General features: G+C 57.9%; 55 protein-coding genes (2 of these 55 cut by a window edge). 31 read left to right on the forward strand and 24 right to left on the reverse strand.

Annotation, left to right across the window (positions count from 1 at the left end; translation table 11 throughout):
- The 7 genes in view from ACR0BD_RS08320 to xdhA are tightly spaced (at most 35 nt apart) and all read right to left on the reverse strand, a layout consistent with a single transcriptional unit that may run on beyond the window.
- Window positions 1-696: the 5' portion of a BMP family ABC transporter substrate-binding protein gene (locus tag ACR0BD_RS08320; protein ID WP_480696588.1), read on the reverse strand. Its footprint begins 378 nt before the window's first position; the window shows 696 of its 1,074 coding nt (coding positions 1-696); its start codon is at window positions 694-696; the stop codon falls past the left edge of the window.
- A gap of 31 nt (window positions 697-727) precedes the next feature.
- Complete coding sequence (locus ACR0BD_RS08325; RefSeq protein WP_480829927.1) at window positions 728-1,648, reverse strand: ABC transporter permease; 921 nt, start codon at window positions 1,646-1,648, stop codon at window positions 728-730.
- A gap of 1 nt (window position 1,649) precedes the next feature.
- Complete coding sequence (locus tag ACR0BD_RS08330) at window positions 1,650-2,732, reverse strand: ABC transporter permease (RefSeq protein WP_480829928.1); 1,083 nt, start codon at window positions 2,730-2,732, stop codon at window positions 1,650-1,652.
- 35 nt (window positions 2,733-2,767) lie between these two features.
- Window positions 2,768-4,285 carry an ABC transporter ATP-binding protein gene (locus ACR0BD_RS08335; protein WP_480829929.1) on the reverse strand — a complete coding sequence of 506 codons (1,518 nt, stop codon included), beginning with the start codon at window positions 4,283-4,285 and terminating at the stop codon, window positions 2,768-2,770.
- Complete coding sequence (xdhC, locus tag ACR0BD_RS08340; protein WP_480829931.1) at window positions 4,282-5,217, reverse strand: xanthine dehydrogenase accessory protein XdhC; 936 nt, start codon at window positions 5,215-5,217, stop codon at window positions 4,282-4,284. The genes ACR0BD_RS08335 and xdhC overlap by 4 nt, the downstream gene beginning before the upstream one ends.
- Window positions 5,217-7,619: a xanthine dehydrogenase molybdopterin binding subunit gene (gene xdhB / locus ACR0BD_RS08345; protein ID WP_480829933.1), complete on the reverse strand. Its 2,403-nt coding sequence runs from the start codon at window positions 7,617-7,619 to the stop codon at window positions 5,217-5,219. The genes xdhC and xdhB overlap by 1 nt, the downstream gene beginning before the upstream one ends.
- Window positions 7,616-8,977 (reverse strand): xanthine dehydrogenase small subunit, encoded by a 1,362-nt coding sequence (xdhA, locus tag ACR0BD_RS08350; protein ID WP_480829934.1) that lies wholly within the window; start codon window positions 8,975-8,977, stop codon window positions 7,616-7,618. The genes xdhB and xdhA overlap by 4 nt, the downstream gene beginning before the upstream one ends.
- Before the next feature lie 344 nt (window positions 8,978-9,321).
- On the opposite strand from xdhA, the gene dnaE reads away from it, so the two are divergent.
- From dnaE to ACR0BD_RS08365, 3 genes are all read left to right on the forward strand, one after another.
- The gene (dnaE, locus tag ACR0BD_RS08355) at window positions 9,322-12,822 is read left to right on the forward strand and encodes a DNA polymerase III subunit alpha (RefSeq protein ID WP_480829936.1); all 3,501 of its coding nucleotides are present in this window, start codon (window positions 9,322-9,324) and stop codon (window positions 12,820-12,822) included.
- A gap of 90 nt (window positions 12,823-12,912) precedes the next feature.
- The gene (locus ACR0BD_RS08360; protein ID WP_480696572.1) at window positions 12,913-13,125 is read left to right on the forward strand and encodes a YMGG-like glycine zipper-containing protein; all 213 of its coding nucleotides are present in this window, start codon (window positions 12,913-12,915) and stop codon (window positions 13,123-13,125) included.
- 5 nt (window positions 13,126-13,130) lie between these two features.
- On the forward strand, window positions 13,131-13,496 hold the full coding sequence (locus ACR0BD_RS08365; RefSeq protein WP_480829937.1) for a hypothetical protein: 366 nt from the start codon (window positions 13,131-13,133) through the stop codon (window positions 13,494-13,496).
- Window positions 13,497-13,500: 4 nt separating this feature from the next.
- On the opposite strand, the gene ACR0BD_RS08370 is transcribed toward ACR0BD_RS08365, so the two are convergent.
- Window positions 13,501-13,695 carry a SlyX family protein gene (locus ACR0BD_RS08370; protein ID WP_480829938.1) on the reverse strand — a complete coding sequence of 65 codons (195 nt, stop codon included), beginning with the start codon at window positions 13,693-13,695 and terminating at the stop codon, window positions 13,501-13,503.
- Window positions 13,696-13,819: 124 nt separating this feature from the next.
- Here ACR0BD_RS08370 and hisS point away from each other — a divergent pair, with 124 nt between their 5' ends.
- The 3 genes from hisS to hisG are packed head-to-tail and all read left to right on the forward strand — an operon-like array spanning window position 13,820 to window position 17,085.
- The gene (gene hisS / locus ACR0BD_RS08375; RefSeq protein ID WP_480829939.1) at window positions 13,820-15,307 is read left to right on the forward strand and encodes a histidine--tRNA ligase; all 1,488 of its coding nucleotides are present in this window, start codon (window positions 13,820-13,822) and stop codon (window positions 15,305-15,307) included.
- Between the two features lie 3 nt (window positions 15,308-15,310).
- Window positions 15,311-16,399, forward strand: a complete 1,089-nt coding sequence (locus tag ACR0BD_RS08380) for an ATP phosphoribosyltransferase regulatory subunit (protein WP_480829941.1) — start codon at window positions 15,311-15,313, stop codon at window positions 16,397-16,399.
- Window positions 16,396-17,085 (forward strand): ATP phosphoribosyltransferase, encoded by a 690-nt coding sequence (hisG, locus tag ACR0BD_RS08385; RefSeq protein ID WP_480829942.1) that lies wholly within the window; start codon window positions 16,396-16,398, stop codon window positions 17,083-17,085. Before ACR0BD_RS08380 ends, hisG begins: the two co-directional genes overlap by 4 nt.
- On the opposite strand, the gene ACR0BD_RS08390 is transcribed toward hisG, so the two are convergent.
- Window positions 17,082-17,513, reverse strand: coding sequence for a DUF1489 family protein (locus ACR0BD_RS08390; protein WP_480829943.1), 432 nt, complete (start codon window positions 17,511-17,513; stop codon window positions 17,082-17,084). The two genes, hisG and ACR0BD_RS08390, sit on opposite strands and share 4 nt — an antisense overlap.
- Before the next feature lie 129 nt (window positions 17,514-17,642).
- Here ACR0BD_RS08390 and ACR0BD_RS08395 point away from each other — a divergent pair, with 129 nt between their 5' ends.
- The 4 genes from ACR0BD_RS08395 (at window position 17,643) to ACR0BD_RS08410 (ending at window position 22,076) form a co-directional block, all read left to right on the forward strand.
- Window positions 17,643-19,925, forward strand: coding sequence for an adenosylcobalamin-dependent ribonucleoside-diphosphate reductase (locus ACR0BD_RS08395; protein WP_480829945.1), 2,283 nt, complete (start codon window positions 17,643-17,645; stop codon window positions 19,923-19,925).
- Between the two features lie 187 nt (window positions 19,926-20,112).
- Entirely contained in the window at window positions 20,113-20,607 is a 495-nt protein-coding gene (locus ACR0BD_RS08400) for a hypothetical protein (protein ID WP_480829947.1), read from the forward strand.
- A gap of 195 nt (window positions 20,608-20,802) precedes the next feature.
- Window positions 20,803-21,423, forward strand: coding sequence for a 30S ribosomal protein S4 (gene rpsD, locus ACR0BD_RS08405; protein WP_170325974.1), 621 nt, complete (start codon window positions 20,803-20,805; stop codon window positions 21,421-21,423).
- A gap of 182 nt (window positions 21,424-21,605) precedes the next feature.
- Entirely contained in the window at window positions 21,606-22,076 is a 471-nt protein-coding gene (locus ACR0BD_RS08410) for a hypothetical protein (RefSeq protein WP_480829948.1), read from the forward strand.
- 5 nt (window positions 22,077-22,081) lie between these two features.
- Here the strand turns inward: ACR0BD_RS08410 and ACR0BD_RS08415 are convergent, their stop codons facing one another.
- Window positions 22,082-22,543, reverse strand: coding sequence for an Lrp/AsnC family transcriptional regulator (locus ACR0BD_RS08415; RefSeq protein ID WP_480829949.1), 462 nt, complete (start codon window positions 22,541-22,543; stop codon window positions 22,082-22,084).
- Between the two features lie 102 nt (window positions 22,544-22,645).
- Here ACR0BD_RS08415 and ACR0BD_RS08420 point away from each other — a divergent pair, with 102 nt between their 5' ends.
- From ACR0BD_RS08420 to ACR0BD_RS08435, 4 genes are all read left to right on the forward strand, one after another.
- A complete protein-coding gene (locus ACR0BD_RS08420; protein WP_480829950.1) occupies window positions 22,646-24,061 on the forward strand; it encodes an aminotransferase class V-fold PLP-dependent enzyme in 1,416 nt (471 codons plus the stop codon).
- Between the two features lie 65 nt (window positions 24,062-24,126).
- Window positions 24,127-25,212, forward strand: coding sequence for a histidinol-phosphate transaminase (gene hisC, locus ACR0BD_RS08425; RefSeq protein ID WP_480829951.1), 1,086 nt, complete (start codon window positions 24,127-24,129; stop codon window positions 25,210-25,212).
- Window positions 25,209-26,129 carry a prephenate/arogenate dehydrogenase family protein gene (locus ACR0BD_RS08430; protein ID WP_480829953.1) on the forward strand — a complete coding sequence of 307 codons (921 nt, stop codon included), beginning with the start codon at window positions 25,209-25,211 and terminating at the stop codon, window positions 26,127-26,129. Before hisC ends, ACR0BD_RS08430 begins: the two co-directional genes overlap by 4 nt.
- Window positions 26,126-26,953, forward strand: a complete 828-nt coding sequence (locus ACR0BD_RS08435) for an extensin-like domain-containing protein (protein ID WP_480696546.1) — start codon at window positions 26,126-26,128, stop codon at window positions 26,951-26,953. Before ACR0BD_RS08430 ends, ACR0BD_RS08435 begins: the two co-directional genes overlap by 4 nt.
- Here ACR0BD_RS08435 and ACR0BD_RS08440 read toward each other — a convergent pair.
- Window positions 26,950-27,951, reverse strand: a complete 1,002-nt coding sequence (locus tag ACR0BD_RS08440) for a DUF2125 domain-containing protein (protein WP_480829955.1) — start codon at window positions 27,949-27,951, stop codon at window positions 26,950-26,952. The genes ACR0BD_RS08435 and ACR0BD_RS08440 overlap by 4 nt on opposite strands.
- 67 nt (window positions 27,952-28,018) lie before the next feature.
- Between ACR0BD_RS08440 and ACR0BD_RS08445 the strand changes: the two genes are divergently transcribed.
- From ACR0BD_RS08445 to ACR0BD_RS08455, 3 genes are all read left to right on the forward strand, one after another.
- A complete protein-coding gene (locus tag ACR0BD_RS08445; RefSeq protein ID WP_480829956.1) occupies window positions 28,019-28,549 on the forward strand; it encodes a gamma-glutamylcyclotransferase in 531 nt (176 codons plus the stop codon).
- Window positions 28,550-28,618: 69 nt separating this feature from the next.
- Window positions 28,619-29,797, forward strand: coding sequence for a biopolymer transporter ExbB (locus ACR0BD_RS08450; RefSeq protein ID WP_480829957.1), 1,179 nt, complete (start codon window positions 28,619-28,621; stop codon window positions 29,795-29,797).
- 3 nt (window positions 29,798-29,800) lie between these two features.
- Window positions 29,801-31,480 carry a peptidoglycan -binding protein gene (locus tag ACR0BD_RS08455; protein ID WP_480829958.1) on the forward strand — a complete coding sequence of 560 codons (1,680 nt, stop codon included), beginning with the start codon at window positions 29,801-29,803 and terminating at the stop codon, window positions 31,478-31,480.
- Between the two features lie 2 nt (window positions 31,481-31,482).
- Here the strand turns inward: ACR0BD_RS08455 and ACR0BD_RS08460 are convergent, their stop codons facing one another.
- The 3 genes from ACR0BD_RS08460 to gloB all read right to left on the reverse strand — a co-directional run bounded on the left by ACR0BD_RS08460 (window position 31,483) and on the right by gloB (window position 35,710).
- Window positions 31,483-32,301, reverse strand: coding sequence for a M23 family metallopeptidase (locus tag ACR0BD_RS08460; RefSeq protein WP_480829959.1), 819 nt, complete (start codon window positions 32,299-32,301; stop codon window positions 31,483-31,485).
- 141 nt (window positions 32,302-32,442) lie between these two features.
- On the reverse strand, window positions 32,443-34,767 hold the full coding sequence (gene clpA / locus ACR0BD_RS08465; RefSeq protein WP_480829961.1) for an ATP-dependent Clp protease ATP-binding subunit ClpA: 2,325 nt from the start codon (window positions 34,765-34,767) through the stop codon (window positions 32,443-32,445).
- A gap of 175 nt (window positions 34,768-34,942) precedes the next feature.
- Window positions 34,943-35,710, reverse strand: coding sequence for a hydroxyacylglutathione hydrolase (gene gloB, locus ACR0BD_RS08470; RefSeq protein ID WP_480829962.1), 768 nt, complete (start codon window positions 35,708-35,710; stop codon window positions 34,943-34,945).
- A 61-nt stretch (window positions 35,711-35,771) separates the two neighbouring features.
- On the opposite strand from gloB, the gene ACR0BD_RS08475 reads away from it, so the two are divergent.
- The 7 genes from ACR0BD_RS08475 to ACR0BD_RS08505 all read left to right on the forward strand — a co-directional run bounded on the left by ACR0BD_RS08475 (window position 35,772) and on the right by ACR0BD_RS08505 (window position 42,143).
- Complete coding sequence (locus tag ACR0BD_RS08475; protein WP_480696530.1) at window positions 35,772-36,506, forward strand: methyltransferase domain-containing protein; 735 nt, start codon at window positions 35,772-35,774, stop codon at window positions 36,504-36,506.
- Between the two features lie 314 nt (window positions 36,507-36,820).
- A complete protein-coding gene (locus tag ACR0BD_RS08480; protein WP_480829963.1) occupies window positions 36,821-37,381 on the forward strand; it encodes a F0F1 ATP synthase subunit delta in 561 nt (186 codons plus the stop codon).
- On the forward strand, window positions 37,382-38,920 hold the full coding sequence (gene atpA, locus ACR0BD_RS08485) for a F0F1 ATP synthase subunit alpha (RefSeq protein ID WP_480829964.1): 1,539 nt from the start codon (window positions 37,382-37,384) through the stop codon (window positions 38,918-38,920). It begins immediately after the preceding gene.
- A 12-nt stretch (window positions 38,921-38,932) separates the two neighbouring features.
- Complete coding sequence (locus ACR0BD_RS08490; protein WP_480829965.1) at window positions 38,933-39,808, forward strand: F0F1 ATP synthase subunit gamma; 876 nt, start codon at window positions 38,933-38,935, stop codon at window positions 39,806-39,808.
- Window positions 39,809-39,828: 20 nt separating this feature from the next.
- Window positions 39,829-41,253 carry a F0F1 ATP synthase subunit beta gene (gene atpD / locus ACR0BD_RS08495; protein WP_480829966.1) on the forward strand — a complete coding sequence of 475 codons (1,425 nt, stop codon included), beginning with the start codon at window positions 39,829-39,831 and terminating at the stop codon, window positions 41,251-41,253.
- Between the two features lie 12 nt (window positions 41,254-41,265).
- A complete protein-coding gene (locus ACR0BD_RS08500) occupies window positions 41,266-41,676 on the forward strand; it encodes a F0F1 ATP synthase subunit epsilon (protein ID WP_480696521.1) in 411 nt (136 codons plus the stop codon).
- Window positions 41,677-41,792: 116 nt separating this feature from the next.
- Window positions 41,793-42,143 carry an H-type lectin domain-containing protein gene (locus ACR0BD_RS08505; RefSeq protein WP_480829967.1) on the forward strand — a complete coding sequence of 117 codons (351 nt, stop codon included), beginning with the start codon at window positions 41,793-41,795 and terminating at the stop codon, window positions 42,141-42,143.
- Between the two features lie 8 nt (window positions 42,144-42,151).
- Here ACR0BD_RS08505 and rpiB read toward each other — a convergent pair whose 3' ends face one another.
- Together rpiB and ACR0BD_RS08515 are read right to left on the reverse strand one after the other, a co-directional pair.
- On the reverse strand, window positions 42,152-42,601 hold the full coding sequence (gene rpiB, locus ACR0BD_RS08510; RefSeq protein ID WP_480696518.1) for a ribose 5-phosphate isomerase B: 450 nt from the start codon (window positions 42,599-42,601) through the stop codon (window positions 42,152-42,154).
- A gap of 66 nt (window positions 42,602-42,667) precedes the next feature.
- Window positions 42,668-43,687: a ribose-phosphate pyrophosphokinase gene (locus ACR0BD_RS08515; RefSeq protein WP_480696517.1), complete on the reverse strand. Its 1,020-nt coding sequence runs from the start codon at window positions 43,685-43,687 to the stop codon at window positions 42,668-42,670.
- 108 nt (window positions 43,688-43,795) lie between these two features.
- Here ACR0BD_RS08515 and ACR0BD_RS08520 point away from each other — a divergent pair, with 108 nt between their 5' ends.
- Window positions 43,796-44,398 carry a DsbA family protein gene (locus ACR0BD_RS08520; protein ID WP_480696516.1) on the forward strand — a complete coding sequence of 201 codons (603 nt, stop codon included), beginning with the start codon at window positions 43,796-43,798 and terminating at the stop codon, window positions 44,396-44,398.
- 75 nt (window positions 44,399-44,473) lie between these two features.
- Here the strand turns inward: ACR0BD_RS08520 and ACR0BD_RS08525 are convergent, their stop codons facing one another.
- From ACR0BD_RS08525 to ACR0BD_RS08560, 8 genes are all read right to left on the reverse strand, one after another.
- Window positions 44,474-45,508 carry a threonine aldolase family protein gene (locus ACR0BD_RS08525; protein ID WP_480829968.1) on the reverse strand — a complete coding sequence of 345 codons (1,035 nt, stop codon included), beginning with the start codon at window positions 45,506-45,508 and terminating at the stop codon, window positions 44,474-44,476.
- Complete coding sequence (locus tag ACR0BD_RS08530) at window positions 45,508-45,981, reverse strand: YcgN family cysteine cluster protein (protein ID WP_480696512.1); 474 nt, start codon at window positions 45,979-45,981, stop codon at window positions 45,508-45,510. The genes ACR0BD_RS08525 and ACR0BD_RS08530 overlap by 1 nt, the downstream gene beginning before the upstream one ends.
- Complete coding sequence (locus tag ACR0BD_RS08535; RefSeq protein ID WP_480829970.1) at window positions 45,978-46,910, reverse strand: bifunctional riboflavin kinase/FAD synthetase; 933 nt, start codon at window positions 46,908-46,910, stop codon at window positions 45,978-45,980. Before ACR0BD_RS08535 ends, ACR0BD_RS08530 begins: the two co-directional genes overlap by 4 nt.
- Before the next feature lie 51 nt (window positions 46,911-46,961).
- Window positions 46,962-47,459, reverse strand: a complete 498-nt coding sequence (locus tag ACR0BD_RS08540; RefSeq protein WP_480829971.1) for a Stf0 family sulfotransferase — start codon at window positions 47,457-47,459, stop codon at window positions 46,962-46,964.
- Between the two features lie 116 nt (window positions 47,460-47,575).
- Window positions 47,576-48,019 carry a MaoC family dehydratase gene (locus ACR0BD_RS08545; protein ID WP_480696506.1) on the reverse strand — a complete coding sequence of 148 codons (444 nt, stop codon included), beginning with the start codon at window positions 48,017-48,019 and terminating at the stop codon, window positions 47,576-47,578.
- 100 nt (window positions 48,020-48,119) lie between these two features.
- The gene (locus ACR0BD_RS08550; protein WP_480829972.1) at window positions 48,120-48,995 is read right to left on the reverse strand and encodes a TIGR01459 family HAD-type hydrolase; all 876 of its coding nucleotides are present in this window, start codon (window positions 48,993-48,995) and stop codon (window positions 48,120-48,122) included.
- Between the two features lie 226 nt (window positions 48,996-49,221).
- Window positions 49,222-50,142, reverse strand: coding sequence for a manganese-dependent inorganic pyrophosphatase (locus ACR0BD_RS08555; protein ID WP_480829973.1), 921 nt, complete (start codon window positions 50,140-50,142; stop codon window positions 49,222-49,224).
- A 100-nt stretch (window positions 50,143-50,242) separates the two neighbouring features.
- On the reverse strand, window positions 50,243-51,127 hold the full coding sequence (locus ACR0BD_RS08560; RefSeq protein WP_480829974.1) for a TraB/GumN family protein: 885 nt from the start codon (window positions 51,125-51,127) through the stop codon (window positions 50,243-50,245).
- Between the two features lie 239 nt (window positions 51,128-51,366).
- Between ACR0BD_RS08560 and ACR0BD_RS08565 the strand changes: the two genes are divergently transcribed.
- The 6 genes from ACR0BD_RS08565 to ACR0BD_RS08590 form a co-directional block, all read left to right on the forward strand.
- Window positions 51,367-52,044 (forward strand): DUF2161 domain-containing phosphodiesterase, encoded by a 678-nt coding sequence (locus ACR0BD_RS08565; RefSeq protein ID WP_480696498.1) that lies wholly within the window; start codon window positions 51,367-51,369, stop codon window positions 52,042-52,044.
- Window positions 52,045-52,195: 151 nt separating this feature from the next.
- Window positions 52,196-52,483, forward strand: coding sequence for a co-chaperone GroES (groES, locus tag ACR0BD_RS08570; RefSeq protein ID WP_170352338.1), 288 nt, complete (start codon window positions 52,196-52,198; stop codon window positions 52,481-52,483).
- Between the two features lie 56 nt (window positions 52,484-52,539).
- Window positions 52,540-54,180: a chaperonin GroEL gene (gene groL, locus ACR0BD_RS08575; RefSeq protein WP_480829975.1), complete on the forward strand. Its 1,641-nt coding sequence runs from the start codon at window positions 52,540-52,542 to the stop codon at window positions 54,178-54,180.
- 113 nt (window positions 54,181-54,293) lie between these two features.
- The gene (locus ACR0BD_RS08580) at window positions 54,294-55,136 is read left to right on the forward strand and encodes a DMT family transporter (RefSeq protein WP_480829976.1); all 843 of its coding nucleotides are present in this window, start codon (window positions 54,294-54,296) and stop codon (window positions 55,134-55,136) included.
- 38 nt (window positions 55,137-55,174) lie between these two features.
- Entirely contained in the window at window positions 55,175-55,948 is a 774-nt protein-coding gene (locus ACR0BD_RS08585) for an esterase/lipase family protein (protein ID WP_480829978.1), read from the forward strand.
- Window positions 55,945-56,636: the 5' portion of an alpha-D-ribose 1-methylphosphonate 5-triphosphate diphosphatase gene (locus tag ACR0BD_RS08590; RefSeq protein WP_480829979.1), read on the forward strand. 460 nt of this gene lie beyond the right edge of the window; only the first 692 of its 1,152 coding nucleotides appear in the window; it begins with the start codon at window positions 55,945-55,947; the stop codon falls past the right edge of the window. Before ACR0BD_RS08585 ends, ACR0BD_RS08590 begins: the two co-directional genes overlap by 4 nt.

Below are 56,636 nucleotides of genomic sequence, written 5' to 3' on the forward strand. Positions count from 1 at the left end.
GGTAACAACATTACCGGCTTCTTGTGCTGCGGCCTGCGGTGCTGTGGAGTCTGTGTGCTGCAGGATCACATCCGCACCCTGTTCGATAAGAACAGTTGCCGCGTCCGCTTCTTTGGCGGGGTCGAACCAAGTGTAGGCCCAGACAATCTTGAACTCGACATCAGGGTTCACGGCTTTTGCGTGCAGAAAGGCCGAGTTGATGCCGCGGATCACTTCGGGGATCGGGTAAGAGCCGATGTAGCCGATTGTGTTCGTCTTGGTCATCTTGCCAGCGATATGGCCCTGTACGGCGCGACCTTCATAGAACCGGGCCGAGTAGACCGACACGTTGTCGGCTGTCTTGTAGCCGGTTGCGTGCTCGAACTTCACGTTCGGGAATTTCTTGGCCACGTTGATCGTTGGGTCCATGTAACCAAACGAGGTGGTAAAGATAAGATCCGCCCCTTCAAGCGCCATTTGGGTCATCACACGCTCGGCGTCCGGGCCTTCGGGGACGGACTCAACGAATACGGTTTCGACCTTGTCGCCAAAATGCTCTTCGACTGCCAGACGACCCTTATTGTGCTCGTAGGTCCAGCCGCCATCGCCCACGGGGCCGACATAGACAAAGCCGACCTTTGTCTTGTCTTCGGCCATGGCGCCAGTCGCCAGACCCAGCGCCACAGCAGCGCTTGTCAGTAGAGTGGTGAATTTCATGTGTTACTCCCCAAGTTGGTTCAGTTGGCCCCTAGTGTGAGGCATGGAAGATCCGGCCCAGTGAGGCAGGTGCGCTGCTCTTGTCGGCCGAAAGGATCACAAGCACAAGGATCGTGATGATGTAGGGCGACATTGCCAGATACTCGACTGGAATGGCAACGCCCGCTGCCTGTAAATTGAGCTGCAGAACGGTGATGCCGCCAAACAAATAGGCACCTAGCAATGCCCGCCATGGTTTCCAGCTGGCAAAGACCACCAGTGCAAGGGCGATCCAGCCGACACCGGCAGTCATGCCCTCGGTCCACTGCGGGACGCGGATCAGGCTGATATATGCGCCACCCATGCCCGCACAGGCCCCGCCAAACATGATCGCCATGATGCGAATCTTGATCACCTTGTAGCCAAGCGCATGGGCCGCATCGTGGTTTTCGCCAACTGCGCGCAGGATCAGGCCGATGCGCGTGTATTTCAGCGTTGCCCAGACTGCGGCCGTCAAGGCGATGCCGACATATAGGATCGGGTCGTGCTGGAACAGGATCGGACCGATCACCGGCAGATCGCTGATGACTGGAATATGGATTTCTTCCATGTCAGGGGGTTTGACCCCGACATAGCCTTGCCCCATCAGCGCGCTGAAACCCAAACCAAACAGCGTCAGTGCAAGGCCACTTGCCACTTGGTTTGCCAGCGCGACCTGCGTCAGCAACACGAACAGCAAGGACAGGGCCGCGCCTCCGACCGCTGCTGCGACAAAGCCCAGCCACGGCGATCCGGTCTCGACCGAGATTGCAAAGCCGCTGATGGCTCCGACGATCATCATACCCTCGACGCCCAGATTTAGGACGCCCGCTTTTTCAACGACCAGCTCTCCGATTGCAGCCAGCAGCAGCGGGGTTGCGGCCACCATCAGCGAGGCAACCAGAAGGACGGGATTGATTTCACCTAAGTCCATATCACGCTACCTCGCTACGGGCCGCACGGATGCGGTAGTTTGTCAGAAGATCGAAGGCCAACAGAAAGAACAGCAACATTCCCTGAAACACCTGAATGGCTGCGGCCGGCAGACCCAGCTGAGACTGCGCGATCTCGCCGCCAATGTATGTCAGTGCCATTAGGCCACCGGCCAGCAGAATACCCACCGGGTGCAGGCGACCCAGAAAGGCCACGATGATCGCCGTAAAGCCATAGCCTACGTTGAAATCTATGCTGACCACACCAGAGGGGCCGGACACCTCGAACATACCGGCAAGGCCTGCCAGTGCACCTGACATACCCAGACAAAACAGGATCAGTCTAGCAGGGTTAACACCGGCAAATTTGGCGGCGCGGGGCGCTTCTCCTGTCAGGCGGATGTGAAAGCCCAGCATGTGTCTGTTCAGCAAGACATAGGCAAAGATCACAGCGATCAGCGCGACGACGACGCCCAAATGCATGCCTGAGCCGGTAATCAGCTCGGCATTATGGGCGCTTTCGTATTGTTGCAAGTTGCGCGAGCCGGGAAATCCAAGCCCCTCAGGGTTCCTGAGCAGACCCAGTGAGGCCGAAGCCAGCATCTGTTCGGCCACATACACCAACATGAGCGAGACGAGGATCTCATTCGTGCCAAACCGAACCTTTAAGAAAGCGGGGATCATCGCCCACAACCAGCCGCCAAACGCCCCGGCAAGGATCATGATCGGGAAGACAAACCATGCGTCCAGCGGATAAAACGCCAAGCCTGCCCCGGCACCGAAAATGGCGCCCATGATGTACTGCCCTTCGGCACCGATATTCCAGATGCCCGCGCGAAACCCCAGTGAAAGACCGATCGCGATCAGCACAAGCGGCGCGCCCTTCACCAGCAGCTGAGGGCGGTAATAAAAGGAAAACTCGCCGAACAGAGGCTCCCAAAAGATAGTGCCGATGGCCTCAACCGGGTTCTTGCCCAGAATGGCGAACAAGATGCCGCCGAACAGCATTGTTGCCAGCACTGCGACCAGCGGGGTGGCGTAGGACCACGCCTTGGACGGCTGTGGCCGTTTCTCCAACACAATCATCTGCTCATACCCCCGTCGTCGTTTTTTGTTTTGGATCAGACATGGGCGACCTCCATGCCATGTGCGCCGCCCATCATCAGGCCGATTTCGTCTACCGTCAGGCCAGTCGTTGTGCGCGGTGCGCTTAACCGCCCTTCGTTCAGCGCGGCAAAGCTGTCTGAGATCTCCATCAGCTCATCCAAGTCTTGACTGATGCAGACAACGGCTGTTCCCTTGGCGGCCAGATCCAGAATAGCCTGCCGGATCGCGGCTGCAGCGGCCGCGTCCACGCCCCATGTTGGCTGGTTCACCACCAAAACATCTGGGTTCTGAAGCACCTCGCGTCCAATCACGAACTTCTGCAGATTGCCGCCGGAGAGCGAACGCGCAGCGTTGTCGGGACCCGGTGTGCGTACGTCAAACGCACTGATGATTTTCTCTGCAAAGCTCTTGGTGTCCGACCATTTCAGAAAGCCATTGCTTTCCAGATTTTCGCGAACGGAACCTGTCAGCAAAGCGTTTTCCGTCAGGCTCATATCCGGCGCGGCCGCATGACCCAGGCGTTCCTCGGGTGCGGTCAGAACGCCCAGCTTGCGCCGTGCTGTTGGGCCAAGTTTCCCAATGGGCTGGCCATTGAATTTGATCGCGTCCGCAGTTGTCGGAATTTCACCAGACAGAACGCCCAGCAATTCGTCCTGCCCGTTGCCAGCCACGCCACCGATCCCCAGAACTTCACCTTTCCGGACTGTCATGTGGATGTTTCGCAGTGAGGTGCCGAATTCAGAAGGCGAGCCGACCGACAGGCCGGTGACGTCCAGCGCGACCTCGCCGAATTCCCGCCCGATGCGTTCAGGCGTCTGCAGGGTCGAGCCGACCATCATTTCTGCCATATCCCGTGCCGAGGTTTCAGACGGAATGCATTCGCCGACGTTTTTACCCAATCGCAAGATCGTCGCGTGGTCGCACAGGGTGCGGATCTCTTCCAGTTTGTGTGAGATATAGAGGATCGAGGTGCCCTCGGACCGTAATTTGTTCAGAGTTTCGAACAGGATCTCAACCTCTTGCGGGGTCAGAACCGAGGTGGGTTCATCCATGATCAGAAGTTTTGGATCCTGCAGCAGGCAGCGGATAATTTCGACCCTCTGACGCTCCCCCGCAGACAGATCACCGACTGTGCGGAATGGATCAAGAGGCAGGCCATAGGTCTCGGACACTTCTCGGATGCGCGAAGCCAGATCGCCCATTGCAGGAGGGTTTTCCATGCCCAATGCAATGTTTTCGGCCACGTTCAGCGCATCAAACAGCGAGAAGTGCTGGAACACCATCGCGATTCCATCAGCCCGCGCCGCCCGAGGTTCGCTGGGGGCAAAAGGTTGATTGCGCAGCAGCATTGCACCGCTGTCCGGTTTTACCAACCCATAGATCATTTTCACCAGAGTGGATTTTCCAGCCCCGTTTTCACCCAACAAGGCGTGAACTTCGCCTTCACCGATGTCGAAAGACACCTGATCATTGGCCACAACGCCGGGGTAGGCTTTGGTCAGCCCCTGCAAACTTAGCAATGGAGTGGTCACGCGCTCAGGTCCTTCTTCAACTCTTTCTGTCGGGCCGGACGCAGAATTTGCGCGGCGACGCCAACGGCGATCATCTGCGGGTGTTTGCCCAAACCGGGATCGCCTATTGGGCAGGTGATCCGGCCGATCCGTTCGGGCGAATGACCAAGAGCCTTCAGCCGCGACCGGAATCGCGCCCATTTCGTAGCCGAGCCGATCAGCCCCGCAAAGCGGAAATCATGGGAAAGCAGCCGGTTGCACAGCTCTAAGTCCAAATTGTGTGAATAAGTAAGCACAAGATGCTCGGCATTGGGCGGTGCATGGCGAACCAGTTCGGTTGGTTTGGCAACTGGAACCGTGGTGACACCCGCTGGGACCGAGGTCGGAAAACGCTCGGGCCCGGTGTCGACCCATGTGATCGCGATGTCGGGCAGGGGGGACAGAACATCCACCAGTGCCCGGCCCACATGGCCAGCACCCCAGATCCACAGGTTCCGGGTCGGCTTGTGGACCGGCTCAACCATCCAGCCGTCGATCAGCTGTGGTTCGGGGGCAATCCCCTGACCGCGCGCGGTCGCAAGCAACCGTTTCACGGACAGAGGCATTTCACCTTTCGAGGCCGATCGCGCGATAACTGTGTCGTCGAGCGCTTCGACCGCTTTGAGATCAAAGACTTCGCTGAACAGCGAAACTGCTCCACCGCAGCATTGGCCCATGTCAGGGCCAAGCGCGTGGTGGGTCAGGCGGGGTTGGCCGGTTTGTTTTCGCGCGGCCTTTGCCGCCTGAAATTCGAGTGTACCACCGCCTATTGTTCCGCTTTGCCCGTCCTTCCAAACCAGCATTGCGGTACCAACTTCGCGCGGGGATGACCCCTTGATCGCAGCAATGACAACCCGGGTAACCTTCCCGTGGGTATTGACCGCCTCCCTCAAAGCCTCAAGGTCAAATCCCATCAGATGCCTCCCTTCATCCTTTGGACGCCGCGCCAAACTTCCTCGGCCGTGGCAGGGGCGTTCAGCGCCGGGTAGCCTTCGCCACAGGCTGCGACCGCATTCGACAGGGCCAGCCACGCTGATATGCCCAGCATGAAGGGCGGCTCTCCCACTGCTTTTGAGCGATAGATCGTGTCTTCGCGGTTCTCGCCATCCCAAAGCGCGATGTTGAAGATATCAGGGCGGTCCGAGCAAGCCGGGATCTTGTAGGTCGATGGCGCATGCGTACGCAGGTTGCCTTTGCCGTCCCAGACCAGTTCTTCGGTCGTCAGCCAGCCTGCGCCCTGCACATAACCGCCTTCGACCTGTCCGATATCCAGCGCAGGGTTCAGCGAGGCCCCCGCGTCATACAGGATGTCGGTGCGCAGGATGCGGTTCTCGCCGGTTAGTGTGTCGATGGCCACCTCGGTCACCGAGGCCCCATAGGCGAAGTAGAAGAACGGACGCCCTCGACCCGCGATCCGGTCCCATTCGATCTTGGGTGTTTTGTAGAACCCGGTTGCCGACAGGCTGATACGGCCCTGATAGGCCAGTGCTGCGGCTTCGGCGAAGGTATAGCGTTCCCCGCCAACCGAGACGTGCCCATCCGCGAAAGTGACTGCCGATGGAGCGGCCTGATGCCGTTCGGCCAGATAGTCAGCCATCCGATCAAGGATCGTGTCGCAGGCGGCTTTCACCGCCATCCCGTTCAGGTCGCTGCCCGAAGACGCCGCCGTGGCCGAGGTATTCGGCACTTTGGCCGTATCGGTTGCAGTGATCTTCACCATATCCAACGGGATGCCAAAGCGCGATGCGGCGACCTGAGCGACCTTCTGAAACAGGCCTTGTCCCATCTCGGTGCCGCCATGGTTCAGATGGACCGATCCGTCCTGATACACATGCACTAGCGCCCCCGCTTGGTTCAGGTGCGTCAGGGTAAAGGAAATCCCGAACTTGACCGGAGAGAAGGCGATGCCCTTCTTGATCACGCTATTCTCGGTATTCCAGTTTGCGATGGCAGCCTTGCGCGCGGCATAATCGCTGGATTTCAGCAAGGCTTCGGTCATGCCATGCAATTCGAAATCGCTGACCTCCATACCGTAAGGCGTGGTGTTGCCGCCGGCGGGGAGGGGACGAACGGGGGCGTTCCCAGTTTCCACAGCGCCACGGCTGGTCAGGTCTTCGTGCGGGTCAGGATGGCCTAAAGGTTTCTCATGCGGCGGCTGATCGGCCACTTTATGCACGGGCTCATAATAGTTGCGACGGCGCAGTTCGACCGGGTCCAGCCCAAGCGCGTGCGCGGCGTGGTCCATCACGCGTTCAATACCGACCATGCCCTGCGGACCGCCGAACCCGCGATAGGCAGTGGCGGATTGGGTGTTGGTCTTTAGCCGGTGGCTTTCAATCCGTGCGTTGGGCAGCAGATAGGCGTTGTCCGAATGCAGCATCGCGCGGTCGGCCACGGGCAGAGACAGATCCTGCGCCCAGCCGCAGATGACGTAGTGATGGAATGAGACGCCCTGAATATGGCCGTTCTCGTCAAACCCGGCCTTGTAAGCGATCCGAAACGCGTGGCGCTTGCCGGTGATGATCATGTCGTCATCGCGGTCATAGCGCATCTTGCAGGCTTTGCCCGTCGCGCGGGCGGCAATGGCACAGGCGACGGCCAAGGCGTTGCCCTGACTTTCCTTGCCGCCAAACCCGCCCCCCATCCGTCGGGTTTCAACCCGGACGGCGTGCATTGGAACGCCCAACGCATCTGCCACCTTGTGCTGAATCTCGGTCGGGTGCTGGGTTGAGCTGTGCACCAGCATATCCGCGCCCTCATTGGGCACGGCCAGCGCGGCCTGACCTTCCAGATAGAAATGCTCCTGCCCGCCCAGTTCGAATGTGCCTTCGATGACGTGGGGTGCGCTGGCGATGGCTGCGTCAGCATCACCTTTGGCATAAATGCGTGGGCCGTCCTCGAACCGGCTGTCGGCGGCAAGGGCGTCTTCTATCGTCAGGATCGGCGTTTCTTCGGCATAGTCGATCTTGCCCAGACGGGCTGCCTTGCGCGCGGCCAGATGGCTGGTGGCGATGACCAGAAACACGGGCTGGCCGATATAGTGAACCGTGCCGTCCGACAGCAGCGGTTCATCATGTATCGAGGGCGAGACATCGTTTGCAAAAGGCAGGTCATCCGCCGTCATCACCATGACGACTCCGTCGGCGGCTTTGACTGCCGACAGGTCCATTGCCGTGATCCTGCCCTTGGCAATCGGGCTGAGGCCGAACGCCAGATGCAGCGTGCCTTTGGGTGTCGGGATGTCATCCACATAGCGCGCGGCACCTGCCACATGCAGCGGGGCCGCATCATGGGGGAGGGGTTTTGCGACGCTCATGCCGACACCTCCAACACGCTGGTGACTTCGTCCTGATCTTCGAGGAAATAGCGTTCCAGCATCGCTTTGGCGGTTTCCAGACGATAGGTTGCCGAGGCGCGCATGTCCGTGAGTGGTGAATAATCCTCGGCAAAGGCAGGCAGCACGGACTCGATGGTCTCGCGCGTCCAAGGTTTGCCGATGAGTGCGGCCTCGACATGGGTTGCCCGTTTCGGAATGCCGGCCATGCCACCAAACGCGATGCGCGCGGCTGAGACAGAGCCATCCGTAACGGTGATGTTGAAACACCCGCAAACGGCCGAAATATCCTGATCGAACCGTTTGCTGAGCTTGTAGGTTTTCAGGCGGTCTGCCTGACGGGGAAAGCTGACAGCCTCGACAAATTCGCCCGGTGCGCGGTCTTGCTGGCCGTAGTCTATGAAGAAATCTTCCAGTGGAATAGCCCGGCGGGTGTCACCCTTGCGCAAATGCAAGGTCGCGCCCAAAGCGATCAGGGCGGGCGGGTTGTCTCCGATGGGTGAGCCGTTGGCGATGTTCCCGCCAACCGTTGCGGCATGGCGCACCTGAACGCTGGCGTATCGGCGGATCATTTCGGCATAGGAGGGATGCAGATCGGCCAGCGCGTCGCCCATGCGGTTCATGTCGACCATCGCGCCAAAGCGGGTTTCCTCATCGGTGATGGTGATCTGCTTCAGATCCTCGCATCGGTTGAGGAAAATCACAGGGTCCAAATCACGCAGCTGCTTGGTGACCCAGAGGCCCACATCCGTTGCCCCTGCAATCAGAGTGGCGTTCGGGTTCTGGGCGTAGACCGCTGACAGTTCATCCGATGATCCGGGTAACATCGGCGACGCGGCAGGGGGCGCGACGGGTTTGTCCTTTACCCAAACCGGGACGGGCTGCCCCTCGGCAGCCTGGGCGGCGCGGATGATCGGTGCATAGCCGGTGCAACGGCACAGGTTGCCAGCAAGCTGCGTGTCGTGATCGGTTGCACCATTGGTGTGGCCCGCGACCATCGACATCACAAAACCCGGCGTGCAGAAGCCGCATTGTGAGCCATGCAGGTCAACCATCGCCTGCTGAACCGGATGAGCCTCACCGTTTGGACCGCTTGCGCCCTCGACGGTGCGTACGGCTTTGCCGTGCAGTTGCGGCAGGAACAAGATGCAGGAGTTCAGCGCCTTTGCACCATCCTCATCCGTCACCATGACGGTGCAGGCTCCGCAATCGCCCTCATTGCAACCTTCCTTGGTGCCGGTCAGGCCGCGATCCTCGCGTAACCAGTCCAGCAGGGTGGCCGTCGGATCGACATCCGCCAGTTCCACTGTCTCTCCGTTCAGAAGAAACGTGATGTTCATTCGAGAAACCCGTCGCCTTACCCGGTTGCGCCCTTGGGTGCCCTCCTTCGATGCGACGTAGAAAGAGCGGCGGGCGGATTGCTTGCCGTCAGATGTTAGAAACAGCGCAACCGATCTGGCAAGAAAAACTGCCTATATAATGCACCATTGGACCTGAACGGCCTGTGAATGTCGCGTTTGTTTAAAGGTCAGTTTGTTGTAAATAAAGCGCTTTTTAAAAGCGCGGCACAGCCTTGCCCGAAGCACCTTCTGGAAAAGCCGAATAATCGGCGCTGATTTTTTAGGCAGACCAAAGCCGCGGTTCTGACTTTTGCAGCGCGTCGGCCTGGGATAGCGTAGGCCGTATGAGCAGTACCCCTCGATTCATTCACCTCCGCGTTCACACTGAATATTCTTTGCTGGAAGGCGCTGTGCGGCTGAAAAAGCTGCCCGCTTTGTGCGAGAAGATGGAGATGCCGGCCGTTGCCGTGACGGACACCAATTCGATGTTCTCGGCCTTGGAGTTTTCGGTGACCGCAAGTGGCGCCGGTGTGCAGCCGATCATGGGCTGTCAGGTCGATCTGACCTATGTGCAAGCGCAGCCGGGGGAAAAGCCCAAAGCGCCCGCGCCGCTGGTACTGCTGGCGCAGTCCGAGGTCGGGTATGAGAACCTGATGAAGCTGAGTTCCTGCCTCTACGTGGATAAGGGCGGGCAACTGCCGCAGGTCACGTTGGATGAATTGGCCGAGCGGTCGGATGGCCTGATCTGTCTGACCGGCGGGCCGGATGGGCCTGTGGGGATGCTGTTGCAACAGGGGCAGCGCCCGGCAGCTGAGGCTCTGGTGGATCGGTTGGCGGGGATGTTCCCGGATCGGCTCTATATCGAATTGCAGCGCCATCCGGGCGAAGGGGGCCAGCCCGAAGCGGAACGCCTGACCGAGCGTGGCCATGTTGAGATGGCCTACGCCAAGAACCTGCCTCTGGTCGCAACCAATGACGTCTATTTCCCGACTTCGGACATGTACGAGGCGCATGATGCGCTGATCTGTATAGCCGAGGGCGCCTATGTCGATCAGCAGGAAGGTCGTCGTCGCCTGACCGCGCAGCATTATTTCAAGTCGCAGCAGGAAATGGTGACGTTGTTCGCCGATCTGCCCGAGGCCGTTGAAAATACGGTCGAGATCGCGCGCCGCTGCGCCTTCATGGCCTATCGCCGCGATCCGATCCTGCCGAAATTTGCCGACGATGAGGTTGCCGAACTGCGACGCATCGCCAACGAGGGCCTGCAGAAACGTCTGGCCGTGATCCCTCACGCGGTGAGCGTGGAAGAATATCAGGAACGGCTGGATTTCGAATTGGGCATCATCGAAGGGATGGGCTTTCCCGGCTACTTCCTGATCGTTGCCGACTTCATCCAATGGGCCAAAGATCACGACATTCCGGTGGGGCCGGGGCGGGGTTCGGGTGCGGGCTCGCTTGTGGCCTATGCGCTGACGATCACCGACCTTGACCCGCTGCGCTATTCACTGCTGTTCGAACGGTTCCTGAACCCCGAGCGGGTCTCGATGCCTGACTTCGACATCGACTTCTGTATGGATCGCCGGGAAGAGGTGATCCGCTACGTGCAGCAGAAATACGGGCGCGACAAGGTTGGGCAGATCATTACCTTTGGTGCGTTGCTATCAAAGGCGGCGGTGCGCGATATCGGGCGGGTGTTGCAGATGCCCTACGGGCAGGTGGATCGGTTGTCGAAGATGATCCCGGTCGAGGGGGTCAAACCCGTCTCCATCGAGAAAGCGCTGAAAGACGAGCCGCGCCTGCGCGAAGAGGCGCGCAGCGAAGAAGTTGTGGATCGCTTACTGACCTACGGCCAGCAGGTTGAGGGGCTTTTGCGCAACGCCTCGACCCATGCGGCAGGCGTGGTGATCGGGGATCGGCCGCTGGATGCGCTGGTGCCGATCTATCAGGACCCGCGATCAGACATGCCCGCGACCCAGTTCAACATGAAATGGGTGGAACAGGCCGGGCTGGTGAAATTCGACTTTCTGGGGTTGAAAACCCTGACCGTGATCCAGAACGCGATGGATCTGATCTTCAAATCCGGGCGGGATTTGCACATCGCACCCGATGGCACCGAGCTGTATGAACCCGCCGAGGGCGCGGTGAATGAGATCAACGCTATTCCGTTGGATGATGAGGCAACGTACAAGCTCTATTCAGCCGCCAAAACGGTTGCGGTGTTCCAGGTGGAAAGCTCGGGCATGATGGATGCCCTCAAGCGGATGAAGCCGGACTGTATTGAGGATATCATCGCCCTCGTCGCACTCTACCGTCCCGGCCCGATGGAGAACATTCCAAAGTTCTGCGAGGTCAAGAACAAGCTCAGCCAACGCGACATGCTGCACCCGTCCATCGATCATATTCTGGACGAAACGCAGGGCATCATCGTCTATCAGGAACAGGTAATGCAGATCGCGCAGGAAATGGCGGGTTACAGCCTTGGGGGCGCGGACCTGCTGCGCCGCGCGATGGGTAAAAAGATTCAGGAAGCGATGGATGCCGAGCGTCCAAAGTTCCTCAAAGGTGCCGCCGAGAACAACGTGGATGAGGCCAAGGCGACCGAGGTCTGGAACCTGTTGGACAAGTTCGCCAACTACGGTTTCAACAAGTCCCACGCGGCGGCCTATGCGGTAGTCAGTTATCAGACAGGCTGGCTGAAGGCGAACCACCCGGTTGAGTTCATGGCGGGTGTCATGAACTGCGATATTCATCTGACTGATAAGCTGGCCATTTATTTCGAAGAAGTCCGCAAGGGGCTGGAACTGCCCTATGTGCCACCTTGCGTGAACCGGTCACAATCGACCTTCGACGTGGTGAATGGAGAGCTTGTTTATGCGCTGGGCGCGCTGAAAAACGTAGGCGTCGAGGCGATGAACCTCGTGATTGAGGGGCGGGCCGACAAACCTTTTGTCAACCTGTTCGACTTTGCCCGGCGGGTCGATTTGAAAAAGGTCGGCAAACGCCCGCTGGAAATGCTGGCTCGCGCAGGCGCGTTCGACCAACTCGACAAGAACCGCCGCCGCGTCTTCGAAAGCCTAGACCCGCTGGTGCAGTATTCGGCGGCGATCAACGAACAGAAAAACTCGAACCAGGTGTCGCTGTTTGGCGAGGCGGGCGACGACTTGCCGGAACCTCGCCTGTCACCCACGCCGGACTGGCTGCCAGCAGAACGCCTTAGCGAAGAGTTCAAGGCCATTGGTTTCTACCTCTCGGGTCACCCTCTGGACGACTACATGCCCGCGCTGAAACGCAAGCATGTTCTTACGCTGGATGAGGTAACGGAAAAGGCGCGCTCGGGGCCGTTTATCGCGAAAATGGCGGGTGTCGTTGCAGGACGGCAGGAAAGGAAATCGGCCAAGGGCAATCGGTTTGCGTTCGCGCAACTTTCTGACCCATCCGGGGCCTACGAAGTGACACTGTTTTCGGAAACGTTGGAGAAATCACGCGACTTTCTGGAAACCGGCGCGCAGGTCGTTCTGTCAGCCGAGGCGACGATGGAGTCCGATCAGCTCAAGCTGCTGGCGCGGTCTGTTGGGCCGGTTGACTCAGTCGTTGCCGAAGCGGGTGCAACCGGTTTGCGCATTTTTGTGGATGGCGCACAGGCCTTGCCGACCGTTGCCAAGGTTCTGGAGGATGCTGCAACCGCTGCCAAAAACGCAGCCCGGGGTCCTGTCCAGCTATTATTGCTTGACCCAGGCTTGCCCGGCGATGTTGAGATGGATTTGGGGCAGAGCTTCCCAATCAATCCTCAGATCAAAGGGGCGATCAAATCGCTGGACGGCGTCCTGTCGGTCGAGGAAATCTGACGCCGTCAACCTTTGTTGCCCCTAGGTTCCTGTGGCGCTAGGCTGGGGGCCTGAGAATACAGTTTGTTATGTTTGCAGGAGGGCACATTCATGTCCATTGGGTCTATTGGTGTGAAGGCTTTGGTCGTCGCGTCGCTGATAGCGGTATCCGCCACCGCCGGGTTGGCGGACGACAAGAAGAAAAAGAAACAAACCATCGAAGGCGCGCTGATCGGAGCGGGCGTAGGTGCATTGATCGGCGACGGCAGAGGAGCAGCCATTGGCGGCATCGCCGGTGCCATTATCGGACATAACTGGAAATGAATGCGATGAGAAAAACGTTGCAAACCGCCGCGACCGGGCTGTTTTTGATCTTGCCCAGCTTCAGTTTGGCCGATGAGGCCGCGGAACAGATGGTGCAGGATGCATTGCCCGTCATGCACTACACCTGCGCCTCAATCGCCGAAGAGGCTGACGGGGACGAAGCCTTTGTCGTGGCCGTTGTTGAAAAGATGACGGCACTGTCGCTCTACAATCGTCAGATCAATATCGAAGATCACGCGACGACGGATGAAGAAAAAGCCGGACTGCACCAAGCCTTTATCGCAGCCCTTTCCGAAGGGTGCGCTGCGGATAAGGATGCTCTGTTGGGTGGTGTTGTCGATGACGCGGTGAAATCGACACTCGGCTTATAAGCGCTCAGTAATGGGGCGGGCGCTCGTCACCGAAGACGACCCCGCCGGACCCTTCCTGCGCCCGTTCGGCCTCGCGCTGCAACAGCATCTCGACACGCCGGGTCAGGCGGTCGATCTCGGATTGTTGCGTCGTGACGACCGAGTTCAGCTCTTCCACCGTTCGGGTCAGATGGGCGATCTGTTCTTCCAGATGCTGCATGGCGATCTCCTTTAGGCGTGGTCATAGCGGCACGGGCGGGCCATGACCAGTCAAAGCGCGCCTTGCCCCGATGCGGGCCATGGGATAGACCGCGCGCGGAACATGAACCGCAAGGACGCCCCACATGGCCAAGCCCAAGAAACAGCCCCGCCCCAAGGCCGTCACGCCGAAAGGGTTCCGCGACTATTTCGGCCAGGAAGTCTCGCAGCGCACCGAGATGCTGCGGACGATTGCGGATGTCTATCATCGCTATGGGTTCGACGCCTTGGAGAGCAGCGCGGTTGAGACGGTTGAGGCGCTGGGCAAGTTCCTGCCCGACGTGGACCGCCCGAATGAGGGCGTGTTTGCGTGGCAGGAGTTTGACGAAGGCGGCAATGGCGACTGGATGGCCCTGCGCTATGACCTGACCGCGCCTTTGGCCCGCGTCTATGCGCAGCACCGCAACGACCTGCCGACGCCCTATCGCCGCTATGCGATGGGTCCGGTCTGGCGCAACGAAAAACCGGGGCCGGGGCGGTATCGTCAGTTCTATCAATGCGATGCGGATACGGTTGGGACGGCTTCGATGGCCGCGGATGCCGAGATCTGCGCGATGTTGTCGGATACGCTGGAAACCGTGGGTATCCCGCGCGGCGACTATCTGGTGCGCGTCAACAACCGCAAGGTTCTGAACGGTGTGCTTGAGGCGATGGGTCTGGGCGAAGACGCCGCTGCCCGCGACAACGTTCTGCGCACTATCGACAAGTTCGACAAGGTGGGTGAGGCTGGCGTGCGTGAGCTGCTGACCAAGGGCCGTCTGGATGCCTCGGGGGCGTTTATCGATGGTGTTGGTCTGAGCGACGATCAGGCCGAGCCGGTGATTGCCTTCCTGACCTCGAAGGCTGCGGATACCGCGGGCACGCTTGCTAATCTTCGTGCCGCCGTGGGCGACAGCAAGATCGGCGCGGACGGGATCGCTGAATTGGAACAGATCGGCGCTCTGCTTGATGCGGGCGGTTATGGCGCGGACCGGATCGAGATTGATCCTTCGGTCGTGCGCGGTCTCGGCTACTACACCGGACCGGTTTATGAGGCTGAACTGACCTTTGAGATATTCGATGAGAAAGGCCGCAAGCGGCAGTTCGGGTCGGTCTCGGGCGGGGGTCGCTACGACGATCTGGTCAAGCGCTTTACCGGGCAGGAAGTGCCCGCGACCGGCGTGTCCATTGGCGTCGATCGCCTGCTGGCCGCCCTGCGTGAAAAGGGCCGGATCGCGGCGCAGGCCACGGGCCCCGTGGTTGTGACCGTCATGGATCGTGACCGCATGGCTGATTATCAGGCGATGGTGGCCGAGCTGCGCAATGCAGGCATCCGGGCCGAAGTCTATCTTGGCAACCCCAAGAACTTTGGCAATCAGCTGAAATACGCGGACAAACGGAACTCTCCGATTGCGGTAATCGAAGGTGGCGACGAAAAGGCCAATGGGATCGTGCAGATCAAGGACCTGATCCTTGGTGCTAAGATCGCCGAAAGCGCCACGCTTGAGGAATGGAAGGAACGCCCCAGCCAGTTCGAAGTGCCTCGGGGCGATCTGGTCGCCAAAGTACGCGAAATTCTGGACAGTCAGGACTGACCTATGCCCAACCGTTCCCAGATACAGGCCCGCGCCGCGATGATGCGTGTCCGGTTCGAGGCTGCAGGTGCGCAAGTCGTGGACCCGCCTTTGCTGCAGCAGGCGGGCACCTTGCTGGACCTCTACGGTGAGGATATCCGCGCGCGCGCTTATGTGACCTCGGACGCGCTGCGGGGCGAGCAGATGCTGCGCCCCGACTTCACGCTGCCCGTGGTGCAGATGCACATGCGCGACGGGGCCGAGCCCGCGCGCTATACCTATTCCGGTGAGGTGTTCCGGCGGCAGGAACACGACCCGGACCGTTCGAACGAATATATCCAGGTCGGGTATGAGGTGTTTGACCGTGAAGACCCCGCCGGGGCCGATGCCGAGGTGTTTTCGCTGATCGCCCTGCAACTGCGGGGTCTGCCCCTGCGCGCGGCGACCGGGGATATTGGCATTCTGACGGCTGCGGTTCAGGGGCTGCGCACGACGGACCGCCGCAAGGCAGCCTTGATGCGGCATCTCTGGCGTCCCCGTCGGTTCCGTGTCCTGCTGGACCGTTTTGGGGGCCGCAAGCCTGACCCGGAAAGCCGGGCCGCGTTGCTGGATGCGGATACGCCGTTGCACACAAGCGCGCCAATGATTGGCAAGCGAACGGTGTCTGAAATCGAAGACCGAATTGAAGCTTTGCGATTGGACCGCGACGCAGGCGTAATTTCCGAGACCGAAATGGGCGGGTTGGATTCCCTGTTGGCCGTGCGCGAAACCATGCCTTTCGCGCTAGAGCAATTGCGCGACGTGGCGGTTGACCTACCGCAGATTACCCCTGCTCTGGATCGCCTTGAAGCGCGGGTCGCGGCAATGCAGGCGCGTGGGGTGGATGTTGAGGTGCTCGATTTCGAGGCGTCTTATGGCCGGACCTCGATGGAATATTACGACGGTTTCGTCTTCGGCTTTTACGCCGAGGGTCGTCCGGATCTGCCACCCATCGCCACCGGTGGGCGCTATGACGCGCTGACGCGGCAGTTGGGTGGCGGGGCTGAAATCCCCGCCATAGGGGGCGTAATCCGCCCCGACCTGATGCTTGAGATCGAGGAGGCCGCGCAATGAGCTTGAAACTGGGCGTGCCCTCGAAGGGTCGGTTGATGGACAAGACCTTTTCGTGGTTCGAAAAGCGCGGCATCACCCTGTCGCGCAGCGGATCTGATCGCGAGTACGCAGGTAAGGTTGACGGGATTGAAGGCGTCTCGTTGATCCTCCTGTCGGCAGGGGAAATCCCGCGTGAACTGGCCGCGGGGCGTATCCATTTGGGCGTGACCGGAGTTGATCTGGTGCATGAAAAACTACCGCGGTGGGAGCAGCAGGTGGAAGAAATCGCGCCTTTGGGTTTCGGCAAGGCCGACCTGATCATCGCGACACCGGCTTGTTGGGTCGACGTTGATACGTTGGACGATCTGGACGCGGCAGCTGCAGGATTTCGCAAAGCCCACGGGCACCGGCTGCGTATCGCCACCAAGTACCACAGATTGGTGCGTGAGTTCCTCACTGATGCGGGTGTCGCGGACTACACTTTGGTCGACAGCCAGGGCGCGACCGAAGGCACGGTGATGAATGAAACCGCCGAGGCGATCGCTGATATCACCTCGACCGGTGAGACTTTGCGGGCAAATCACCTGAAGATTTTGTCTGACGGGCTGATCTTGAAATCGCAAGCGACACTGTGGCGTAGCCGCGTGGCCAAATGCGACGCGGGGGAAAAGGCGGTTCTGTCAGAATTTCTGGACCGGCTGCGTTAAAGCACACCGATCTCTGCCAGCGCACGGTTCAGATCATCGGGCAGGGCGTCGTCCTGCTCGCGCCCTTTGGGCAGATCGGCAGGCGTATCTTCGGGTTTCAGATAGCGCCACCCCTGAAATGGGCGTTTCAGCGCGTTTTGCGTGCGGTGCACCTCGGGGTCCAGTACGATTGCGCAGCGTCGGATACCGTCTTCACCGCGCACTTCATCCAGTCGCAGCACCTTTTGGCGACACTGGATCACGCCCTTGATCACCCAATAGATTGATCCGCCGTTCAGAACCTCGGCCTCTCGCTTGGGCCACATGCGGGTGACATGGCGCGGGCAACCATCCTCATACAGCGGTCTGCGGCTGTCCTGCCACGCCATCAGCGTATCGACGCTTTCGGATCCAACCGACAGTTTTATGAGGTTTACATACTTATCCACAGTTTTCCCACAGAGTCGTCCCGAGGTCAGTCTTTATATTGTAGTCCTCTGAGGCTTGTCATCAAGGTGTTGTGGTTTAGTTGTGATTTAGGGTAGTCTGGATACCTCTTTCAGCACAGGGAATCACCAATGAGCCGCTTTGCCGCCCCCATCGCCGAGCAGATCTGGGACATGAAATACCGCTTTAAACAGGCGGATGGCACGCCCATCGACCAGACCGTCGAGGACAGTTGGCGACGTATCGCCCGCGATCTGGCGCGGGTGGAAAAGGACCCGGCTCATTGGGAAGATAAGTTCTATGAGGCGTTGGAAGATTTCAAATACTTGCCGGCCGGACGTATCACCGCAGGCGCAGGCACCGCGCGGCAGGTGACGTTGTTCAACTGCTTTGTGATGGGCACTGTGCCCGACAGCATGGGCGGCATTTTCGACATGCTGAAAGAGGCCGCGCTGACCATGCAACAGGGTGGGGGGATCGGATATGATTTCTCGACCATCCGCCCGCGTGGGGCAGATGTAAAAGGGGTTGCGGCGGATGCCTCAGGCCCGCTGAGCTTTATGGACGTGTGGGACGCAATGTGCCGGACGATCATGTCTGCGGGTTCGCGCCGCGGGGCGATGATGGCGACGATGCGCTGTGATCATCCGGATATCGAACAGTTCATCACCGCCAAGTCCGATCCGGCGCGTCTGCGCATGTTTAACATGTCGGTTCTGGTGACCGACCCGTTCATGGAGGCAGTCAAAGCCGATGGCCCTTGGGAGTTGGTGTTCGACGGTAAGATTTATCACACCGTTCAGGCCCGTGATCTTTGGAACAAGATCATGCAGGCGACCTATGACTATGCCGAGCCGGGCGTGATCTTCATTGATCGGATCAACCAGGCAAACAACCTTAGCTATGTGGAAACCATCGCGGCGACAAACCCTTGCGGCGAACAGCCGTTGCCGCCTTATGGGGCGTGTTTGTTGGGCTCGATCAATCTGGCCCGTCTGGTGGCCCAACCCTTCGAGCAGGCGGCACATCTGAACGAAGAGGCATTGCAGGAACTTGTCGCCACCGCTGTGCGCATGATGGACAACGTGGTGGATGCCTCGAAATTCCCGCTGGTAGAGCAAGAGGCCGAGGCGCAAGACAAACGCCGCATCGGGTTGGGCGTAACTGGTTTGGCCGACGCGCTGTTGATGTTGGGTCTGCGCTATGGGTCAGACGAGGCGGCGCGGCAGACCGAGCGCTGGTTGCACGCGATCGCCCGCGCCGCGTATCTGGCGTCGGTCGACTTGGCGAAGGAAAAGGGCGCATTCCCCTTGTTCGATGCCGAGAAATATCTGGCAAGCGGCACGATGCTGCAGATGGACGAAGATGTGCGGGATGCGATCCGGGAACATGGTATTCGGAACGCTTTGCTGACGTCGATCGCGCCGACCGGGACGATTTCACTGTATGCGGGCAATGTGTCGTCCGGGATCGAACCGGTCTTTGCCTATGCCTACACGCGCAAGGTTCTGCAGAAAGACGGGTCACGCACCGAGGAAGAGGTCGTCGACTATGCGGTGCAGATGTGGCGCGACAAGTTTGGTGACAAAGAGCTGCCCGACTATTTCGTCAACGCGCAAACACTGTCACCGTCCGATCACGTCAAGATGCAGGCAGCAGCGCAAAAGTGGATCGACAGCTCAATCTCAAAGACGATCAATTGCCCCGAGGATATCAGCTTTGATGCATTCAAAGACGTTTACATGCAGGCTTGGGATCAGGGTTGCAAAGGATGCACGACGTACCGCCCCAACGATGTAACCGGATCAGTGCTGACCGTTTCGGAAAGCGATGACAAAGCGCCGGGTGAAAGTGTGGACGCACCGCATGAAGTCGATGGCGGCGAAGTCGTTTACATGTCTGAACCTCTGGACCGGCCTCAATCGCTGGAGGGGTCGACCTACAAGCTGAAATGGCCCGATAGCGAGCATGCGATTTACCTGACCATCAACGATATTGTCATTGGCGGCCGACGTCGCCCGTTTGAGGTGTTCATCAACTCGAAGAACATGGAGCATTACGCCTGGACGCTGGCGCTGACGCGTATGATCTCGGCCGTCTTCCGTCGCGGTGGGGACGTGTCCTTTGTGGTCGAAGAATTGAAAGCCGTGTTTGACCCGCGCGGCGGCGCGTGGGTCAAAGGGAAATACATCCCCTCAATCCTTGCCGCCATCGGTGGTGTCATCGAACAGCATCTGATCAATATCGGCTTTTTGGAAGGCGAGGGTATGGGCTTGAAATCGGATCCGCAAGCGCAGGTGGTGAACATGGATGCACCGCGCGGCAAAGCCTGCCCATCTTGTGGACAGTTCGATATGGCGATGATCGAAGGCTGTATGACCTGTCGCAGTTGCGGCCATTCCAAGTGTGGCTAAAGCGGTGTTGCCAGTTTGATTAAAAAGAGTGCGTTTTGGCGGGAGAATATTCCGCCAGACGACGAAATCTGAATCTCTTTAGCAACATTTTTATGAACGTAATGTTAACGTCTCTTTTCTGACAAAATTTCCGCTGATAAGAACGCATAAGTGAGCAGTGACGTGTTTAAAAGTACGGGCGGTAATAATGAGAACCGGGCACAACGGTTGCATAGCCATATCTTGGGCGCAAACAGAGCTGGACGGGCTTGAAAACGCGCCGTTGTCTTTCCTGAAAGTCGGGGCCGCGTGGTCATGGCGGGGACGTGCAATCGTTTTCGATACGCAAGGTGACCTGGGTGCAAGGCCATCCTCCAACACGGTTGACGATTTCTTAAATCAGCATGAGTTGGCTTCAGACGCGCATGGCGTTGTGATTCTGACGAACGGAGCGCAGCAGTTTTCGGCTCTTTTGTATTCGGCGTCTGAACGAACTGAACCGGTTTTGGTATTCGAAGGTGCCTGTCCTGCACGTGAACAGGAATTCTGGGTCGACGAAGTTGTAGAAATTCAGACTGGCAGCGACGAAATCGAGCGCGCTCCGGATACCGTGATTGCGTTTCCCGCGCGTCCCAACATGGATCCCGATATTCACGCGGTTCCGCGTCTGCCGGCTGCGAATTCCGGCCCGTTGATGGACTGAAGGCTCTGGGCCTGCGAAAAAACGAAAAGGCATTGGGCCTGACGTGTTGACTCTTCCCTGACTGCAGATATAAGCGCGGCTTCATTGGTGTTGGTGGCCCCCGCAAGGGGATGCCTGTCATGGGGGAAACCTCAAGAGGACAACGCCCTTCATAGTGGCCTTACAGGGCCTCGACCTAAACGAAGGAGATCAGCCGTGACCAAACGCACGTCTGCCAAGTACAAAATCGACCGCCGGATGGGCGAAAACATCTGGGGCCGTCCGAAATCCCCGATCAACCGTCGTGAATATGGCCCCGGCCAGCACGGTCAGCGCCGCAAGGGCAAACTGTCGGACTTCGGTCTGCAGCTGCGCGCCAAGCAGAAGCTGAAAGGCTACTACGGCGACCTGACCGAGAAGCAGTTCCGCCGCATCTACGCCGAAGCTGAGCGTGTCAAAGGCGACACCGGTGAAAACCTGATCGGTCTGCTGGAGCGCCGTCTGGACGCCGTTGTCTACCGCGCCAAGTTCGTACCGACCGTGTTTGCCGCACGTCAGTTCGTGAACCACGGCCACGTCAAGGTGAACGGCAAGCGGGTCAACATCCCGTCCTACCGCGTCAAAGAAGGCGATGTGATCGAAGTGCGTGACAAGTCCAAGCAACTGGCTGTTGTTCTGGAAGCTGTCGCGCTGGCCGAGCGTGATGTTCCCGACTACATCGACGCCGACCATTCGAAAATGACTGCGACTTTCGTGCGCGCACCGGGTCTGAGCGATGTACCTTACCCGGTCATGATGGAACCGAACCTGGTCGTCGAATTCTACGCGAAGAACTAATCTTCGCTCATCCTTACGAATTTCAGAAACCGCGCCGTTCAGGCGCGGTTTTTTTGTATTGCGCGCCCAATTTCAAACATGATCGGCATTTACGAAAAGCAGGCAGTTCAAACTAAACAGGATCAAACACTTTGCGCGCATTTCAGAACTTGATTTCGGGGGCCACCAAGCGCCGATGTGTTTTGACAAAATTCAGTGTTGGTCTGACGCTGCTGGTCGCGGCGTGTTCTTCTTCGTCAACATCGCTTAACCCAAGCACCCAGCTTTCAACGGACCCGGTTCTTGCAAGCGTCATCAACAGTTTCGAACAGGGATGCATTGTGAATGCGCCCGCATTTGACGCAGGCCGGGTACGGGCGGGCTTTGATGCCAACAAACCCGATCTGGCGCCGGGTATGCTGTTCCTTGCCAGTGGAACGCCGGGAAAATCTTGCGGTACAACCGTTCGTCGATACGGGAAAGAAAGACCAGCACCCTCTGTTGGTGATATCAACCGCTTGGCTCGTATCGTCGCCAACCGAACCGGGTGGGCGTTAACACCGGTCGTCCCCGGCAAAAGCTCGTTTGCAAAGGTGGGGCAAGGGCGCAAGGGCTATTCGGTGGGCGGCTACGTGACTGGAGATGGCGATCTTCGCCTCACTATCTATGAATAACCACTTCAAATCGGTAGCGGTCGCCCCTCGGCGATCGCCTCCATTGCGAAATAGGACGTGACACTGTCCAGTTCTACTTTTTCGATCAGGCGTTGATAGACCTTGTCGTAAGACGCCATGTCAGCGGTCACCACCTTTAACTGATAGTCGTAGTCCCCGCCAATCCGGTGGAAATCAATCACTTCGGGAATGGTCAGGACGTGGCTGCGAAACGCCTGCAACCACTCGGCAGAGTGGTGTCGGGTGCGTAGCATTACAAATACCACAAGACTTAATCCCAGTTTTTCACGCGCAATTTGTGCAGTGGACCCGGTAATCACACCTGTTTCATTCAGCGCTTTTAGCCGCCGCCAGCACGCGTTTTGAGACAACCCAACCCGATCCGCCAACTCACGCTGAGGCAGGGTCGCGTCTTTCTGAAGTTCGCGCAAAATCTGTTGGTCAATATGATCTATTTTTTTGCTCATATAAAATCATATGACACATAATTATCGAAAAAAAGAAAAATTATGGTGAAGTTTTTCCAAATTAGAGGGGTCATATTTGAAGAGCAATAAGGGAGCCTTGCCATGACCTTGTCCAAATTTCGCTCTGACATCCGGACCCCGGCAGTCGTGTCCGCTCTGCGTGACGGGCTGATCGGAGAGAATGTGCGAATCCCGGGTTTGCATGGGGACGTTCCGTTGGTTTACGCGGACTACGTTGCTTCGGGCCGCGCGTTGCGGCAGGTCGAGGATTTTGTGGCGACGCATGTGTTGCCGTTTTATGCAAACAGCCACACCGAAGCCTCTTATTGCGGGTCTTACATGACCCATCTGCGCCGCGAAGCCCGCGCAGAAATCGCCCGTATCGTTGGTGCCAAGGAAGAGGATGCGGTGATATTTACCGGGTCCGGTGCCACTGCGGGTCTCAATCGGCTGGTCAGCCTTATGGGTGTAAATGAGGCAGACCGGCCGGTTGTCTTGATAGGTCCGTATGAGCATCACTCGAACATCCTGCCATGGCGCGAAAGCAAGGCGCGCGTCATCGAAATCCCCGAAGCTGCTGAGGGCGGCGTCGACCTCGTGGTGCTTGAGCGGATGCTGGTGGATCATGCGGCGGCTGACTTGATAATCGGATCTTTTTCGGCGGCGTCCAATGTGACGGGTATTGTCACAGATCCCGACCCGGTTACACGGCTGCTGAAAGACTATGGGGCGATGGCCGTATGGGATTATGCCGGTGGTGGTCCATACCTGCCGATGGACTTGGGCCCTGAGGATGCGCGCAAAGATGCGATCGTGGTGTCCCCGCACAAGTTTCCGGGTGGTCCGGGTGCCTCCGGTGTGCTGATTGTCCGCAAGGGGGCTGTCCAACGGGAATGCCCCAGTTGGCCGGGTGGCGGGACCGTGAGTTTTGTATCGCCGTGGCGGCATGATTACAGCGACGACCTTTCGGCACGCGAAGAGGCGGGGACGCCGAATGTCATTGGCGATATCCGTGCGGCATTGGCCTTTATCGTCAAGGATGTTGTTGGCACCGATGAGATTGCCAGACGTGAGGCGCGCCATAATCGCATGGCGTTGGCGGGTTGGGCCGGTAACCCCAACCTGACACTGTTGGGGGCAGAGAACCCGCATCGCCTGCCGATTTTCTCGTTCCTGGTGCGCGACGCCGAGGGTTCGCCTGTGCACCAACAACTGTTCACCCGAATGCTGAGCGATATCTACGGTATTCAGGCGCGTGGCGGCTGCGCATGTGCGGGGCCCTATGCGCACCGTTTGCTGGGGATTGATCGTGCGGCCTCGGACGCGTTGCATGCAGCGCTTGATGCTGGCGAGGAAATGAAAAAGCCCGGTTGGGTGCGGTTGAACTTTTCCTACCTGATGAGCGATGAAACGGTGCAGTTCATAATTGACAGCGTCAATGATCTGTCGCGACGGACGGCAGAGTTCGCTCCATTCTACAGCGCGGACCCGGCGACCGCCCGCTTCAAAGCGGCGTGACGGAATTGCCGCTTTTCTCAACGCGTTGAGACAGGTATGAGGGGCTCCAATACACGGAGCCTCTTATGACGAAGATCACCCCTCAACCCGGCATCATGGACATCGCGCTTTATCAGGGCGGCCAGTCAAAGGTCGCCGGGGTCGAGCATGTGATCAAGCTCAGCTCGAATGAAAACCCGTTTGGTCCCAGTCCGAAGGCAATCGAAGCTGTGCGCGACAGCGCGGCGACCTTGCACCGTTATCCCAGCACAGACCACGCTAGTCTGCGCGAAGCGATCGGTGTCTGCCACGGGTTGAACCCTGCACAGATCATCTGCGGTGTGGGCAGTGACGAAGTGCTGCAGTTCGTGGCACAGGCCTATGCCGGGCCGGGGGATGAGGTCATCCATACTGAACACGGGTTCTCGATGTATCCCATCATCGCGCGCATGGCCGGGGCGACCCCCGTGATGGTGCCCGAAAAAGACCGCCATGTGGATGTGGACAACATCCTTTCTGCCGTGACAGAGCGGACGCGGATCGTTTTTGTAACCAATCCGGGCAACCCGACGTCCACCATGATCGCCGAGGCAGAGTTGGTGCGATTGGCCGAGGCGTTGCCAAAAACCTGCCTGATGGTCGTGGATGGCGCCTATACTGAGTTTGTCGCCGGTTTCGACGGTGGCGCTTCGTTGGTGGACCGTTTCGACAATGTCATCATGACGCGGACGTTTTCCAAGATTTATGGTCTGGGCGGTATGCGCGTTGGATGGGGGTACGCGGCGCAGTCGATCATTGATGTGCTCAACCGTGTACGCCAGCCTTTCAATCTTTCGCTGACGGCCTTGGCCGCCGCCGAGGCCGCGATCAAGGATGAGGATTATTTGACCTTTTGCCACAATGAAAACGCGCGTCTGCGGGTGTGGCTGTCAGAAGAGCTTGAGAAAATTGGCGTACCTTCGGATGCATCCAGCACGAATTTTATCCTCGCCCGGTTCACGGACCAGGCCGAGGCTGAATCCTGTGACGAATATCTCAAGTCGCAGGGTCTGATCGTGCGTCGCGTTGCGGGATACAATTTGCCAAACGCATTGCGGATCACTGTCGGTGACGAGGACGCCTGTCGCAGGGTCGTAACGGCCATAACGGCGTTCAAAGAGGGCGCAGCATGACCCAAGTGTATGATCGCGTCGCTCTGATCGGGCTGGGCCTGATCGCCTCGTCCATGTACTGGGCTATGAAACGCGGCGGTTTGGCGGGTGAGGTGACGGGTTATGCGCGCTCACAGGCAACCCGCGATACAGCCCGCCGAATTGGGCTGTGTGATCTCATTTGCGACAATGTTTTGGATGCCGTTGAAGGTGCGGACCTTGTCGTCCTGTGCGTCCCCGTCGGCGTGATGGGCGCGGTCGCGGCCGAGATCGCTCCGGCGTTGAAACCGGGGGCGACCGTAAGCGATGTTGGTTCCGTCAAAAGGCATGTGATCGAATCCGTCTCACCGCATATCCCGGATGGTGTGCATTTCATCCCAGCGCACCCACTGGCCGGGACCGAGCATTCAGGGCCCGAGTCCGGCTTTGCCGAGCTGTTTGATAACCGCTGGAATCTGATTGTGCCGGTGGAAGGATCGGACCCTGACGCCGTTGCAAGGTTGCGCGCCCTGTGGGAGGGGATGGGGTCTTACGTTGATGAGATGGATGCGGACCACCATGATCTGGTTTTGGCTGTCACCTCTCACGCGCCGCACCTGATCGCCTATACGATGGTCGGTGTCGCGGATGACTTGCGACGGGTCACCGACAGCGAAGTCATCAAATATTCGGCCGCCGGATTTCGCGATTTCACGCGCATTGCGGCCTCGGACCCGACGATGTGGCGCGATGTTTTCCTGACCAATAAGGATGCCACGCTGGAAATTCTCGGGCGCTTCACCGAGGAACTCTTCGCATTGCAGCGTGCCATACGCACAGGTGATGGCGACCAGCTGTTCGATTATTTCACAAGAACACGTGCAATCCGACGCGGCATTATTGACGCGGGACAAGACACAGATGCGCCGGACTTCGGGCGCGGAAAGACGGGCGCATGACATTTGGATGGCGGGTATTGTTGATCGGGACCATGGCGCTCAGCGCTATTCAGGTTGGCGCGACCCCGTTGGAACAATCCCTGATCCCGGTTGCGCGCCCTGCCAGCACTGCGGCTGTGGCCTTCGTCGCACCTGATCCGGCAAAGGTGCGCCCCGTTTCCCGACCCGTATCTCCTCAGTTATTGGCAGTTGCTGCGCGCCCGGCGGATTTGCCATTGTTAGGGCCGGATACCTCGCTGATGCCGTATAAAAGGCCAGAAGAGGTTGAACAGAAAGCCCTTTTCAAAAAACGCAAACTGCGAAAAGGCTCGGTCTGCGGCGATATCGACATCCAGGGCAAAGCCGTGGGCAGAGTTCCGGGCAAGATCAACGCCTGCGGCATAAAGGATGCCGTTCAGATCACCTCGGTTTCTGGTGTCGCTCTTAGCCGGCCGTCCACAATGGATTGCGGCACGGCTATCGCACTGAACAAGTGGGTCGACAAAACGGTTAAGCCGACGTTCAAACGGCGTGGACCTGTCGTCGAATTGCAGGTGGCGGCACATTACGCGTGCCGTACCAGAAACAACCGCAAAGGTGCCCGAATTTCCGAGCATGGTAAGGGGCGTGCGATTGATATTTCAGGGTTCAAGATGGCTGATGGCGAATTGGTCACGGTGTTGAAAGGCTGGCGCAAAAACCCGTCTCAAAAACAGTTGATCAAGGTCTGGCGCGGGGCCTGTGGTCCGTTCGGAACCGTCTTGGGGCCGAACTCGGACAGGTACCATCGCGACCATTTCCATCTGGATACGGCGCGACACCGTCGCGGTCCTTACTGCCGTTAACGCAGGATCAGGCGTGGCGCAGGACCCAAGGGCAGGGGCCCAAGGGCCACGAACCCGTCACGGAAATTCAGCTGTAAATCAAGGGCGTTGGGGTTACCACCAAGCCCGGCCATGAAGTTCAACGCCCTGGTCACAGGATCAACGGCCTGATCGGGCAAGGCACCGGCAGCATTGGCCATAGCGATCATGTCGCGCCAGTTTTCGGCTTTGATCGCGATCTCTCCTGTAGGGACGCCTTGCGCGTCAACATCCAGTTCTCCGGCTGCAAACAGGCGCAGTGCGCCCCATTTCATCTCGGCAAGACGCAGGTCGATGTTCACAGGTTGTGGTCGACTTTCCTCAAGTGCGGTGCGGTCCCAAGGTTTGTCGAACGTGGTCCGCATGTCGAGTTCCAGCGTCTCAAAAGCCTGAGGCAGAGTGGTGGCAGATCGCATCAACTCGCGCAGGGCATCGCCGGGCATAAACGCGTCTATCCGTGCGCTGATCATATACGTTTCGGGCGTTTCGGTTTGTTCCATGACCAAGGCGAGCGTATCGCCACCCGCCAAAGCTTCGGTATCATCGGCCACCGACCACAGCCCCGCAGTCAGGGCCATTTTTTCCAACACCAACGCGACGCCGGGTTGCAACTGCAATTCCGCCTGCAAATCGCGTGCCTGAATGGTCGAAGTTTGATCGTAATACGAAAGACGCTGCGGCGTGTCGGCAAAGCGCAGGATCTGTCGTCCGGGCCAAATTGCAGGACTTTGGAATTCGATCCAGTCCGCGCTCCAGGCTGTCCCGTTCACCGGGTCGGCCAGTGCGGAGCTGCTCAGACGCGTCACGTGGCTGAATGGATACCCGGCAGTCGCGACCTCTGCGAAATCGGCCTGCCATCCCTGTTCCTGCTGTTGGTCGAACCACGTTGTGATCGCATTTCGCAGCCCGAAGCCAGCGATAAACCAATAGGCACTCCAGATCACAGTTATGACAATGACTACTCGTATCAGACCGCGCATGGCAGTTGGCCCTTTTTCCCGCCTTGAATTTGATGTTTATAGGCCCAAACGGGCAAGGACCAGAGTTATGACGATGTGGGTTTTCGGATATGGGTCACTGCTGTGGAACCCCGGCTTCCCCGTGGCCCGCAGCGAACGCGCCACCCTGCACGGGTATGCCCGCTCGTTTTGCATGAGTTCGATCCATCACCGCGGCACTGAAGACCATCCCGGCCTTGTTCTGGCGCTGGATGAGCAAGGCGATGCACATTGCAAGGGATTGGCGCTGGCCGTCGAGGCCGGACACGAAGACCGGACGTTGCAAGAATTGCGTGAGCGTGAGCTGATTTCATCTGCCTATGTTGAAAAGATGTTGGATGTTCAATTGGACAATGGCGTACCGGTCACCGCTGTCACTTATGTGATCGAGAAGGACCATGTTCAGTATTGTGGTGGTATGCCATTGGAAGAGCAGGCCCAAATCATCGCCCGTGCGGTCGGAGGGCGGGGTCCTAACACGGAATACCTCTATAATACGGCTGAACATCTGGCCGAGATCGGCTTGCGAGACCCTGATCTTGAGTGGTTGGCGCAACGGGTCCGCAGCTTAACCGCATAAACCCTTGGCGTAACCGGCGGATTTTCGCTAGATTCATCTCAGAGCAGATAGAAATCGGGAATAACGCGCATGGCGCAGGCACATCAGGGCGCGAGACCACATTTCTCGCAACCCATTCGTCAGATCGTAACGATGTTGGTTGCGATAGGTCTGGCGGGCTTTGGCGTTTTCATGGCGCTGCCATACGTATTGCCGGTTTTCTACGCAAACCCCTATCTGAACGGTTTCATTCTGCTGGTGTTTTTCATCGGTGTTCTTGCGTGTTTCTATCAGGTGACGCAACTGATCGGGTCCGTGCGCTGGATTGAGGCCTTTGTTGGCGGCGTTGTGCGCGAAGATGCCCGGACACCCCAATTGCTGGCACCGCTTGCGTCTTTGCTGCGCGAGCGCGGTGCACGGTCGCAGATCAGCTCAAGCTCGACCCGGTCAATTCTCGACTCGGTGGCGGAACGGGTCGAAGAAGAGCGTGAGATCACGCGATATATCACCAACGTTCTGATTTATCTGGGCTTGTTGGGAACGTTTTTTGGTCTTGCAACCACCGTGCCCGCGATCGTCGATACGATCCGCAGCCTGAACCCTCAGGAGGGCGAAGAGGGGCTGGCCGTTTTCAACCGTCTTATGGTTGGGCTTGAGGCACAGCTTCAAGGTATGGGCGTGGCCTTTGGATCGTCTTTGCTGGGTCTTGCCGGATCCCTTATCGTAGGCTTGCTTGAGCTGTTTGCAGGTCATGGGCAAAGCCGTTTTTATCGTGAACTGGAAGAATGGCTGTCATCAATTACGCGGGTCGGATTTGCGTCGAGTGATGAGGGTGGTGCGGAAATTGCAGTGCTGACCCCAGTTCTGGACGCGATGTCAGAGCAGATGAACGCGCTTCAGGACTTGTTCGAAGCGCAAGAGGCCGACCGTGCTGCCGTATCTGCAAAGCTAGGGCAGTTGGTCAGCTCGATTGGTGAAATGAATATGCGCCAGTCTGAGACCGAAGGGGTGACAGCGGCGTTGGAGCGCGTGGCTCTGGGTCAGGATGCGTTGCTGGATCGCATGCGCGAGCAGGGCACGGGTGAAGGTATAGACGCCGAAAGCCGGATGCGCTTGCGGTCGATGGACGTCCAACTGCTGCGTATCCTCGAAGAGATATCCGCTGGCCGGCAAGAAAGCATGAATGAGCTGCGCAAGGATATTGAACTGTTGGTTAAAGCTCTGACTTTGCCCCGCGGTTCCGTGCGCACCAGCCTGGACGGAGAATAACCTATGGCCCTGTCCAGGCGCACAGGTCAGCGGTTTCAGGGCTCAGTATGGCCCGGCTTTGTGGATGCGATCACAGGGCTTTTGATGGTTTTGACCTTCGTTCTGACCATCTTCATGGTGGTGCAGTTCGTACTGCGCGAGACGATCTCGGGGCAGGAAGACGAACTGACAGCGTTGTCTGACGAAGTCGCCGCGCTTGCTGGGGCTTTGGGTTTGGAAGAGCGTGAAAACAGTCGCCTCGAAGCACGGCTTGGCGCGCTGAACTCGACTTTGTCAGAGGTAGAAAGCGAATTGGTTGACGCGCAAATCCGACTGACGGATTTTGAAGACCAGGTTGCCGCCTTGCTTGCTGATCAGGAGAGGTCGCGCGGGGCGATCGCATCGCTGGAGTCGGAGCGCGAAAACCTGCTGAGTGAACAAGAGGCGTTGAATCTGGCACTTGCACAAAGCCGTGCTGAGATTGATGCTCAGGCTGAGGCTGCCCGGTTGGCAGCTGCTCGACGCGAGGCGCTGGAAGCGCTTGTAGCTGATCTGGAACAAAGTGGCACGGATCAGGCAGCGTTGATCTCGGACCTCGAAGCGCAGCTTTCTGCAGAAGAAGCTGCGCGTCTGGCTGAAGCCGCAGCAGCCGAAAATCTGCGTAATCGACTGCAGGACGCGGATGCAGAGCTGACGGCTATGACGCTTGCGCTTGAGGCTCAACGCCAAGAGGCAGAAGACACATTGACCCTGTTGGCCGCGGCACGCGCTGCGCAGGCCGAATTGGAACGCCAATTTGGTGAACTGAACACCGAAGAACTTCAGGCGCAACTCGAAGCCGCGTTGGCTGCGCAGCTTCAGGCGCAATCCGAGGCTGATGAGCAACGCACACTTGCTCGGGAGCGCGCGGATTTGCTTGCGGTTGCCAGAGATGCGATTTCGGCGGAACAGGCGATTTCCGAAAAAGCACAGCGTCAGACAGCACTGTTGAACCAACAAATGTCGGCGTTGCGTGAGCAGTTGGGCGGGTTGCAGGCGCTGTTGGATGACTATGAAGAGCGCAATGCCGCTGCAGATATCCGTATCCAGACGCTGGGTCAGGACCTCAATGCGGCACTGGCGCGGGCTGCATCGGAAGAGCGCCGCCGCCGCCTTTTGGAAGAGGCTGAACGCATACGTTTGGAAGCCGAAGCCGAAGCATTGTCGGGCCAGAACGAGGAGCTGACCGCTCAGGCAGAGGACCTGCAGCGATATCGGTCCGAATTCTTTGGTCGTTTGCGCGACGTTTTGGGAGATCAGGAAGGTGTCCGGATCGAAGGGGACCGTTTCGTGTTTTCCTCTGAGGTCCTTTTTGACACGGGCTCTGCGATTTTGTCACCTGAGGGACAGCTTGAAGTGGCAAAGGTGGCCAACATCCTGCGGAGCGTGGCGGCCGAGATCCCGGCTGGGCTGAATTGGGTTATCCGGGTTGATGGCCATACTGACAATGTGCCTTTGGCAGGGACTGGTCGCTATCGTGACAACTGGGAACTGAGCCAAGGCAGAGCATTGTCAGTTGTCCTGTATATGGTCGAGGCATTGGGCATACCGCCCAACCGACTTGCTGCGAACGGGTTTGGTGAGTTTCAACCTGTGAACCCGGCAGACACACCCGAAGCACGTGCGCAGAACCGCCGGATCGAACTGAAACTGACAGAGAGATAAGCTCAGCGCACAGTCAGGGTCGTTGTCATGCGGCTGATTTCCGTACCTTGGCGCAATAGTGAGATCACGCCAGTATATGTTCCGCTTGGCCAGGGATCGGACTGGCGACGACGTCCGGCGGCACGAAAAACGCGGGCTTGGGTTCGGTCAAATACCGCGTCATGAGTTGTCAGCACCCCTTCGGGTCCGTTCACGACAAGGCGCATGACATCGCCGTCCTGAACACCGAAAGCATGACCGAACACAACCAGGGCAGGGGCTTGCGGTGTTAATGCGTCGGACCGCGCTGTGCCCGCCAGAACATCGTCATATTCAGGCACGACATCCGAAAATCCAACGGAAACCAAGGCACCCGGGATGTAATCCGGTGCGTTATCCCACAAGGTGGACTCCGAAGGCGCGCATTGTGCCGCATCATCTGGCGTAAAAGGATCAACAACGCGACCGTCCTTACGCACGGACAGATGTAGATGAGGAAACTGGGTCAGGCCGCTAAGCCCAACCTGACCAATAACTGTACCGGCCTCCACGCGCTGGCCTTGCCTAACTTGCAAAGAGCCATTTTTGAGGTGGCAGTACTGAGTCTCCCAGCCGTCCTCGTGCGTAATGACGACACCGTTCCCGCATTCGCGGTTTGCAATTGATGCGGCTTGTTCCGGGTCGTAACGGCGATCAGCCATTCCATCACGCACTCCGCGTACAATACCCGGCGCTGCGGCCAGAACGTCCACACCAGATGCCATATCCGCCAATGACCGCAGCGCAAAGTCCGTACCTTTGTGCCCATCATAGCTGAGCGGCCCACAACGAAAGTCGCTCACGCCCTGCGTTGAATCCTGATCAACGTAGTTCTGAATAAAGCAGGTCTGGTTAAGCGTGCAGTCAACGGGATGCTGCAAAGAGATATCGCTCGCTGCTTGGGCGGCAACGAGCGATAGAATGGCTGTCAATGCAGCCCGCACTTAGTCTGCTGTCAAAAGCGGAGGTTTGTCACCCGGTATCCTAGGCTGGTCAGGACCCAGAATTTCCAGGTTCAGTTCACCCTTCTTGACCGATACGCGGACCACACCACCCTTGGCGAGTTTGCCGAACAGCAATTCCTCGGCCAGAGGTTTCTTGATGTGCTCCTGGATGACGCGACCCAGTGGGCGCGCACCCATTTTGTCGTCATACCCTTCGTCGGCAAGCCACTCGGCTGCTTTGGGTGTCAGATCAATCGTGACGTTCCGATCCAGCAATTGAGCTTCAAGCTGCAGCACGAACTTTTCGACAACCTGCAGAATGACCTCTTTTGGCAGTGGCGCGAACGAGATCACCGCGTCCAGACGGTTGCGGAACTCAGGCGTGAAGGTGCGTTCGATTGCAGCCGTGTCTTCGCCTTCGCGACGATCACGTCCAAAGCCAATCGCGGCTTTCGCCTGCTCTTGCGCACCTGCGTTCGAGGTCATGATCAGCACCACATTACGGAAGTTGACAGTGCGTCCGTTGTGGTCCGTCAGCTCGCCGTGGTCCATCACCTGCAACAGGATGTTGAACACGTCGGGATGCGCTTTCTCGATCTCGTCCAGCAGCAGCACGCAGTGCGGATGCTGATCCACGCCGTCTGTCAAAAGACCGCCCTGATCAAACCCGACATAACCCGGAGGGGCACCGATCAGGCGACTGACGGCATGCTTCTCCATGTACTCGGACATGTCAAAACGCAGCAATTCCACGCCCAGCGTATCGGCAAGTTGTTTTGCCACTTCGGTCTTACCTACACCGGTCGGACCTGCGAACAGGTAGTTCCCGATTGGCTTCTCAGGCTCGCGCAAACCGGCACGAGCCAGCTTGATTGCGCTGGACAGGGCAACGATTGCATCGTCCTGACCGAACACAACCCGCTTCAGCGACGCTTCCAGATCTTTCAGAACTTCGGCATCATCCTTGGTGACGTTTTTCGGTGGAATGCGCGCAATCTTCGCTACTACGGCTTCGATCTCTTTAACACCGATGGTCTTGCGACGCTTGCTTTCAGCAACCAGATGTTGAGCCGCGCCAGCCTCGTCAATCACGTCGATCGCTTTGTCCGGCAGTTTACGGTCATTGATATACCGCGCCGAAAGCTCCACGGCGGTTTTGATTGCATCCGCAGTGTATTTTATCTCGTGGTGTTTTTCGAAATAGGGCTTCAGACCACGCAGGATTTTCACGCTGTCTTCGACCGAAGGCTCATTCACGTCGATTTTCTGGAACCGACGGCTGAGCGCGCGGTCCTTTTCAAAGTGCTGACGGAACTCTTTATATGTGGTCGAGCCCATAGTGCGCAGCTTGCCGCCCTGCAGGGCAGGTTTCAGCAAGTTCGACGCGTCCATTGCGCCGCCGGAAGTGGCACCGGCACCGATTACGGTGTGAATCTCATCGATGAACAGAACGGCATCGGGGTGTTCTTCCAATTCAGTGACGACCGCTTTCAGCCGTTCCTCGAAATCACCGCGATAGCGGGTGCCCGCCAGCAGCGCGCCCATGTCCAATGAATAGATGGTGGTTTCGGACAGAACATCGGGGGCCTCGCCGGCCACGATCTTATGGGCCAGACCTTCGGCTATTGCGGTTTTGCCAACACCCGGATCACCCACCAGCAGTGGGTTATTCTTGCGGCGACGGCAGAGCACCTGAATGCAGCGTTCGACCTCATCGCTGCGTCCGATCAGCGGATCAACATCGCCCGCGCGCGACTTGGCGTTCAGGTCGATGCAGTATTTGCCCAGAGCGCTTTCTTTTTGCTCACCCTCACCAGACCCGGCCTGAACTTCGTCTTCAACCTGATCTGCGCCGGAAACCGAGCGGTTTTCACCATAAGCCGGGTCCTTCGCGACGCCGTGCGCAATGAAGTTGACCGCGTCATAGCGCGTCATGTCCTGCTCTTGCAGGAAATAGGCCGCGTTGCTTTCGCGTTCGGCGAAAATGGCGACCAGAACATTGGCACCGGTTACTTCGGTACGCCCCGAACTTTGAACGTGAATTGCAGCGCGTTGAATAACACGTTGGAACGCCGCCGTCGGAACCGCTTCGGATCCGTCAATATCGGTGACGAGATTAGAAAGATCTTCGTCGATAAATTCGATTAGAGTGCTGCGCAGCTCTTCCAGATCAACGCTGCAGGCTTTCATGACGCGGATGGCGTCAGGCTCCTCCAACAGCGCCAGGAGAAGATGCTCCAGCGTTGCGAATTCGTGTCGCCGTTCGTTCGCAGCCGCCAGGGCCGCGTGAATGGCTTGTTCTAATGTGCTCGAGAATGAAGGCACGCGGGTGCTCCTCTATCTTGGGTCGGAAGGGGCGCGGGCTGTAGGCCGGATCCCCATCCCAACCATGTCCTCATACTATTAGAGTTTGGTTGATCATGGCCCGGCTTCAAGGGTTTTCTTTCACTTGACAGTCACATTTGTTGTGACCGTGACCGTGAAGTTCGTGAAATAGGCATTAAAAACGGTCTTTTCTAGATCGCACTTCCGCGAAAACTGACGCAGCGTCGGAATTTTCCATACCCAGATGGGCCTGAATCGCCGGATCTTCGGCCCGCAGAAACGGATTTGTTGCCTTTTCGAGCGCCAGTGTTGATGGGACCGTAGGCTCTCCGGCTGCACGCGCGCGGTCAATATCAGCGGCACGATTCTGCAATGCGACGTTGTCCGGGTCGACTGTCAGGGCGAACTTGGCATTTGATTGCGTGTATTCGTGACCAGAACACACCACTGTTTCATCAGGCAAGGCAGCCAGTTTGCTAAGTGATTCCCACATTTGAGGGGCCGTACCTTCAAACAAACGACCACATCCCAGCGCCATCAAGCTATCCGCGGTGAAAACAACAGCGCTTTGCGGCATGTAAAAAGCAATATGGCCGACGGTATGGCCCGAGACGTCCAGCACTTCGACCGGTTCGCCGCCGATTTCCAGAACATCGCCCTCAGCTACTTGCTGGTCCAAGGGCGGCAAGCGATGGGCGTCGGCTGCTGCACCAATCACTTTGGCCGAATACCGTTCCAGTATGCCGGGCAAACCGTCGACGTGATCGAAATGGTGGTGCGTCAGCAACACGTGGCTAAGCGTCCATCCACGGTTTTCCAACTCTGCCAGTATGGGCGCGGCTTCAGGCGCGTCGATCACAGCGGTATCGCCGCTCGCGGCGTCATGCGCCAGAAAGGCGTAGTTGTCGCTGAGACATGGGATGGTGACGATCTCAAGAGGCATGGCCTTTTGCCCTTTCGTTGCTAGACTGCGTGCAGCTAAGCCGATTAACCGGGTGTCCGCAATGCATCTTGATGTGCAGGATCTGAGGAATTTCTACTATCGCAGCACGCTGGGCCGTGCTGCGCAAGCAGCTATTCGCGGTCGGTTGATCGAGCAATGGCCAGAGGCCAAGGGTCAGACGGTTGTGGGATTCGGTTTCGCTGTTCCGCTTCTGCGCCCGTATCTGGCGGATGCGCGTCGTGTCATAGGATTGATGCCGGGCCCGCAAGGGGTCATGCCTTGGCCTGCCGGGATGCCAAACGTTTCAGTTCTGACCGAAGAAACGCTGTGGCCGATTGAGACAGGGCACGTAGACAAGCTGGTGGTCATGCATGGGCTTGAGACATCCCAGCGCCCAAACGAGCTTTTGGATGAATGCTGGCGTGTCTTGGGGCCGGGTGGGAAAGCATTTTTTATTGTGCCCAACCGGGCAGGGCTGTGGTCACGATCCGATAGAACACCATTTGGGTTCGGAAGACCGTATTCTACGTCGCAGTTGGAACATCAGCTCAAGTCCCACCATTTTAACCCCGAAAGCCACTGCTCGGCGCTTTACCTGCCGCCTTCGTTCCGGCGGTTCTGGCTGAAATCGGGGAACCTGATCGAAAAGACAGGCCAGCGCATTCCGACCGTAATGGCCGGAGGTGTGTTGATGGTCGAAGTGACCAAGCACATCCGTCCACCCAGTGGAACCGTGACCAAAGACGCAGTGCGCAGGCCAATTCAGGCTTTGGATGGTTTGTTGAAACCTGCATAGCGGGATTGCCTTGATTTTGGGCATACCCAAATCGTGAAATCGCAGGAAATGGGCCACAGGAATCGCAAAAACCTACACTTTCGTAACATTTTTCAGCTGCCCTAACCGGATAAAAGGGTCGCACCCCGGCTAACGCATTGTAATCAAACGTTTTGTGGATAATTCTGTTACCGCTATAGCGTATTGCTTGGTTGGAACACCTCTGCTACATCCCCGGTGATTTTGATCCCCGCCCTCTAAGGACGGGGTTTCCTCACGCCCCCAGGTAGCGGCCGCTACCCGAAATCGGGGCCTCAAATATCGGAAGGGTGGACGTGTCCGAACCAGCTTCGATTTCCACAGGCATAGCCGAGCGCTATGCCACGGCGATCTTCGAGATCGCGAAAGAGAATAAAGACCTCGCAGGTCTGGAAACCGGTATCAACGATCTGGCAGCAGCATTGGGCGAAAGTGCTGAACTGCGCGACCTGATCGCATCACCTTTGGTTTCGCGCGCTGAGCAAGAGGGCGCAATCACCGCAGTGGCTGACAAGATGGGTCTGAACCCGATCCTGCGTAACACGCTGGGTCTGATGGCACAGAAACGCCGCCTGTTCGTTGTGCCGCAACTGGTGCAGGTGCTGCGCGACATGCTGGCCGAAGAGCGTGGCGAAGTGACCGCCGATGTCGCTTCGGCCAAGGCGCTGACCAAGACACAGATGGATAAACTGTCCAAAACGCTGTCCGAGCGTGTGGGCAAGACCGTGACAATCAATGCGACCGTGGATGAAAGCCTCATCGGCGGTCTTGTCGTTAAAGTGGGCTCGAAAATGATCGATAGCTCGATCCGTTCGAAGCTGAACTCCCTACAGAATGCAATGAAAGAGGTCGGATAAATGGGAATCCAAGCTGCAGAGATTTCTGCAATCCTGAAGGACCAGATCAAGAATTTTGGTCAGGAAGCCGAAGTGGCCGAGATCGGCCGCGTGCTGAGCGTCGGTGACGGGATTGCCCGTGTATACGGCCTGGACAACGTGCAAGCCGGTGAGATGGTCGAATTCCCCGGTGGCATCATGGGCATGGCGCTGAACCTGGAAAGCGACAACGTCGGTGTCGTTATCTTCGGTTCTGACCGTGACATCAAAGAAGGTGACACTGTTAAGCGCACCAACTCGATCGTGGACGTTCCGATCGGTGACGAGCTGCTGGGCCGCGTTGTTGACGGTCTGGGCAACCCGCTGGACGGCAAAGGCCCGATCAACGCAACCAAGCGTGGCGTTGCAGACGTCAAAGCCCCTGGCATCATCCCGCGTAAATCGGTGCACGAGCCGATGGCAACCGGCCTGAAATCGGTTGACGCGATGATCCCGATCGGCCGTGGCCAGCGTGAGCTGATCATTGGTGACCGTCAGACCGGTAAAACCGCCGTTGCTCTGGACACCATCCTGAACCAGAAAGTCTACAACGACGCTGCAGGCGACGACGAGTCGAAGAAACTGTACTGCATCTACGTGGCTGTTGGTCAAAAGCGTTCGACCGTTGCGCAGCTGGTGAAGAAACTGGAAGAGTCCGGCGCGATTGAATACTCGATCGTTGTGGCTGCAACCGCATCCGACCCGGCGCCGATGCAGTTCCTGGCGCCTTACTCGGCAACCGCGATGGCCGAATACTTCCGAGACAACGGCCGCCACGCGCTGATCATCTATGATGACCTCTCGAAACAGGCTGTGTCCTATCGTCAGATGTCCCTGCTGCTGCGCCGTCCGCCCGGACGTGAAGCGTATCCGGGTGACGTTTTCTACCTCCACTCGCGCCTGCTGGAGCGTTCGGCGAAGCTGAACGAAGACTTCGGTGCAGGCTCGCTGACCGCTCTGCCGGTTATCGAAACTCAGGGTGGTGACGTATCAGCCTTTATTCCGACCAACGTGATTTCGATCACCGACGGTCAGATCTTCCTGGAAACCGAACTGTTCTATCAGGGCATCCGTCCTGCTGTGAACACCGGTCTGTCGGTTTCGCGTGTGGGCTCGTCGGCTCAGACTGACGCGATGAAGTCGGTTGCTGGTCCGGTGAAACTGGAACTGGCGCAGTACCGCGAAATGGCTGCGTTTGCGCAGTTCGGTTCCGACCTCGACGCCGCGACCCAGCAGCTGCTGAACCGTGGTGCGCGCCTGACCGAACTGATGAAACAGCCGCAGTACTCGCCGCTGACCAACGCGGAAATCGTCTGCGTCATCTTCGCTGGCACCAACGGCTACCTCGACAAGATCGAAGTGTCTGACGTTGGCCGCTATGAGGCCGGTCTGCTGGCGCACCTGCGCGGTAAGCATGCTGACCTGCTGAAGTGGATCACCGACGAAGACCCCAAGGTCAAAGGTGACGCATCCGACAAGATCAAGGCAGCGATCGACGAATACGCCGCGACCTTCGCTTGATAGGGGGTTCCGATGCCTAGTCTGAAGGACCTTAAAAACAGGATCGAGTCGGTCAAATCGACCCGCAAGATCACCAAGGCCATGCAGATGGTCGCGGCTGCAAAACTGCGCCGCGCCCAGGAATCTGCCGAAGCCTCGCGCCCCTATGCCGAACGGTTCAATGCCGTGATGGCAGGGCTGGCGGCGTCGGTCGGGGGCAGCGACAGCGCCCCCAAGCTGCTCCGTGGTACGGGCAGTGATGATGTCCATATGCTGGTTGTGATGACAGCTGAACGCGGCCTGTGCGGCGGCTTCAACTCGAACATCGCCAAGCTGGCCCGCCAAAAAGCGGAAGAGCTGCGCGGCAAAGGCAAGACGGTCAAGGTTCTGACCGTCGGCAAGAAAGGGCGTGACGCTCTTAAACGCGACTTTGCCGATCTGTTCGTTGGACATATCGACCTGAGCGAGGTCAAGCGCATTGGGTACACCAACGCGCAGGACATCGCCAAGGTCATCCTGTCTCGCTTTGATGGGGCTGAGTTCGATGTTGCCACGATCTTCTACTCGAAGTTCGTCAACGTTGTGACCCAGATCCCGACGGCACAGCAGATCATCCCGGCCTCTTTCGAGGAAACCGAGGGTGACGACAGCGGTGCCATTTTCGACTATGAGCCCAGCGAAGAGGCCATTCTGGCCGACCTGCTGCCCAAGGGGGTCGCGACCGCGATCTTCTCGGCTCTGCTCGAAAACGGAGCGTCTGAACAGGGTGCACGGATGTCCGCAATGGACAACGCGACACGCAACGCGGGTGAGATGATCGACAAGCTGACGATCCAGTTCAACCGCTCGCGTCAGGCCGTGATCACCAACGAGCTGATTGAAATTATTTCCGGCGCCGAAGCGCTGTAGAGACATACCGGAGACGAAACATGGCGAATGCAAAAGGCAAAGTCACACAGATCATCGGGGCCGTCGTTGACGTGCAGTTCGATGATGCACTGCCTGAAATTCTGAACGCGCTGGAAACCACCAACAATGGCAAGCGCCTGGTGTTGGAAGTTGCTCAGCACCTGGGTGAAAACACCGTCCGTACCATCGCGATGGACGCGACCGAAGGTCTGGTCCGCGGCGAAGCCGTGACTGACACCGGCGCACCGATCTCGGTTCCGGTTGGCAACGCCACCCTGGGCCGCATCCTGAACGTGGTCGGTGAACCGATCGACGAAAAAGGTCCGGTTGAAGCGTCTGAGGCCCGCGCGATCCACCAGCCCGCGCCGACCTTCGACGAACAATCGACCGAGTCGGAAGTTCTGGTCACCGGCATCAAGGTTGTCGACCTGCTGGCCCCCTACGCCAAAGGCGGTAAGATCGGCCTGTTCGGCGGCGCCGGCGTTGGTAAAACCGTTCTGATCATGGAACTGATCAACAACATCGCAAAAGTGCACTCGGGTTTCTCGGTGTTCGCGGGTGTTGGTGAACGGACCCGTGAAGGGAACGACCTGTACCACGAGATGATCGAATCGAACGTCATCAAGCCCGACAACCTGTCGGAAAGCCAGGTGGCCCTGGTCTACGGTCAGATGAACGAACCTCCGGGGGCGCGTGCCCGTGTTGCTCTGACCGGCCTGACCCTGGCCGAGCAGTTCCGCGACCAGTCCGGTACCGACGTTCTGTTCTTCGTCGACAACATCTTCCGCTTTACGCAGGCGGGTTCCGAGGTTTCGGCTCTGCTGGGTCGTATTCCTTCGGCTGTGGGCTACCAGCCTACACTGGCCACCGACATGGGCGCCCTGCAGGAACGCATCACCTCGACCAAGTCGGGCTCGATCACCTCGGTGCAGGCGATCTACGTGCCTGCGGACGACCTGACCGACCCCGCGCCGGCAACTTCGTTTGCCCACCTGGACGCAACCACCGTTCTGAACCGCGCGATCTCGGAAAAGGGTATCTATCCGGCTGTTGACCCGCTCGACTCGTCGTCGCGTCTGCTGGACCCTGCCATCGTTGGGGAAGAGCACTACGCGGTTGCGACCGACGTTCAGCAGATCCTTCAGCGCTACAAGTCGCTGCAGGACATCATCGCCATCCTTGGCATGGACGAACTGTCGGAAGAAGACAAACTGACCGTGGCTCGTGCCCGTAAGATCGAACGCTTCCTGTCGCAGCCGTTCGACGTGGCCGAAGTCTTCACCGGTTCGCCCGGCGTTCAGGTTCCTCTGGATGTCACCATCTCGTCGTTCAAGGCCGTTGTGGCTGGCGAATACGATCACCTGCCCGAAGCGGCCTTCCTGATGGTTGGCGGCATCGACGAAGTGATCGCCAAAGCGGAGAAGATGGCCGCAGAAGCCGCCTAAGGAGTATCCCTGATGGCAAACACGATGCAATTCGACCTCGTCAGCCCCGAGCGGAGCCTTGCTTCGCTTGAGGCCACCGCGGTCCAGATTCCCGGCGCGGACGGGGACATGACGGCAATGCCCGATCATGCCCCCACCATCACCACGCTGCGTCCCGGTCTGCTGAAGGTTGAGGCACCCGCAGGAGCCAGCGAATACCTGGTCACCGGCGGGTTTGCCCAGATCAACGGCGACAGCATGTCGGTTCTGGCCGAAAAGGCCATTCCGGTTAGCGAAGTGACCCGGTCGCATCTGGATGACCTGATCGCAGAAGCCCGCGCCTCGCACGAGGCTGCGAAGGCTGGTGAAGATCAGACCATCGTCGACGATGCAGCCAAACTGCTGGCCGACATGGAAGCGCTTGGGACGCATATGAGCCTGTAAGGGCTTGTTGCAAAAGAATCATTAGAAGCGGCCTCGCAGTGCGGGGCCGTTTTTTGTCGTGATTTCATCAAAGTCTCAGATTAAGTGTTCGAGATTGATAGCAAAAGAAAACAAAGATGAAGACGTTTCGAACCCATCCGATTGGTATCGACCAAGGTGAGACCGTTCTGTTCTCCGAGTTCACAGATGGAGGGGACATGTGGACAGGCAATGGTGCGCGGGAAAGGCGCACCGCCGTCGCTTTTAATCAACAGTTTCGTTCTACGCCTGTGGTTCAGGTCGGAATATCCCTTTGGGATGTCGATACTACCTCGGCCCTGAGAGCCGAGGTAAAAGCCGAGAACATCACACCACAAGGTTTCGAAGCAGTTTTCCGCACATGGTCAGACACGCGCGTCGCACGAATACGAGTGGCCTGGACCGCTATTGGCGACGTACCACACGAGGATGACTGGAATATTTCTTAAAGGGCTGATCAGTCGATCTCAGGCTCGATCATATCCACGCGCGTTGCGTGCCGTCCGCCTTCGAAATCAGCACTCAGGAACGCGTCAACGATATCCAATGCCTGACCCTCACCGACAACACGCGCGCCAATGGACAGCATGTTCGCGTTGTTGTGCTGGCGGATCATACGCGCCGAAAAAGCATCCGAGCATACACCGCACCGTATTCCAGGTACTTTGTTCGCGGCCATCATGATGCCTTGACCGGTGCCGCAAAGGACTATCCCAAGCTGACAATCCCCCGTCGCGACAGCCTCAGCCGCGGCTTTGCCATGAATGGGATAATGCGTGCTCTCAGGCGTCTTGGGGCCGATATCCACCACATCCCAACCTTGCGCTGTAATGTGCTCAGCTACGGCTTGGCGCAGCTCTATCGCTGCGTGGTCGCTAGAAAGAACGATGCGTTTTTCGGGTGTCACAGAAGCGTCCTGCTTTGAAGGGGAGTTGCAAAAGAAAAGGGCGTCACAAGACGCCGCCCGTTCGTGTCAGTCCATATGATACATGGATTCGTAGATCGGCGTCAGGGTCTTATCCTCAAACAATGAGGACACGCTGGTACCGTTCCAAATGTTCAGGATCGCCTGCGTAAAGATCGGCGCGGTCGGCACGATCCGGATGTTTTTGGCCTTCGCGACCTCTTTGGTGGGCTGGATCGTGTCGGTCAGAACCAGCGACTTCATCACCGAGTTCGTCACACGCTCGACCGCAGGGCCGCTCATGACGCCGTGGGTGATGTAGGAATGAACCTCTTTCGCACCGTTATCCAGCAGCACCTGCGCCGCTTTGCAAAGCGTTCCGGCCGTGTCGCACATGTCGTCGACGATCAGGCAAATCTTGTCTTTGACGTCACCGATCACCGTCATTTCGGCCACTTCACCGGCCTTTTCACGACGTTTGTCCACGATCGACAGCGGTGCTTCGATCCGCTTGGCCAGCTCGCGCGCGCGGGCCACGCCGCCCACGTCGGGAGAGACCACCATGATCTCATCCATCTGGTCTTTGAACTGGTTTTTCACATCCAGTGCGAAAATGGGCGAGGCATAGAGGTTGTCCACAGGGATATCGAAAAAGCCCTGAATCTGTGCCGCATGCAGGTCCATGGTCAGGACACGTTCGATCCCGGCTCCGGTCAGCATGTTGGCGACCAGCTTGGCGCTGATGGGTGTGCGGGCTTTGGTCCGGCGATCCTGGCGGGCATAACCGAAATAGGGGATCACGGCAGTGATCCGCTGGGCGGACGACCGGCGCAGCGCGTCCGCAATGATCAGCAATTCCATAAGGTTGTCATTGGCCGGGTTCGAGGTTGGTTGGACGATGAACATATCCTCGCCGCGCACATTCTCGAAAACCTCGACGAAAATCTCACCGTCATTGAACCGTTCGACCCGCGCGTCGACCAAGCCCTGGTCGACACCGCGATACAGGCTCATCCGGCGAGAAATAGATTCGGCAAGCGGTAGGTTTGCGTTCCCAGCAATAAGCTTGGGTTCGTGAAGTGTCGGCATCGGCTGAGGTCCCCGGGCAGCAAAGGCTATTGTGACAGATTCGTGATGTTGACACCGCTTAGCATGGCCTTACCGTCTCGCAAAGATTTTGCAGCGGAGAAAGTGAACATGGCCACAATTGACTACTATTTTGCGACGATCTCGCCCTTTACCTATCTGGCCGGGACCCGGCTTGAGGAGGTGGCGGCGAAACACGGCGCGACGATCAACTATAAACCGCTGGATATCATGGCCCTGTTCGGACGTACCGGCGGCACGCCCCCTAAGGATCGGCACATTTCCCGCATCGAATACCGTGCGCAAGAACTGCAGCGGCAGTCCAAGAATCTTGGGATCGACTTCAACATGAAGCCGGCGCATTGGCCGACCAATATGGCACCGTCCTCTTATGCTGTGATCGCAGCAGCCAAGGATGGGTCAGGGGACGTCGGACAGCTGGTCCATTCCCTTCTGCGCGCCTGCTGGGCCGAGGAAAAGGATATCGCGCAGGATGATGTTATTCGCGACTGTCTCAGCAAAGCAGGGTTTGATCCGAACCTGGCTGACAGCGGTTTGCTGGATGGGGCAGACACCTATGCGGCGAATTTGGAAGAAGCGGTTGACGCTGGTGCCTTCGGTGCACCGTTTTACATCACCGAAGACGGTCAGCGGTTTTGGGGACAGGATCGGTTGGACGATCTGGACCGACATCTGGCCGAAATGAAGGGATAAGCTACAAGCACGCTTGGACCGTCTGTTTCCAAACGGATAGTCGCGCCCGGCCAGACCTTGGCCGGGCACAGTTTATCAAAGCAAGTCGAGAAACCGGTCTATATCCCCTGCGCTGATAGACCAGTCGCAGACCAGTCGGCAGGCCAGGATTTCTTCGTCATCGTCGCCCTCGAGCTCGCCGCCCCAAAGATGATAAATCGCCCCGGCTGCGTGTAGCTGTTTGTGGCGCGCACGAGAGAACTGGGCAAAGATCATATTCGCCTGCGGCTCGTGCAGGAACGAGGCCCCCTTGGCCCGCAAACCATCCGTCAAGCGCGCGCAGTTGGCGTTGGCCTGTCTTGCCATTGTCAACCACAGATCATCTTGCAAATAGGCGGCCATCTGGGCCGACAGATAGCGATGCTTGGAAAACAGATGCGCACCTCGTTTGCGGCGCAGCTCGAATTCCCAGGCTTTGGTCTCGTCAAAGAACACGACGGCCTCGACGCCCATCAGCCCGTTTTTGGTGCCGCCAAAGCTTACGGCATCCACGCCCGATTTCCACGTCATCTCAGCCGGAGTGCAATTCAGGGCGACCAGAGCATTGGTGAAACGTGCGCCGTCCAGATGCACTGGCAAGCCATATTCCTTGGCCACGCCGCACAGCTCTTGCAATTCGGTCAGAGTATAGACGGAACCGCGCTCTGTGACTTGTGTGATGGATACGGGCCCGCGTTGCGGGCCGTGTACGCCCCGCGTTTCCTCGGCCAAGATGGACTGGCGCAACGCATCTGCGGTCATTTTGTCTGAACCCGGCACCAGCGTCAGTTTCGCACCTGTATAGAATTCGGGCGCGTTGCACTCATCTTCGTGGATATGTGCCACTGGCGAACAAAACACCGTGTCCCAGGGGTTTGCCAATGTGGCCAAAGCCAATGAATTCGCCGCTGTTCCGGTCGCGACCAGGTACACCGCAGCCCCCGGTGCCTCGAATATCCCACGAATACGGTCGCGCACTTCGTTCATCAGCGTATCGGCCCCATAGGCCATCTGATAGCCCTCATTGGCCGCATTCAAAGCTGCCATGACCTGTGGGTGGACCGGGCCGGAATTATCAGAGGCGAAGTACATCAGTTGGGCTCCTCGATGATATAGTCTTCCCACTCTTCGATGGGGGTTTCGAATTCGGACACAGTGCGCCCCTGTACCGATACCCCAGCGGCATGCACGCTGTCCGGTGTACCTGATATCAATGGATGCCAGTCGTAAAGTGGCTTTCCCTCCCACAGCAGCCGATAGGCGCAGGTCTGAGGCAGCCAATAAGCATGCTGGTCGATATTGTCGGGCTTCATCACGATGCATTCCGGCACGAATTGGTGGCGGATGTCGTATTGGGTGCAGCGGCAGCTCTCGTCATCCAGCAGGCGGCAGGCAACGCAGGTCAGGGCGACTTCGCCTGTGTCTTCGTCCTCAAGTTTGTTCAGGCAGCACTTGCCGCAGCCGTCGCACAACGCTTCCCACTCATGCTGGTTCATCTTGGTCAGCGGTTTGCGTTCCCAGAACCGGTCGGATAGCCCGCTGCGGTCAATCGGATCTTTGGTCATAGCGCAGCCAGAATGGACCGGGCTTTTTCGCAGTCAGCATCCATCTGGGCGATCAATGCGTCCAACCCATCAAATGTCAGCTCGGGTCGCAGATAATCGACCAACCCGACTGACAGTGTCGCGCCATAGAGGTCACCGGAAAAGTCGAACAGGAACGTTTCGATATTGGGGATTTCGCCATTGAACATCGGCCTTGTGCCAACAGAGGCCGCGCCGTGGTAGCTGCCCTTGTGGGGGCCGTCCAACACGTCGACCAACACTGCATAGACCCCGAATCTTGGTGGGTGGAGCCCCTCGATCGACATGTTCGCTGTCGGAAAGCCCAGTTCACGGCCGCGTTGTTCACCGCCGATGACCTCTCCTTCGATCCGGTGCCAATGCCCAAGCATTGTTGCAGCGTCACGCGGGCGGCCCTCGGTCAATGCCGTGCGGATTGCAGTCGAAGAGACGACGTTTTCTGCCCGCTGCATCAGGGGGGCGATCGTTACGCCAAATCCCATCTCTTCTCCGAACCTGACCAGATCGCTCGCTGTCCCGGCGCGGCCTTTGCCAAAGCAGAAATCAGCCCCGACAACCACATGCGAAAGCCCAAGACCGGCACAGATCACGTTGTGTGCAAAATCCTCGGGGCTCAATCCGGCAAGCGCCGCGTTGAAGGGCAGTTCATACAGTTTCTGCACGCCCAGTTTTTCAAGACGATGCGCGCGGGCATTTCCCCGCATCAAGCGAAAAGGAGGGGTGTCCGGCGCGAAGTATTCTCGCGGATGAGGCTCGAACGTCATCACGCCCAATGGCGCATCGGGGGCTGCATTCCGCGCGAGCTCGATCACCGACCGGTGGCCAATGTGAACGCCGTCAAAATTCCCGATCGCGACGCTGGCGCCTCGGTCCTGAGGTTCGATGAACTGAAAATCCCGGATGATCCGCATAGCGTCTGCCTAGCGGGACTGCGAGATAGGTTCAAGCGCCTGTTTGCACGATCAAAGCGTCGGGTGTTCAAACCGGAAACGAGCAGCCCATTCCTGGTTGATGGAATCGGATAGCCTCGCCGTGGACACGGATACGTTTTTGACAACGGACGCGTCCTGATCAAGCGTGTTCTCGCGTGTCAGATACAGAAAACGCGTCGCCCCAAAAGCACTTTCAATGCGGTGCAGGTTGTTTCTTTTTTCGGGGTGCAATATGGCGAGTTGGCTCAGAAGATATTTCAGACTGCGCCCCTGAAGACGCAGGCCAAAAAGATCGCGGTTTCCTTGCCCAAGTTTCTTGGCGTCTGAAAAGGCTGCGGCCACAGCAGATCTTTGACTATCGAATTGTGTATTTGTGAGCACCGGATACTGTAGCCACGCAAAGACAAAAGGGTCTTGAAAATACGATTTCGGTCGGCCCGCCACACCAGAATCGGTCAACAGCCGACACAGCATTGTACTGCCACTACGTGGGGTGGTGCAGAGAATGTAGGCGTTAAAACGGTCCATGAGCTTTTCGGCCCGGATAACCAACGTGGTCGAACCATTCCGCTTTTACGTATCAATCCTGTGACTGGCTGGTGCGTTCTAGATTTCAAGTCGCCCCAGTATAAGCGCGGGGCGGATCAGTCGAATTTACGAGACGGTGCCAGCACCATAGCTTCGCCAACCAAAACCTTTTTGCCGTCGACGGCGCAATGGCAATCAAGTTTCACGCGGCGCTTGGCAAAGTCGATATCCACAACTTTGACCTCGGCATAGACCATGTCGCCAGGGCGAACAGGGGCGAGAAACTTTAGCGATTGTCCCATATACACTGTTCCGTGGCCGGGCAGCTGTTCACCGATCACGGCCGAAATCAACCCGGCTGTCAGCATGCCGTGCGCAATGCGACCTTGGAAAATCGTGTCGCGAGCATAGTCATCATCCAAATGAACCGGATTTCGATCTGTTGATACCTGCGCGAACATCTCGATATCTTCGTCCGTCACCACTTTGCGCAGGTGGCGGGTCATGCCCATTTCGATGTCTTCAATGCAGATCGTTCCGCGTGGAAGGTTGTCCAACATGTCGCCCTCACTTAATTTCAAGGGGCAACAAAAGAACTACAGTTGCCCGTGTTGAGCAACTTTATTACTTTGCAGATGCAGAAAATCAAGACTTTTTTGACTAGCGTAGTTTGCCAATCGTATAGGTCGGATTGATATTTTCCCTTGCAATATAATCAGTTAGGGATTCGTGGTGCGGATGGTGCGACGTTTTGGTCTCGGCCGCGGCCAGTCCGCCGGAAATGAAAAGGGAATCAATCCCTTCGCCCATACCCCCCAGGATATCCGTATGAGGGCCATCACCAATCACCAAGATATCGCCGTCTGGGATATCCTGACCCAATTCTTGCAACCTGCGTCGTGCCAGATCGTAAATGGGTGGATGTGGCTTGCCGAAATACAGACTCTCGCCTCCCATTTCTGTATAAAGCTTGGCCAGCGCACCTGCACACCATTCGCGTATCTCGCCGCGGTCGACAACAATGTCAGGGTTGGCGCATAGCAGCTTCATTCCCTTCTGCTTGGCGTACAGAAAATCTGCGCGGTTCACGGAAGGATCAGCCATTGGATCAAATGGGCCGCAACAAACGATACCTTCCGCCTGATCCAAAGGGACGCGTTCAATATGGATAGGGTGGTGCAGGAGCTTTAGCGGCTCAAAGAATCCGGCATCACGTTCCCATTCACCCATGAAATAGACTTTCTCACCCACCGCACCGCGAAACATGGCAGACCGGGCGGAGTCGCCGCTGGTGGCAATTGTGTCATAAGCCTCCTTGGGCACGTTGAATTGTTCAAGCTGATGCGCCACACCTGCACGCGGTTTCGGAGAGTTGGTCACCAGAACAACAATACCACCCGCAGCCCGATACGCCTGAAGCGCAGCCACTGCCTCTGGGTAAGCGGTGATACCGTTATGCACGCAGCCCCACAGGTCGACGAAGAGCGCTTTGTAGCGGTCAGAGACTTCGGACAATGTGTGGATGATCTGCGTCATGATAGGCCCCTGTTGGCACGGCGGAATGAATGCCTAAGCCTATGGCAGAGCCTGACCCGTTTGGCCAGTAGGGGGCTTTGCCCCCGCCGCCCGTTCCGGGCGCCTCCCCCAGGATATTTGGGGCCAGATGAAGCAAGGGATCCTCTATTCATCTGGCTAAAAATATCCCGGAGCGCGAGGCAGAGCCTCGCAAAAAAGGCGCCCCGCAGGGCGCCCTCTGTTTCTATCAGACCTTTAGGTTGGGTATGATCTGCTTTTTGCGGCTCATGATGCCTGGCAAAACTACTGCGTCGCCATTGACAGACGCGCCGAAACTTTTTTCTGCAACGCCTTTGACCAGTTCATTGGGAACCAGCAAAGTGGCTTCTTCGTTCAGGATATCGACCACGAACAGAAGAACCTGATCTACGCCGTCTTCTTCCGCAACACCGACCATCGACTCGGCCAGACTCGCTTTGCGGTCCAGCACAACGCCCGGAGCGGTGGTTTCCAGAACCGAGACGCGGAACTTGGTGCCGTCGACCTCGTATTCCTTGCTGTCCATGCGGATCAGTTCTGCGTCCGAGAAGGACGAAACATCCGACTTTGCCGCGAACATGTCGGCGGCATAGCTTGAGACGTCGAGACCCAATTCAGCTGCCAGTTTTTCGGCCACTGCACGGTCATGCGCAGTTGTGGTGGGCGAGCGGAATTCCAGCGTGTCCGACAGGATGCAGGTCAGCGCTGCGCCTTTGACGGCGTCAGGCATTTTGGCGGCGTCGTCGCCCATCAGGTCAACCATGATGGTCGCGGTGCAGGCCAGTGGGCGCACTGTGATGTCGATTGGGCCTTTGGTTTCCAGGCCACCTACCAGTTTGTGGTGGTCAATGATGGCGCGGATGTCGGCGCTGTTGACGCTGGTGGGCAATTCCGCTGGATTGTTGGTGTCTACGATGACAACCGGTGCATCCGCATCTACGTCGTCAATCATGCGCGGTTTAGGCAAGTCCCAGCGTTGCAGCATGAACGCGGCCTCGGTGTTGGGTTCGCCCAGCAGAACAGGTTCGGCCGGTTCGCCTTTGACTTCGTTCAGGTACCACGACCAAAGGATCGGAGAGCCGGTGGAATCGGTGTCGGGGGATTTATGTCCAAATACGAGGGTTGTCATATCAGCGTCCTGAGGATGGTAAATTTGCGCGCCTTATAGGGCGCGCGGACACGCTTGTCACCCGCCCCTGCGTAAACTGCGACGAAGGGTGTATTTCGGCTTAGAAAGGCGCGCGTTCCAGCGTGTATCCTGCCTGCTGTAACTGATTCAACAAGCCATGCTCACCGGCCAAATGGCCCGCTCCGACTGCGATGACAGCTGTTTGGTCTTCAAGCCCCAGAATGTGCTTCATCCAGTTGTTGTTGCGTTCGACCAAAAGTTGTTCTTCGAACCCGCCCCATTCTTCGTCGAATACCTCTTGCGTCAGGCCCGATGTCTCAAGCCCTTGCAGGCGTGCGAATTGAATGATCTCGCCGTGCTTTTCTTCAAGATAGGCGTTCAACATTGTCGCCAGCTGATCTTCACTGCTTTCAAAGGCGGAGGCCATTCTTACAAGAGACTGCACCTGCTTTTCCAGCGGATGATGGTCAAACATTGCCATCAGCTCATCGATCTCTTCCAATGAATACTGAGGGATGTTGTGCTCAACCGCCAGGTCGGTCAGGCGCGCGTCCATGCCGTAGCTCGCGGTGTCGTCTTGCGTCATGCAGGGCGGTACGCCAAGCATCATGCTCAGAAACCATGGGCGCATCTTCGCGGCCATCCAGGTTGGAATGCCGCGATCGGCCAGCCCTACGGACAGCGTTGCCCAATCTTCTTCGGACATCAGGTCAATCAGTGTCGGGCCGGACGTGATCAAAACCGGGCTAAGATCCTGGGCCAACTGCTGCTCAAACGAATCCATCTTGTCCTGAGTCACTTCGAAGTAGAACGCATCGGCATTGGACAGCGTCGGAGCCAGACCATCCAGAACGGCATCCATGCGAGGATCGTTGGTGTGCAGCGTCCCTATCAAATGCAGCGTCGTGTTGCCCTTGGTCGCGATCCAATGGTTGCCCTCGGAAAAGGGTACGTTGGCCACAGCCCTGTCAATCTCTGCGCGCATTTCGGGGCTCAAATCGGGCCGGAGGTCTCGGCCTTGGCATGCCGCGTGGGCAGTGAGCGGCAGTAACAAGAACAAGGCGAAAGACAAGAAACGCATGAGGGCCATCCCGGTTAACTCAGTAAGTGACATATATATGTGTCGCGACCTTGCCTTGGCCAAGACCCCTGTTCAAGCACGTTACCTGTAGGACACGTTGATCTGTGTCTGGCATTCCACATCAAATTGCCTAGCATGGCCGAATGAAGCGAGAGCAGGATCTTTACCCGCCGATCAAGGCGTTATTCGAGCGTCAGGGGTATACCGTTAAAGGTGAGGTTGGAGCGGCAGATGTCGTGGCCGTTCGAGAGGGTGAAGAACCGGTTATCGTTGAGTTGAAATTGCGCTTTTCGCTGGCGCTGTTCCATCAGGCGATCACACGGCTTCGGGTGACGGATCAGGTCTATATAGGCGTTCTAAAACCCAAAGGGCGTACGGCACGTCGCGCTTTGAAAGATAATCTGGCGATGTGCCGAAGGTTGGGTTTGGGCCTGATTACAGTGCGCGAACGGGACGGCGCGGTTGAGGTGCAATGTGATCCGGGACCATATGCACCGCGCAAGAACCAGGCCAAATCCGCCCGGTTACTGCGCGAGTTTGATCGGCTTGAAGGGGATCCAAACGCGGGAGGCGCCACCCGGCATGGGATCGTCACGGCGTACAGGCAGGATGCATTGAAATGCGCGGCTTATCTAGCTGAAAGCGGTGCAACCAAGGGAGCCGATGTCTCAAAGGCGACTGGTGTCCCCCATGCAACCCGGCTGATGCGCGAAAACCATTATGGTTGGTTTGCTAAAGTAGAGACAGGCATCTACGCGCTGACGGAAGCGGGCCAAGAGGGCTTGAAGCACTGGGCCTATAGCTGGGATCAGCCTGATTGAGGTATTGGCGAAAAAATCCGGCGCAGCTTGTTGACTCGGGGTTTTAGACTCCCTAGCTATGCGTCGTTATCACTCGGCAAGCATGAGTGCTAACGCCCCGCCGTTTGGCGAGGGGAGGATTAACAAACTTTGAGCCCAAGGAGCTGCAAAGATGGCATTGAAACCGCTTCATGACCGTGTGCTGGTTCGCCGTACAGAAAGCGAAGAGAAAACCGCAGGCGGCCTGATCATTCCTGACAGCGCAAAAGAAAAGCCCAGCGAAGGCGAAGTCGTCGCAACCGGCGAAGGCGCACGCAAGGACAGCGGCGAGCTGATCGCAATGGCGGTCAAAGCTGGCGACAAGATCCTGTTCGGCAAATGGTCGGGCACTGAGGTTCAGGTCGACGGCGAAGAGCTGCTGATGATGAAAGAAAGCGACATCATGGGGATCATCGAGTAAGCCCCCGCGCTTCACTCTGATCTTCATTTACAACTTATTTCTCAAGGAGAAACGACATGGCTGCTAAGGACGTCAAGTTTGACACCGATGCCCGTAACCGCATGCTGGCAGGCGTAAACATCCTGGCCGACGCGGTAAAAGTGACCCTGGGCCCCAAAGGCCGCAACGTGGTTCTGGACAAATCGTTTGGCGCACCGCGCATCACCAAAGACGGTGTATCGGTTGCCAAAGAAGTCGAACTGGAAGACAAGTTCGAAAACATGGGCGCGCAGATGGTGAAAGAAGTCGCCAGCCGCACCAATGACGAAGCCGGTGACGGCACCACCACCGCAACCGTTCTGGCTCAAGCCATCGTTCGCGAAGGTCTCAAGCAGGTTGCTGCTGGCCTAAACCCGATGGACCTGAAGCGCGGCATCGACCTGGCAACCGCCAAGGTTGTTGAAGGCATCAAGTCGGCTTCGCGCGAAGTCAAAGACTCGGCCGAAGTTGCTCAGGTTGGCACCATCTCGGCCAACGGCGAAGCCGAAATTGGCCAGCAGATCGCAGACGCGATGCAGAAAGTTGGCAACGAAGGCGTTATCACCGTCGAAGAAAACAAAGGTCTGGAAACCGAGACCGATGTTGTCGAAGGTATGCAGTTCGACCGTGGCTACCTGTCGCCTTACTTCGTCACCAACGCAGACAAGATGATCGCAGAGCTCGACGACTGCATGATCCTGTTGCACGAAAAGAAACTGTCCTCGCTGCAGCCGATGGTTCCGCTGCTGGAGCAGGTGATCCAGTCGCAAAAGCCGCTGCTGATCATTGCCGAAGACGTTGAAGGCGAAGCGCTGGCCACCCTCGTGGTCAACAAACTGCGCGGCGGCCTGAAAATTGCTGCTGTCAAGGCACCGGGCTTCGGCGATCGCCGCAAAGCCATGCTGCAGGACATCGCGATCCTGACCGGCGGTCAGGTCATCAGCGAAGATCTGGGCATGAAGCTCGAGTCCGTCACCATGGACATGCTGGGCACCGCCAAGAAAATCGAAATCACCAAAGACGAAACCACCATCGTCGACGGTGCTGGCGAGAAAGCCGAGATCGAAGCACGTGTTGCTCAGATCCGCACTCAGATCGAAGAAACCTCGTCGGACTACGACCGTGAGAAGCTGCAAGAGCGCGTTGCCAAACTGGCAGGCGGTGTTGCTGTTATCCGCGTCGGCGGCATGACCGAGGTTGAAGTGAAAGAGCGTAAGGACCGTGTGGACGATGCTCTGAACGCAACACGCGCTGCTGTGCAGGAAGGCGTCGTTGTGGGCGGTGGTGTTGCTCTGGTTCAGGCCGGCAAAGCGCTGGATTCTGTCGAAGGTGCAAACGCTGACCAGAACGCTGGCGTCAACATCGTTCGCAAGGCAATCGAGGCGCCTCTGCGCCAGATCGCTGAAAACGCAGGTGTCGACGGCGCTGTCGTTGCTGGCAAAGTACGCGAATCCGCTGACGCAGCCTTTGGTTTCAACGCTCAGACCGAAGAATATGGTGACATGTTCGCATTCGGTGTGATCGACCCTGCCAAAGTTGTCCGTACTGCTCTGGAAGATGCAGCATCGGTTGCTGGCCTGCTGATCACCACCGAAGCGATGGTCGCAGACAAGCCGCAGAAAGATGCACCTGCTGGTGGCGGTATGCCCGACATGGGCGGCATGGGCGGCATGATGTAAGCTGCCTTAGCCATAGTGCTAATAGATGGGGTCGCCTTCGGGCGGCCCCGTTTCGTTTTAATCCCCCCAGAATGTGAGTGTGCAAAACACGTCGAACCCGCTATGCCGTTGTTATGCGTCTGTTTCTGCTCTCTGCCCTCACCATGTGCGCCTTTGCGGCGAATTCTATCCTGAACCGTCTGGCCATCGACAGTGGTGCCAGTGACCCTGCTGGATTTGCTGTCATACGCGTATTGGCCGGGGCTGTCGTACTGGCGCTGTTGGTTCGAATGAAGGGCGGATCGCTGCCTTTGTTGGACAAACGCCGGATCGCCGGGGCAGGGTCCTTGTCTTTGTATATGATTGGTTTCTCGATCGCCTATCTGACGCTGGACGCGGGATTGGGCGCATTGATCCTGTTTGGGGTCGTGCAGATCACCATGTTCACCGTCACTTCCGTAATCGGTGCAACCCCGAGCGCGCGTCAAATCGCAGGGGCGGCCGTCGCTTTGGCTGGACTTGCCTGGGTGCTTTGGCCATCCGGAGAAGTGCAGGTGAGCCCAGTCGGCGCTATCCTGATGAGTGCGGCCGGGATCGGTTGGGCCATCTATTCGCTGGTTGGACGGTCTGAACCCGATGCGCTGTCTGGGACGGCCGCCAATTTCGTGGTCGCCTTACCTGTCACCGCATTGGCGTTGCTTGCGGTTGGCATCGATTGGAACATGACCTTTGCCGGCTATGCACTGGCGGCAATGTCTGGCGGCGTCACCTCAGGGTTGGGCTACGCGTTGTGGTATCGCGTGCTGCCACAGCTTGCGCCAACGACCGCAGCGGTGGTGCAGCTAAGCGTCCCGATCATCGCCATCGTAGGCGGGGTCATCCTACTGGGTGAAACCGCGGGGTTACGTTTGGTGTTCGGCGCGGCGATGGTTCTGGGCGGCATCGCATTGGCAGTGTTACGCCTGACGCCGCGCTAGGGGTTTTATCGGGGCAGGTTTGCGCTTATCTGGCCGCTATGAGATACCTGTTCGCCCTGATATTGTTCCTGGTCCCGACCTTCGCACAGGCGAAGTGCGTTGTGCTGTTACACGGTCTCGCCAGGACAGAGGCGTCTTTCACGGTGATGGAGCAATTGTTCAAAGCCCACGGGTACACAGTTGTGCGTCCGGGTTATCCGTCAACTGACTTGCCTATTCAGGATCTTGCGAACCAGACGCTGCCTGCGGCCTTTGCCCAGTGTGGGACAGATACTGTAAATGTGGTCGCGCATTCGATGGGCGGTATCCTGTTGCGGTATTGGTTGCAGGACCACGATCCCGAGAACCTTGGCCGGGTCGTGATGCTTGGGCCGCCAAATCAAGGCAGCCAACTTGTGGACGAATTAGGCGACTACGAAGTGTTCGGCTTGCTGCACGGGCCCGCAGGTCTGATGCTTGGAACCGGGCCTGAGGGGCTGCCACGGAAACTGCCACCCGCGGATTTCGAGCTGGGCGTGATCGCCGGTGAAAACTCGTTAAACCCTTTGTTCTCTTCGCTGATCGATGGGCCGGATGACGGCAAGGTTTCGGTTGAGACGACAAAGGTTGATGGGATGAGTGACCATATTGTCTTGCCCGTGACGCACACGTTTATGATGAACAACCCGCGCGTCATGGCGCAGGCTCTGCATTTCATCGAGTTTGGCCAGTTTGATCCACAGATTACCTGGCTGGACGGTGTGATGGACGTAATTGACGAGATTTGCATCGGACGTGATTGTTCGGAACCTGAATCGGAGCGTTCAGAATGACGGCACTGAACCTCACCCTAACCGGTGCAGAAGTCTTGTTGCCGGGACATGGTCTGCTGTCAGCAGAGCTGACGATGGCCGAAGGTGTCATCCAGACCAACCCAACTGCGCGCAAAGTCGACCTTTCCGGATACCTCGTTTTGCCGGGAATAATTGACCTGCACGGCGACGGGTTCGAGCGCCACATTGCCCCGCGACGTGGCGCAATGAAACAGATGGATGAGGGCATCCTTTCGGTTGAGGCTGAACTGGCCGCAAACGGGATCACCACGGCAGTCCTTGCGCAGTTTCATAGCTGGGAAGGCGGTGTGCGCGGGCCGGAATTTGCTGAGCAGGTGTTCCATGCCATAGCCTCGGTCAGAGACCGGGTTGTGACCGACCTGATGCCGCAGTTGCGGTTCGAGACGCACATGCTGGACGACTATGCCGCGCTGCCGGAACGTATTGCTGCGTGGCAGGTGCCTTACGTGGTTTTCAACGACCATCTTCCGCATGACCGGTTGTCCGAGGGGCGCAAGCCGCCGCGTTTGACCGGTCAAGCGCTCAAGGCCGGTCGTAACCCGGACGTGCATTTTGACATGTTACTGACGATGCATGCGCGTGGCGCAGAGGTGCCTGTGGCATTGGATGATTTATGCGCAACGCTTAGTGCGCAAGGTGTTCGTTTGGGTAGCCACGACGACGCGAC

It is taken from the genome of Ruegeria sp. G5, assembly GCF_056533365.1.

Excerpts from the sequence above, each read along its gene's own strand:
- ACR0BD_RS08325 (WP_480829927.1), bottom strand. The coding sequence starts at position 1,648 with ATGGACTTAGGTGAAATCAATCCCGTCCTTCTGGTTGCCTCGCTGATG.
- ACR0BD_RS08330 (WP_480829928.1), bottom strand. The coding sequence starts at position 2,732 with ATGATTGTGTTGGAGAAACGGCCACAGCCGTCCAAGGCGTGGTCCTAC.
- xdhC (WP_480829931.1), bottom strand. The coding sequence starts at position 5,217 with ATGGGATTTGACCTTGAGGCTTTGAGGGAGGCGGTCAATACCCACGGG.
- xdhB (WP_480829933.1), bottom strand. The coding sequence starts at position 7,619 with ATGAGCGTCGCAAAACCCCTCCCCCATGATGCGGCCCCGCTGCATGTG.
- xdhA (WP_480829934.1), bottom strand. The coding sequence starts at position 8,977 with ATGAACATCACGTTTCTTCTGAACGGAGAGACAGTGGAACTGGCGGAT.
- dnaE (WP_480829936.1), top strand. The coding sequence starts at position 9,322 with ATGAGCAGTACCCCTCGATTCATTCACCTCCGCGTTCACACTGAATAT.
- ACR0BD_RS08360 (WP_480696572.1), top strand. The coding sequence starts at position 12,913 with ATGTCCATTGGGTCTATTGGTGTGAAGGCTTTGGTCGTCGCGTCGCTG.
- ACR0BD_RS08365 (WP_480829937.1), top strand. The coding sequence starts at position 13,131 with ATGAGAAAAACGTTGCAAACCGCCGCGACCGGGCTGTTTTTGATCTTG.
- ACR0BD_RS08370 (WP_480829938.1), bottom strand. The coding sequence starts at position 13,695 with ATGCAGCATCTGGAAGAACAGATCGCCCATCTGACCCGAACGGTGGAA.
- hisS (WP_480829939.1), top strand. The coding sequence starts at position 13,820 with ATGGCCAAGCCCAAGAAACAGCCCCGCCCCAAGGCCGTCACGCCGAAA.
- ACR0BD_RS08380 (WP_480829941.1), top strand. The coding sequence starts at position 15,311 with ATGCCCAACCGTTCCCAGATACAGGCCCGCGCCGCGATGATGCGTGTC.
- hisG (WP_480829942.1), top strand. The coding sequence starts at position 16,396 with ATGAGCTTGAAACTGGGCGTGCCCTCGAAGGGTCGGTTGATGGACAAG.
- ACR0BD_RS08395 (WP_480829945.1), top strand. The coding sequence starts at position 17,643 with ATGAGCCGCTTTGCCGCCCCCATCGCCGAGCAGATCTGGGACATGAAA.
- ACR0BD_RS08400 (WP_480829947.1), top strand. The coding sequence starts at position 20,113 with ATGAGAACCGGGCACAACGGTTGCATAGCCATATCTTGGGCGCAAACA.
- ACR0BD_RS08415 (WP_480829949.1), bottom strand. The coding sequence starts at position 22,543 with ATGAGCAAAAAAATAGATCATATTGACCAACAGATTTTGCGCGAACTT.
- ACR0BD_RS08420 (WP_480829950.1), top strand. The coding sequence starts at position 22,646 with ATGACCTTGTCCAAATTTCGCTCTGACATCCGGACCCCGGCAGTCGTG.
- hisC (WP_480829951.1), top strand. The coding sequence starts at position 24,127 with ATGACGAAGATCACCCCTCAACCCGGCATCATGGACATCGCGCTTTAT.
- ACR0BD_RS08430 (WP_480829953.1), top strand. The coding sequence starts at position 25,209 with ATGACCCAAGTGTATGATCGCGTCGCTCTGATCGGGCTGGGCCTGATC.
- ACR0BD_RS08435 (WP_480696546.1), top strand. The coding sequence starts at position 26,126 with ATGACATTTGGATGGCGGGTATTGTTGATCGGGACCATGGCGCTCAGC.
- ACR0BD_RS08440 (WP_480829955.1), bottom strand. The coding sequence starts at position 27,951 with ATGCGCGGTCTGATACGAGTAGTCATTGTCATAACTGTGATCTGGAGT.
- ACR0BD_RS08445 (WP_480829956.1), top strand. The coding sequence starts at position 28,019 with ATGACGATGTGGGTTTTCGGATATGGGTCACTGCTGTGGAACCCCGGC.
- ACR0BD_RS08450 (WP_480829957.1), top strand. The coding sequence starts at position 28,619 with ATGGCGCAGGCACATCAGGGCGCGAGACCACATTTCTCGCAACCCATT.
- ACR0BD_RS08455 (WP_480829958.1), top strand. The coding sequence starts at position 29,801 with ATGGCCCTGTCCAGGCGCACAGGTCAGCGGTTTCAGGGCTCAGTATGG.
- gloB (WP_480829962.1), bottom strand. The coding sequence starts at position 35,710 with ATGCCTCTTGAGATCGTCACCATCCCATGTCTCAGCGACAACTACGCC.
- ACR0BD_RS08475 (WP_480696530.1), top strand. The coding sequence starts at position 35,772 with ATGCATCTTGATGTGCAGGATCTGAGGAATTTCTACTATCGCAGCACG.
- atpA (WP_480829964.1), top strand. The coding sequence starts at position 37,382 with ATGGGAATCCAAGCTGCAGAGATTTCTGCAATCCTGAAGGACCAGATC.
- ACR0BD_RS08490 (WP_480829965.1), top strand. The coding sequence starts at position 38,933 with ATGCCTAGTCTGAAGGACCTTAAAAACAGGATCGAGTCGGTCAAATCG.
- atpD (WP_480829966.1), top strand. The coding sequence starts at position 39,829 with ATGGCGAATGCAAAAGGCAAAGTCACACAGATCATCGGGGCCGTCGTT.
- ACR0BD_RS08500 (WP_480696521.1), top strand. The coding sequence starts at position 41,266 with ATGGCAAACACGATGCAATTCGACCTCGTCAGCCCCGAGCGGAGCCTT.
- ACR0BD_RS08505 (WP_480829967.1), top strand. The coding sequence starts at position 41,793 with ATGAAGACGTTTCGAACCCATCCGATTGGTATCGACCAAGGTGAGACC.
- ACR0BD_RS08515 (WP_480696517.1), bottom strand. The coding sequence starts at position 43,687 with ATGCCGACACTTCACGAACCCAAGCTTATTGCTGGGAACGCAAACCTA.
- ACR0BD_RS08520 (WP_480696516.1), top strand. The coding sequence starts at position 43,796 with ATGGCCACAATTGACTACTATTTTGCGACGATCTCGCCCTTTACCTAT.
- ACR0BD_RS08525 (WP_480829968.1), bottom strand. The coding sequence starts at position 45,508 with ATGTACTTCGCCTCTGATAATTCCGGCCCGGTCCACCCACAGGTCATG.
- ACR0BD_RS08530 (WP_480696512.1), bottom strand. The coding sequence starts at position 45,981 with ATGACCAAAGATCCGATTGACCGCAGCGGGCTATCCGACCGGTTCTGG.
- ACR0BD_RS08535 (WP_480829970.1), bottom strand. The coding sequence starts at position 46,910 with ATGCGGATCATCCGGGATTTTCAGTTCATCGAACCTCAGGACCGAGGC.
- ACR0BD_RS08540 (WP_480829971.1), bottom strand. The coding sequence starts at position 47,459 with ATGGACCGTTTTAACGCCTACATTCTCTGCACCACCCCACGTAGTGGC.
- ACR0BD_RS08545 (WP_480696506.1), bottom strand. The coding sequence starts at position 48,019 with ATGTTGGACAACCTTCCACGCGGAACGATCTGCATTGAAGACATCGAA.
- ACR0BD_RS08550 (WP_480829972.1), bottom strand. The coding sequence starts at position 48,995 with ATGACGCAGATCATCCACACATTGTCCGAAGTCTCTGACCGCTACAAA.
- ACR0BD_RS08555 (WP_480829973.1), bottom strand. The coding sequence starts at position 50,142 with ATGACAACCCTCGTATTTGGACATAAATCCCCCGACACCGATTCCACC.
- ACR0BD_RS08560 (WP_480829974.1), bottom strand. The coding sequence starts at position 51,127 with ATGCGCGCAGAGATTGACAGGGCTGTGGCCAACGTACCCTTTTCCGAG.
- ACR0BD_RS08565 (WP_480696498.1), top strand. The coding sequence starts at position 51,367 with ATGAAGCGAGAGCAGGATCTTTACCCGCCGATCAAGGCGTTATTCGAG.
- groES (WP_170352338.1), top strand. The coding sequence starts at position 52,196 with ATGGCATTGAAACCGCTTCATGACCGTGTGCTGGTTCGCCGTACAGAA.
- groL (WP_480829975.1), top strand. The coding sequence starts at position 52,540 with ATGGCTGCTAAGGACGTCAAGTTTGACACCGATGCCCGTAACCGCATG.
- ACR0BD_RS08580 (WP_480829976.1), top strand. The coding sequence starts at position 54,294 with ATGCGTCTGTTTCTGCTCTCTGCCCTCACCATGTGCGCCTTTGCGGCG.
- ACR0BD_RS08585 (WP_480829978.1), top strand. The coding sequence starts at position 55,175 with ATGAGATACCTGTTCGCCCTGATATTGTTCCTGGTCCCGACCTTCGCA.